The following is a 57,671-nucleotide window of genomic DNA, read 5'->3' as shown; positions in this document are numbered from 1 at the left end:
CGTATTAACTGATCCCTGTAAAGTAGTAGCTATAGCCTTAACTGGTATATTATCATTTACAATTGATATAATTGTATTATGAATATAATAATAACCTAAATCAGCCTTTTTTGCAGCTACTAAAGCTAAAGGATCTGAAACACCTGAAGGAAGATGAATATTTAATTTTATTCCCTCTTCCTTATAGTATCCCTTTTTTAAAGCTACGTATATTGGAACACTTGAAGATGTTGGATACCAATCTAAAACTAAATCTATAGTTTCTAAGTTATCAATCCCTTTATTTTCACTGGATTTATTTCCACAACCTGAAAAAATGACAATTAATAAAATAATTAATAAATGCTTAAATTTCATAATTAATTTCCCCTCCACTTTAAAAATTTCTTTTCCAAATAAGAAATTAAATTAACAAAGGATACAGCTATAATTGAAATTAAAACTATTGGTGCAAAAACCCCTGCTCCATCTAGTTGTGTCATCATTCTTTTACTGAAATATCCAAGTCCTGCTGTTGCTCCTAACCATTCTCCAATTGCTGCTCCTATTAAAACTAAAGGAATTGCCATTTTTAGAGATGAGAAAAAATATGGTATAGTTGATGGAACTTTTAATTTCCAAAATATATCCCATTCCCTTGCATGCATACTTTTGAAAAGTTCTATATAATCTTTTTTTGTTGATTTCAACCCATCATGTAAATTAATTGTAACTGGAAAAAAAGCAATTAATACAGCTACCAATACTTTACTCCAAATACTATATCCAAACCAAAGAATAAATATAGGTGCTATTGCAGGTGTTGGTATAGTTTGAGTTGTAACTATTATTGGATATATAGCCTCTTCAACCTTTTTACTCCTATCCATGATTACTGCTAAAAATATCCCCAAAGCAAAGGATAAAATAATTGATACTCCAGCTATTTTTAAAGTTGCAAACATATGATATTTAAATAAAGGAACTCTTAATTCCCACATTCTTTTTAAAACAGCAGTTGGCCAAGGTAAAACAAATTTTAAATTTAAATATCTTGCAAATACCTCCCAGGCTATAAAAAATATACTTGAAGAGTAAAATGCTAATGAAGGTTTTCTCATTCCTCTTCCCCTCCTATATTTGACAATATTTTTTTCTTAGTTTCTATTATAAATTTTTCATCTTTTACCTTTGGTAATTTATATTCTATAAATGAATCAAGAGGTCTATTTTGACAAACTAGTATTCTATCTGATAAATATAGAGCTTCATTTATATCGTGGGTTATAAAAATAACACTTTTGTTAAATTCACTTAAAGTTTCTAACAACCATTTTTGTAACTTTCCTTTAGTTATTGCATCTAGAGCAGAAAAAGGTTCATCTAATAACAATATATCTGCTTCAGTTAAAAGGGTTCTTATAAATGATACCCTTTGCCTCATTCCTCCAGAAAGATCTTGAGGTAACTTGTTTTCATATTCCTTTAAATGAAGTTTTTCCAAATAAAATTTTCCTTTTTTTCTCCCTTCACTTATAGATGTTTTGTTTAATTCTATAGGTAAAAGTATGTTATCAATTACTGTTCTCCATGGTAAAAGTAAATCTTTTTGTGGCATATATGCAGTTTTTAAACTTTTTATCTTCCCACTTGTTTCTTTTTCTATTCCCCCTATAATTTTTATTATAGTTGACTTTCCACAACCACTGCTTCCTATAATTGATAAGAATTCATTTTTACTTAATGAAAATGATATTTTTTTTATAAGCTCTTCCTCTTCTTCATATGAAAAGGAAACTTCATCTAATTCTAAAACCTTCATTATAATCTCCTCTAATCTTCTATTTTATAAGCCATATCCCAAAATAAATATTCAAATCTACTTGTATTTATAAATATTTCAATTAATTTTTCTTTTCTTTTTATTCCTATTCCTTCTCCGTACTTATTAACTAATTCAAGAAGCCAAAGAGTTAAATTATGATACTCATCTGAAATATATGACTCTATCCATTCTTTGTAAAAATTATCCTGCAAACCATATTTTTCATAAAGATGTCTTCCTATACATTCATAACTCCAAAGACATGCTAAAACAGAAACTGCTATTTCTATTATTCCACCAGAATAAGAAACTGCTAGCATATAGTGAGTGTAAGATAAATTTGCCAATGCTGGTTTTGAATTTTCAATTTCTTCCTTTGTTATTCCTAATTTTTCCATATATTTTCTATGAGTTGACATTTCAGTATGAAGAGTCCCCTCTGCTAAACTAGAAAATTTAGCCATAGTTTCCTCATCATCACTTTTTATAGCTCCAAGTGAAAATACCTTTGCATAATCTAATAAGTACAAATAATCTTGTATCATATAATATTTAAATTTTTCCTTATCTAATTTTCCACTTCCAAGTTCATCCACAAATGGATGCTCGTAATAACTTGCCCATATTTTCTCAACATGTGAATATAATTCCTCTGTAAATAACATATTTCCCCCTAAAATAAAAAAATCATTTTCTTAATTTACTTAAATAGTCAGTAAAAGAAAATGATATAAAGCTTAACCACTTCCCTTCGCTAGTATTATCTAGAACAGGTAATTAAGGGTAATTCTCAGCTCTCGCTCCCCTAGTAGTATTACATAACAAATAAACTATAACACACTTTTCTAATCTTATCAAGATTAACAAGATAAATTGTACTATTACAGTATCACCTGGTTAATTAATTTTGTTTAAGAACTTGTGTTATTTTAAAGTTTTTTATGATAAAATTACTATAGATTTATAATTTACTTTTTGGAGGTAATTAATTTGAATAAAGAATTTTTAGAAAACTATGTTGAACTTGCTTTAAAAATTGGAATTAATTTACAAAAAAATCAATGTTTAGTAATTATGTCCCCTGTGGAAACAGCTGATTTCACTAGAAAATTAGTTGAAAAAGCTTATGAAATTGGAGCTAGTGAAGTTATTGTACATTGGTCAGATGATTTTTGTAAGAAAATGGATTTTATTTATAAGGATAAACTGTTATTTGAAAATATTCCTGATTGGCAACTTGAATCTCTTATGTCCTATGCAAATAAAGGAGCTGCTTTTTTAAGTATTGCTGCAAATGATCCTGAACTTTTAAAGGGAATTGATTCTGAAAAAATTGCTATTTCTCAAAAAACTAGAAACATTAAATTTAAGCCATACTATGATAAAGTTATGGGAAATGAAATACAATGGAATATTTTATCTGTTCCAACTAAATCTTGGGCTAAAAAAATATTTGAAAACTGTAGTGAAGAAAAGGCAGTTCAAAAATTATGGGATGCTATTATTTATTCTGTAAAGGCTGATACTCCTGATCCTATAGAAACTTGGAAAAAACATTTGGATACTTTAAAAGAAAAAATGGATTATTTAAATAATAAACAATTTGAAAAACTTATTATCACAAATTCTTTAGGAACTAATTTAACTGTACAAATGCCTAAAAATCATATTTGGGCTTCTGGTAAGGATGTTACAAAAAACAATATTGAATTTGTGGCCAATATTCCAACTGAAGAAGTTTTTTCTCTTCCTCATAAATACGGAGTAAATGGTATTGTTTATGCTTCAAAACCATTAAATTATGGAGGAACTTTAATTGAAGACTTTTCCATTACGTTTAAAGATGGAAAAATTATAGATTTTAAAGCAGCTCACGGGAAAGAAGCTTTAGAAAGTCTTATTAATACAGATGAAGGTTCTAAATATCTAGGAGAAATTGCACTTGTGCCTTTTGATTCTCCTATTTCAAATTCAAATATTCTATTTTATAATACCTTATTTGACGAAAATGCATCTTGTCATTTGGCAATTGGACAAGCTTATCCTAGTTGTATACAAGATGGGGATAAAATGGATTCTGAAACAATGGAAAAAAATGGTGTTAATGATTCTTTAACACATGTTGATTTCATGTTTGGAACAGATGATTTAAATATTTTGGGAATAGCTAAAAATATGAAAAAAGAAAATATATTTATTAAGGGCAATTGGGCCTTTTAATTAAGTATTTATTGCTTTTTTCGCTATTTTCTTCTATAATAATATATACTATATTATTTATTTTTGGAGGTTCAAGTGTTACAAAAATTTAAAAGAAACTTTTCGATAATCGCTCACATAGATCATGGAAAATCTACTATAGCTGATAGACTTATGGAATTAACCCACACAGTTAGTGGGAGAGATATGAAATCCCAGCTTTTAGATTCTATGGAACTAGAAAGAGAAAAAGGAATTACAATAAAAGCACAAGCAGTTACATTACTATATACAGCTAAAGATGGAAATCAATATGAATTAAACCTTATAGACACACCTGGTCATGTTGACTTTATTTATGAAGTATCTAGATCTTTATCTGCATGTGAAGGAGCACTTCTTGTTGTTGATGCTGCTCAAGGTGTAGAAGCTCAAACCTTAGCAAATGTATATTTAGCTTTGGAAAATGATCTTGAAATCATACCTGTTATTAACAAAATAGACTTACCTGCAGCAGATCCAGAAAAAGTTAAAAATGAAATTGAAGACATTATTGGTCTTCCTGCTGACAACGCCATTTTAGCATCTGCTAAAATAAATCTTGGAATACCTGAACTTTTAGAAGCTATAGTTGAGAGAATTCCAGCTCCTAGTTATGATGAGGAAGCTCCTTTAAGAGCCCTTATCTTTGATTCTAAATTTGACGACTACAGGGGAGTTATAACCTATGTAAAAGTTGAAGATGGAACAATTAAAAAGGGAGATAAAGTTAAAATTTGGTCCACAAAAAAAGAAGTTGAAATCCTTGAATGTGGAATATTCTCCCCTGTAATGAAATCAACTGGAGAATTATCAAGTGGTTCAGTTGGATATATTATAACTGGATTAAAAACTATTAAAGATTCTAGAGTTGGAGATACTGTTACCCATTCTAAGAGGCCATGTGAAGAACCTCTTCAAGGATTTAGACCTGCTCAATCAATGGTTTTCGCTGGAGTATATCCATTATCAACTGATGATTACGGAGATTTAAGAGATTCATTGGAAAAATTGCAATTAAATGATGCCTCTTTAAATTTTGTTCCTGAAACATCCCTTGCCTTAGGTTTTGGATTTAGATGTGGATTCCTAGGACTTTTACATATGGAAATCATAGTTGAAAGACTTAGAAGAGAATATAATATTGACTTAATATCAACTTCACCATCAGTTGAGTATAGAATAACTAAAGAAGGAAAACCAACTTATATAATTGATAATCCTTGTGAATTCCCAGAAGCAGGACAAGGGAAATTCATAGTAGAAGAACCATTTATTAAAGGTAATATAATTGTACCAAAAGATTATGTTGGGCCAGTTATGGAACTTTGTCAAGAAAAACGTGGAGTTTATATTGGAATGAGCTTTATAGATGAAACAAGGGCTATGATTACCTATGAATTACCCCTTGCTGAAATTGTTTTGGATTTCTATGATAAATTAAAATCTAAAACTAAAGGTTATGCTTCCTTTGAATATGAATTAATTGAATACAGAGTTGGAGAACTTGTGAAAGTTGATATTCTAGTTTCTGGAGAAGTTGTAGACGCCTTTTCATTTATAGCACATAAAGATAACGCTGTTTTAAAAGGTAGAGCAATTTGTGATAAATTAAAAGACGTTATTCCTAGACAACAATTTGAAATTCCAATTCAAGCTGCTTTTGGTGCTAAAATTATAGCTAGGGAAACTATTAAAGCTTATAGAAAAAATGTAATTGCTAAATGTTATGGAGGAGATATTTCTAGAAAGAAAAAACTACTTTCAAAACAGAAAGCAGGTAAAAAAAGAATGAAACAAATAGGAAATGTGGAAATACCTCAAGAAGCATTTGTTTCTGTATTAAAATTAAATACTGATTAGTTAAAACTACTTGGAGGGGCTTATGTTTTTCCTTATGGGATTTGGAAACAAAGAAAATATAATTGAAAATGTTAAATTTAAATGTGTTAATTGTACTAATGAAAATGCTAAATTAATCGAGAGAGCTAATTATTTTTCTTTATTTTTTATACCGTTATTTAAATTTTCAAAAAAATATTTTATTGTTTGTAGTCGATGTAATAGTATTTACAAACTCAAAAATGAATCAATTAAAAATATTTTAAAAACTAAAAATGTTTATTATGATGATGTTGAAGGAATAATTAACAATGGCTCTATTTGTTATAACTGTGGAGCTAAGGTTGATCCTAAAGATACATATTGTCATAATTGTGGGAAAAAATTATAACTTTATAAATTTTAAGGATGTGGAATAGTGAACATTACTTTTTTTAAGGGTGTTATAACTGGAATAATTCTATCTCTTCCCTTTGGTCCTGTTGGTTTTTATTGTATGGAAAAAACCTTAATAGGAGGAAAAAAAGAAGGATATACTACTGCCATAGGAATGGTAACTTCTGATGTTATATATGGATTGCTTGCTTTTTTCTTTATAAATCAGGCTGAAGTCTTCATTTTGAGATATGAAATTATCTTTAAAGGGCTAGTTGGAATTTGTCTTGTTGCCTTGGGAATTAAAAAATTGAATACTGATGTTGTTATTAAAAAACCAGATAATTATGATTGTAACTATGGTTACATTCAAAATTTTTTTTACGGGTTATTACTTTCTCTTTTAAATGTTGCAGGTATTGTAACTATTGTTTTCATCTATACTCTTTTAAGTGTAGTTGGAGATTCTGATAATTATTTTTTACTTGCTCTTGGTATTGGAATCAGTGGTTCTGTCTCTTGGTTTTTAACTGTACAAATAATAATTTATTTTAAAAGGTTTATTAATGATGAATTACTTGTTAAATTGTCTAAAATTTCTAGTTTTATTATTCTAACTTTTGGAATAGTATCTCTAGGATATATTTTATTTAAATAGAAGGTAGGTTATGAATATATTAGAAAACTTAAATAAAAATACTACTATTGCTGTGGCAATGAGTGGAGGAGTTGACAGTTCTGTAACTGCATATCTCCTAAAAGAAAAAGGTTTTAACATTTTTGGAGTTACTATGAAAACTACTGAAAATGATGTTGATGAAGATGCTAGAAAAGTTTGTGATGATTTGGGAATTAAGCATTACATATTAGATATTAGTGAAGAATTTTCTGACAAGGTAATTAATTACTTTGTTAATGAATATAATAATGGAAGAACTCCTAACCCTTGTATGGTTTGTAATAAATATATAAAAATGGGTGCATTAATTGATTTTTGCTTAGAAAAAGGTGCTGACTTTATGGCAACTGGACATTATAGTAATATTAATGATGGAACTCTTAAAATTGGTGATGACTTAAGCAAGGATCAAGCTTATTTTCTTTCACAAGTTTCAAAGGAAAAATTAAAATATATTATTTTTCCACTTGGTGGAATAAATAAAGATGAAGTTAGAAAAATAGGAAAAGATTTGGGAGTAAGAGTTTATTCTAAAAAAGATTCCCAAGAAATTTGTTTTGTTGAAGATGGAAAATTAAAGGAATTTTTAATAGAAAGAACTAAGGGAAAAATAATAAAACCTGGAAATTTTGTTGATACAAATGGGAAAGTTTTAGGAAAACATAGAGGACTTGCTTTTTATACAATAGGTCAAAGAAAAGGTCTTGGAATATCTGCTGAATCTCCTTATTATGTTTTAAGATTCAACGGAGCACAAAATGAAGTTGTACTTGGAAGCAATGAAGAATTATTTAAATCATCGCTTATTGCAGATGATATAAATCTTTTGAAAATCCCTTCTTTAAAAGATTTAAATGGAATTAAGTGTATGGCTAAAACTAGATCTAGAGATAAATTTCATCCATGTGAAATAGAAGTTTTAAATGAAAATGAAATAAAAGTTTTATTTACTGAGGACCAAGTTAGAGCAGTAACACCTGGTCAAGGTGTTGTTTTATATGATGACTCATATGAAGTTCTTGCAAGTGGATTTATAAAATAATAGTTTCTTAATATTAAAATAAAAAAGAGCAGATTTTATGTCTGCTCTTTTTTATTTATAATATAATTTATATTTAACTATTTGCTAGTCTATAAATTGCTTCAATATAAATTTTTAATAAAATATCTATAGTTGATAAATCTATACATTCATTTTTTTGATGCATAGTATCTTTAGTCCCCTTTAATAAAGCTCCAAAAGCAACGCAATTCTTAACTGCCTTGGCATAAGTTCCTCCCCCTGTGGAACGAGGCTCTCCATTAGAATCTCCTGTTATTTCTTGATATATATCTGTTAACGTCTTAACTAAAAAACTATCTTTTTTCACATAAAGAGGTTCTTTCTCTTTTAATACAACAAATTCCATATTATACTTTCTTAATAAATCCAATACTTTTTCTTTTAATTTTTTATGATCAAGGGTAACAGGATATCTAATATCAACAGATACTTGAATATATCCATCCTTTACAAAGGCTTTACCATAATTCATTGTAATTTCCCCTGAAGGTTCATCCTCATAAAAAAGTCCTGCTGATTTTCCATTATACTCCATCTTTACATTTTCAGAAAAATATTGTCCCATTTCCTTTAAACCTAAAATTTCAACCTCTAATAAATTAACAAAATTCATTAGAGCAGACAATGAATTATAACCTGATTCAGGATGAGCAGCATGAGCTGATTTACCGTAAGAAACTATTACTAATTTGTTATCTATAATTTCACTTTTAATTTTATATTCTTTGTCTATATTATATATTTCTAGTTTTTCTTCTACTTTTTCCTTGTATTCCATTGGTAAAGTTAATATTGATTTCTCTGGAACAGCATTATAAACTTCTCCCCCTTGTAATGTTATTCCTTGAGAATTTGTTCTTATTTTAATAATCCCTCTCATTATACCTTTTTCTGCAAAGGTCACAGGAAAAGTACTATCAGGAGTAAAGGACATAACTGGCTGTGGCATCTTCAATTTTTCAAAATAATGCTTCATACATCCCCAGTTTGTTTCTTCATTTGCACCAACTATTATCTTGACTTTTCTCTTCATTGGTACTCCTAAATCTTTTAAAGCTTTAAGTGCATAAAGAACAATCATTAAGGGTCCTTTGTCATCTAGAGTTCCTCTTCCATACATTTTATTATCCACAATCTTAGCTGAATAAGGAGGATAATCCCAACCATTTCCCTCAGGAACAACATCCACATGTCCTAATATTCCAATTGTTTCTTCCCCTTGTCCAAATTCAATATGTCCAACATAATTATCAAAGTTCTCTGTTTCAAATCCTAACTTTTCTGCAACATTTAAAAAATGATTCAACGCCTTTGCAGGTCCTTCTCCAAAGGGCATCCCTGGTTGTGCTTTCTCTTCAACACTTTTTATTTTAATTGATTCCTGTAAAGATTTTATTAACTCCTCTTTATACTTTAAAACTTCATTTTGAATATCCATTTATTACACTCTCCTTATAATGCCATTTGCATAGTTGTTGCTACTCCAGGTCCAATAGGTAATCCTGCAAAGTACCAAACCATTAATAATAATAACCAAGCAAATAAGAAACATAAAGAATAAGGTAACATTGTAGAAATTAAAGTTCCTATTCCACTATCTTCATCATATTTTTGAGCATAAGCAACTATGAAGGCAAAATATGACATAAGAGGAGAAATTATATTAGTTGATGAATCTCCTATTCTATACATTGCTTGGGTAAATTCTGGTGTAAAACCTAGTTTCATAAACATTGGAATAAATACAGGTGCCATAATAGCCCATTTAGCTGAGGCAGATCCCATAAATAAATTTAAAAATGCTGATACTACTACAAAACCTACAATTAATGGGAATCCTGTAAAACCTATAGCTTCTAGAGCATCTGCTCCTCTAACTGCAAGTATTGTTCCTAAATTTGTATAAGAAAAATATTTTATAAATTGAGCAGCAGCAAATACCAATGCCATATATCCACCCATTCCACCTAATGCATTTCCTATTAATTTAACAAGATCCTTATCTGTTTTTATTGTTCCTACAGTTTTACCATAAAAATATCCAGGTATCATGAAGAAAAACATAATTCCAGGTAACAACCCATTTCTCATAAAATTAGTAATACTTCCATTTTCTCTAAATATTGCATTTTCTGGAACAGTAACTGCTAAAACTATTATTAAATATATAACTAGAGATATTCCAGCTCTCTTTAATCCCTTCTTTTCCAATCCTCCAATTTCCCCTAATTCTTCCTTGTGTGATCCTTTATATTTTCCTAATCTTGGTTCAACAATTTTTTCTGTAATATAGGTACCTAAAAAAGTAATTAGAAAAGTTGAAGCTACCATAAAATACCAGTTTGCTGTTGGTAAAACTACATAATCTGGAATGAAAATTCTAGCTGCTTCTGTTGATATTCCTCCTAGCAATGGATCAAGAGTTCCTATTAATAAGTTAGCTGAAAATCCTCCTGAAACACCTGCAAATGCTGCTGCTATACCTGCTAATGGATGTCTTCCAACTGACATAAATATTACAGCTCCTAGAGGAACCAATACAACGTATCCTGCATCTGAAGCTATGTTTGACATAATCCCTGCAAAAACTAATACAGCTGTTAGTAATTTAGGAGAAGTTGATAACACTAGTTTTCTCAAACATGCATGAATAAGTCCACTTCCATCTGCTACTCCTACCCCTATAATTGCAACTAATACTGTTCCCAAAGGAGCAAAGCTTGTGAAATTCGTTGTCATACTATTAAATGCATATCTTATACCTTCTGGGCTAAGTAAAGATTTTGCTTTTAAATGAATCTCACCTATTTCAAAAGTTTTTCTGTTTATTCCAGTATAGTCCACTGAAACTCCTAACTTGGAACAAATAGCTGATACCGCAATAACAATTAACGATAACATTACAAAAATTGTCATTGGATGAGGCAATTTATTACCTACCACTTCAACTCCATCAAGAAATTTGTCGAATATTCCCTTTTTTTGTTTCATTTTCAATCCTCCTAGTTATTTTTTGTTCGCATAGTGTGATTATATATCATAAATCCATTTTTTTCAACTAAATTTAATTAAAGTACTATTTTAAAAAATAAATTTCAACAATGTATACTTGAGAATACTTTTTAAATACACATTTAAACTATTAAATAATAATATATAACATTATATTTTAAACATTATAATTTCAACAATAAAAAAAAGAAATAATATAAAATTATTTCTTTTAAATGTTTTTTATCTATTTTATTTTCTTTAAAAATTAACTAAGCTAAATAATCTATTAATCTTTGTTTTTCAATTTCCAAATCATTTATTAAACTTAAAATTATTTCTAAAGCTGTTTCTTTTTTTCTTACCATAGAAGCAACTTGACCAGCCATTACACTTCCCTCTTTAACATCTCCATCCACTGCTGCAAGTTTTAATTTCCCAACACCAAATTTTTCTATTTCTTCAACAGAAGCTCCTGCTTTTTCCAAATTCATCATTTCCTTAGCTAGTTTATTCTTAATTACTCTAACTGGATGACCTGTGAAAGTTCCTGTTGAAACTGTTGATCTATCCTTTGCTTTTATAATTGCTTCCTTGTAATTATCATGCACATTACATTCCTCTGCAACTAAAAATTTAGTTCCAACTTGTATTCCTTCTGCTCCAAGTGCATATGCAGCTAAGAATTGTTTTCCTCCACCTATTCCACCTGCTAATATAACTGGAATTTCAACTGCTTCTACCACTTGTGGAGTAAGAGCCATTGTAGTTATTTCACCAATATGACCTCCTCCTTCAAGACCTTCAGCTATTACAGCGTCTGCCCCTATTCTTTCCATTCTTTTTGCAAGAGCAACAGATGCAACTACAGGTACTACTTTTATATTTGCCCCTTTTAATTTTTTCATATGTACCCCTGGATTTCCAGCTCCAGTTGTTACTACTCTAACACCTTCTTCAATACATATGTCTATTTGTTGTTCTACATTTCCCATCATTAGCATTAAATTTACACCAAATGGCTTATCTCCTGCAATTTCCTTTGCTATTTTTATTTCTCTTCTTAAATTATCTAAAGGCATCCCACCACCAGCAATAATTCCAAGACCTCCTGCTTTTGATACTCCACCTGCTAAACTTCCATCAGCTATCCAGGCCATGGCTCCTTGAATTATAGGATACTCTATTCCTAATATTTCACACACTCTATTATTTTTCATTCTTTATATTTCCCCCTTAAATCTTTTATTTCATAACAAAAATATAATATTGTTATTTCTAAAACTACTATGGCACATAATCTTCTCTCATTATACCATAACTTTTTAATACTTTCTAATCTTTTCTCCTCCAAGTATTGAATATTTCTATTTGACTGTTTTTAGATTATATTTTATAATCAAGGGAAGTATATTATAAGGAGGGACATAATCAATGCTAAAAATATTTAATGTAAAAGTTTATGGTTTGAACGAAAGCGCAAAGGCCAGTGGTTATCCTATGATTAGTGGAGATATTCCATGTTACGATGATATTGATGAACTATCTGAAAAAGAAATAAAAAGAATAAAGAATTTAGGTAATGCTATCCCAGGGAGTGGTCATGATTGTTTTTTAAAAGGAATAACTGTACAATTTGATATTACTTATCCTAACTATTGGAGTCCACAATTTCAAAGATATCATTTTGCTGATATTGTAAGCTCAACTTCTAAAATGCATAGAATTACAAAAATGGATTTACATAAAACTTGTAATAAATATGTTGACGATATTGTTATTGAAAATCTTCAAAAATGGGTAGATATTTACAATTCTTTTTCTGAAGAAGAAACTGAAATAACTGTTAATGATAAAAAATATACTAAATACGAAGTTTTTATGAAAATTATTTCAAATGCTCCCCTTGGTTTAGAACAAACTATGAGAGTTACAACTAATTATCTTCAATTAAAAAGCATCTATAATCAAAGAAGACATCATAAATTAAAAGAAGATTGGGGTTCTTTTTGTGATTGGTGTTTAACTTTACCAATGTTCAAAGACCTTTGCATTAAAAATAAATAAACAAAAAACAGAGAATTAATCTCTGTTTTTTTATTTCAATATTTTTTTGAAAATCATAGGCCAAATATAAACAATCCAAAGCATTAAAATAAAATATTCCACTCCATAAACTATTAAAGATTTAAAGCCTAATAAATTACTTAACAATTTAAAAAATTCATTTAATAATAATAATCCTAACAATCCGAAAATTATTTTAACTAACTGTTCCCATATTCTTATAGTTTTAACTCTAAACTTAACAAAATTACCTTCTAGATAATTTCCTAAAATAAATCCAAAACTACTTCCTATAATCTTAAAACAATCAACTAAATATTCAACATCTATAACATTTCTTATATATAAAAGAAAAGAATATATTAGCAATATACTTCCTAAAATAAAAGTAATTATCATTAATTCTATTCTCTGATATCTATTATAGGCCTTTGTATATTTTATAACTACAAATGCAATTATAAAAGTTATTAAAAATCCTACAATTACATCTTTAGGAGTGTGAACTCCCAAATATAATCTAGAAAAACAGACTAACATAGGTATCAAAATAAAAAATATTTTTAAAATTCTACTTCTAAAATAAAAGGCTAAACCACCAAAAATTGAAGTTGAGCTTTGAGAGTGACCACTTGGAAAGGAATATCCAGTGGCATTTTTTAAAGCTAAACTAACAGCTTTAAAATTAGGATCAATTATCCAAGGTCTTTCTATTCTACATCCTATTTTTAACCCTTGTACCACAAGGGAAGATATAAAAAATATATAGCCTAAAATCTTTCCTAACTTTTTATTAAGACACCAATAAATAATACATATGACTACTATTACAGTTGTTCCTTCTCCTAATTTAGTAATTAAATTCCAAATTTCATTCCAAAAAGGAGTTCTGTAATTACGTAAAAGATTTAAAAAACTCATAATTATTATCTCCATTAATATAATTTTTTACAATTATAAATATATTAATTGTAAAAATACTAATAACTGCTATCCCTAACATTACAAACTCAGCTGGACTATTATTTTCCAAAATTCTTTGAGCTGCAAAACTACTTAAAACAAAAGAACTAGAAATTATTGACAGAACATGAATGTTTTTCTTAGAAGGAACCTTACTTCCAAGTGCTATCATAGCTCCTATAATAAACACATACATAACTTTTGATATTAACATCTCAATAATAGGTTTGTTCTTTACTAAAACTATACATAACCCTAAAGTTGACAAAAATAAAGTGATTCCTGCCAAAATATAAAATATTAAATTTTTAGCAGTCATCTTTAATTTTATTAACATTATTACATACCCCATAAAACCAAGAAAAGATATTCCAGCTCCTACAGAATAAATTAAAGTTTCCATTTTAGAATCTTTAACAAAAAACATCCCTCCAACTGAAACAATAATTACTAAACATAAAACAAAAAAACTAAAAAAATTTCCCTTTGACTTAAAAATCATTAATTTTCCTCCAAGCAATTTTATATATAATTTTACCATAAAAATCATTAAAAATAAAGGACTAAGTACTATTTATCCTTTATTTCGCTTGCAAAGGTTGAACCTAGTATTAATATTCCACCAATAATTTGAAATAATCCTAAATTTTCTTTCAAAAATAAAGTTGAAATTATTACTGCAAATATAGGATCTATATAGCTTAACATTGCTAAAGTTTGACCTTTTAAATTTTTTATTGCAGAAAAATATACTGTATAAGCTAGACCTGTATGAAATATTCCTAAAAATAACAAGCTATATAAAGATATCCCATGTAATGAGCTCAAATGAAATCCTGTTGTCATTAAAATATAAGGAATTAAAACAATGGCAGCTACAAATAATTGAACTACTGTTCTATCACCTGGGGAAATATCAACAATAAATTTATTTGATATAATAACACTTGCATAAAAAACTGCTGCTAGTATTCCACAAAATATACCCAGCATATGGTTATACTCTATTATGTTCCCTCCTGAAGATTTATTTGTTCCTACTATTAATAACATCCCAATTACAGCAAAACATATACAAATAATTTTCTTTAAACTTATTTTTTCTTTAAGTAATATTGGGGAAGCTATCATTACAAAAATAGGAGCAAAATAATAAGAAATTGTAGCTATTGAAATAGTTGTATATTTATAAGCCTCAAATAGAAATATCCAGTTTATTCCAATTGCAGTTCCTGAAAAAACTAATATTTTTAAATTTCTTCTTATTGAATTTATTGATATTTTTTTCTTCAATATACAGCTTGTTAGTATTATAAAAATACCCCCTATAACCCCTCTTGAAAAAGCTATTTCACTTGAAGGTAAGTCTATATTTTTAATAAAAATACCAATAGTTGAAAAAGTCAACATAGCTCCTATTACTTTTAATTTATCCATTTATCCTCCTTTAATTATTATAATCCTAAACTTAATAATAACATACAAATTCCAATTGACCCTAACACAGGAATTACTATACTATTTCTTATGAAAGAAAGCATAAAAGCTATAATTATACCCACCACAGCAACTATTTTATGCCCTGGGATAGCATCTATAAATCCTGGAATTATAAGTGCTCCTAAAGCTGTATAGGGTATATATCTTAAAAATTCTTCTAATTTTCTAGGTAATTTTTTTCCTGAAACTAGAAAAAAAGGCAACAATCTAGGTAAATAAGTTACTATAAACATCCCTAAAATTAAAACGTATATCTTACTCATTAGAACCCTCCTTTTTCAAAGGAATAATAACTCCTAAAAAAGAAACAAATAATATAGTTATTACTATACTCCATCCTTGAGGAATATGAGCTAATTTTGTTAAAAAACTATTTATCAAGCCTGATGAAACAACTAAAATTAAAACTTTTTTTGATTTTTTTAATTCAGGTACTAAAATAGCTACAAACAAAGAATATAAAGCTATTCCCATACTAACCTGTACTATTATTGGTAAAATTCCTCCTAAAACATAACCTAAAAAAGTTCCTATCACAAAGGAAGAATAAGCCATTCCTTCTAGAGTTAACATATAACTATTTGTTAACTCCTTATCCTTTAAAGATGCCACTGAAAAGGTCTCATCAGTTAATCCAAAAGCTATGAAAGGAATATCCCTTCTCATTTGAGAACTAAGTTTCGGTGAAATAGATGCAGAAAATAATACATGCCTCATATTTACAAGCAAAGTTGTCAGTATAATTTCTCCCATACTAGCCCCTGCAATTAAGAGATTTACAGCTATAAACTGACTAGCCCCTGCAAAAACAAATAATGAAAAACTAACACTTGCCATTAAGTTTAAATTTGCTGATTTACATAAAATTCCAAAGGCCATTGCAATTGGTATAAATCCTATAACTATTGGACTTCCATCTACAATAGCATCATGAAAATCACATTTTTCCAAAAATTTCATATTACCCCCTATCTATTGTTCACTGTGATAGTTACTATACCACAATACTCTTAATTTTCCAACAAAAAAACAAGGTACCTAGGTACCTTGTTAAATTAATTTAAATTTTTAATAATTTTTCAATTAAAGAACTATATTTTTTCTATTATAATTTATTAAACATCCTGATTGAATTATTTTTCTTTCATCTGAAGTTAAATAAGTTATATATAATTCAATTTCCTTAATTTCTTTACCTATCACATAGGCTTTTATATGATCTAATTCTCCATTTAATATATTTTTTATATTAGGAACATAGATATAATCATCAACTTGGAAATTAGCTTCTTCTTTCATTTGAAAAGGAATCATTCCCCAGTTAATCAAATTTGAACGATAACGCTTTGTTGCGTATTCTCTTGAAATATTTGCAAGTCCACCTAAAACTTTTTGACAAGAAGCTGCTTGTTCCCTTGCTGAACCATCACCTGGTTTTATTGCATATATCATACTTCCAATTTGTATATTTTCAAATGTTATATTTTTATTAGAATCTATTTCATTAATTTTTTTCAAAACTTTTTCTAATTCTTCATCAATATCTTTTTTTAATCTTTTATTTTCAAGATCTCTTACTTTTTTAGATCTAGCTACATATTCTGGAACTCTTCTTGACAAAGTAAATTCAGCAAGTCCTAATGGATTTGAACGATAAGATGATGTTTCTCCTGATGGAATAAGTTCATCTGTTGTTGTTACTTCATCTAATATTTTTGCACATACTTTTAATAAAATATTCTCAGATAATTCTTCCATTTTTGGCCATTCTTTAATATTTGGTCCAAATTTTAGTTCTAATTTTGCATCCCCTTTTTTATATCCATTATATACTCTATTTTCGTAAGATATTTCATCAAATACATATTCTGGAATTTCCATTCCTTTATACATTTCCTCTGCTGATGTTAATATTCCTCCATTTGCCGCTGTTGCTGCAATTGAACGAGCATCCATTAATGCAACTGCAGATATTTGTCCATTTCCAGGTTTAGATCCTTCTCTATTTGGAAAATTTCTTGTTGTATGTCTAATACTAAGCCCATTATTTACAGGAGTATCCCCAGCCCCAAAGCACGGACCGCAAAATGCTGAACGAACTATTACACCTGAATTTGTTAAATCAGTTATTATTCCTTGCTTCAATAATTCTGTTAGTACTGGTTGAGAAGAAGGATAAACTGACAAACTAAACTCTCCATTTCCGCAACTTTTTCCCTTAAGAATTTTTCCAGCTTCTTCTAAATTTGTATATCCTCCACCTGAACATCCTGCAATAATACCTTGTTGAACATGTAATTTACCATCTATTATTTTGTCTTTAAAAGTTAAATTTCTATTTCCTGTTAACTGTTCAGCTTCGTCTTCAACTGTTTTCAAAATCTTTTCAAGATTTTTATTAAGTTCATCTATTTCATAAACATTACTTGGATGGAAAGGTAAAGCTATCATTGGTTTTATTGTGCTTAGATCAACATATACGCAGCCATCATAATATGCCATTTCTTTAGGATTTAATTTCTTATAATCATCTTCTCTTCCATGTTTTTTTAGAAATTCTCTTGTTTTTTCATCTGTTTTCCATATAGATGATAAACAAGCAGTTTCTGTTGTCATTACATCTATTCCATTTCTAAAATCTGTTGTCATTGTTTCTACCCCTGGCCCAACAAATTCAACTATCTTATTTTTAACATATTCCTTTTTAAAAACTTCTCCAATTATTGCAAGGGATATATCTTGAGGTCCTATCCATGGCTTAGGTTTTCCATCTAAATAAATTGCTATTACCTCTGGATATTCAACATCATAAGTTTTTTCAAGAAGTTGTTTTACTAATTCTCCTCCACCTTCTCCTATTGCTAAAGTTCCTAGAGCTCCATATCTAGTGTGGGAATCTGAACCTAGTATCATTTTACCACAACCTGCAAATTTTTCTCTCATATATTGATGAATTACTGCAATATGAGGAGGTACATAGATCCCTCCATATTTTTTAGCCGCAGAAAGACCGAACATATGATCATCTTCATTTATTGTTCCTCCAACAGCACATAAAGAATTGTGACAATTTGTCAAAACATAAGGAAGAGGAAACTTTTTCATTCCTGATGCCTTTGCTGTTTGAATTATTCCTACATATGTAATATCGTGTGAAGCCATTGCATCAAATTTAATTTTTAAATTATCCATATTATCAGCTATATTATGTTTTTCTAATATTGAATAGGCAATTGTTCCCTTTTTTCCCTCTTCTTTATTATATTCAACATCTTTTTCCTTTAAGATTTCATTTCCATTTTTTAAAAAAATTCCATCTTCGTATAATTTTATCATTTTGTTTCCTCCTAAAAAATTCCAAGTTATATCTTAATTTATAATTTTACCATTCCAATCAAAATTGCAAAGATTAACATTATTGCTCCTACAATCCATAAAGGAACAATACTATATTTAATATGTTCTTTTAAATCCAAATTTGTTAGTCCTATTCCTAAATAAGTTGCAGGAACTAAAGGACTTACTAATAAAGATAAATTTTTCCCTATTATCATTGCTACTCCCATTGTTAAAGGTGTTATATTGTAATTTTCTCCAACTTTTATACATAATGGTAATAATCCATAGAAATATGAATCTGTACCTAATAATGTTCCTAAAGGTAACGCAATAAATCCCATTAATATATGTAACTTTTGAGCTATAATAGGAGGTATTATAGATAATAAAGGTACTGTCATTGCTTCAAGCATTCCACTTTTACCTAATATTCCAACTAATACACCTGCAGCTAACATTACTGCTGCAACATCTAAAGCTGCTGGAGCATGAGCTTTTATTCTAGCTTTTTGATCCTTTACATCAGGATAATTAACAAATAATGCCACACTGCATCCAAACATAAATACAAAGTATGTTGGGAAAATATCCATTAATAAAATTACCAAAACAGCTCCTGTTAAAATAAAATTAAAAGCTATTAATTTTGGTCTTTTTAATTTTTCAATTTCATCTTTTGTTTCCTTCTCTTCTTCATCCATTGAAACATGTTCAGAAGATATTTGTCCTGCTCCATGATATTTAATTTCTCTAAGCATCATTACTACTGCCAATGATATTGTAGCTATAATTCCTAATATTTGTATAGGTATTAATATGTGCCACAATTCATTTGGATCCATGCCAAGAACTGCTGCTTCCCTTGCTACTGGTCCTCCCCATGGTAATAAATTCATTACACCCATTCCACAACCTATTATAAGTAATAATAAATGCGGTCTAATGTTTAGCTTTTTATATAAAGGCAATAAAGCTGGAACTGTTACTAGTACAGTTGTTACTGTTGCACCATCTAAATGAGAAAATATAGCTACTATTGCTGTTACTATAGCTATAACAATTAAGTTTTTTCCTGCCTTTTTCACTAATTTACTTACTAAATAATCAAACATTCCTGCATCTGATAATATTCCAAAAAAAGTAACTGAAAATATAAATAAAATTGACATTTTACTAACTTTCCCTACCCCTTTTTCAATAAATCCAACTACTTCAGGAATGGAAAACCCTGCTACAAAAGCAGCTACTACTGGAACTATAATAAATAAAACCAATGGTATTGTTTTGCTTTTGAAAAGCATTATCATTATTATAGCTAACATTAAAAATCCAACAATTGCTAAATACATATAAACCTCCCATAATTATTTTAATAATTGTATACAATTATCTTGTTATCATAAGATACTACTCTTTTTTATTTTTGTCAAGTGTTTTTTTTGCTTGTTTATGTAGTTATCTAAGTTTTTCGTTTAATTTCAGTGCACATTACATAATAAAAGGCTGTACATTAGATAGGATAGTTAATGTACAGCCTTTTATTTATATTTAATTTTGTTTTTCCCTAAAATATTTAAGAATTGATTCCTTTGATGCTAATAAATGATTTGTATTTAACTCTGAAAGTTTTCCTAAATTATTTTCTTCTAAATATTTTACTAATAATTTATGTTCTCCAAAAGCTTTTCGAACTCTTTTTTCATTTTTCAAAGAATTATTCCTTAATTTTGAAAGAATAAATGTATAATTTTTTAATATTTTTGTTGTAAATTTTAACCCTGAAAATTTATATAAAATCTCATTAAAGTTTTCAAAAAGTTTTCTTGCTTCGTCCAAATTACAAGATTCTATATAAAATTCTGTCAATTTTAAATTTTGATTTAATTTCTTTGTAATTTCATCTATTTTCCCATCTTTAATTATTTTTTTAAATATAAGATTTTCCAATGAAATTCTTATTTCTATTATTTCTTCTATACTTTCCTCATCAATATCCATTATCCCCATTCTTCCATTTGGATATCTTTCAACAATCCCTTCTATTTCTAATTTTTTTATAGCTTCTCTAAGAGGGGTCTTACTTATATTATATTTTTTACAATAATCTGATTCTACTATACTATCACCAAAATCTAATTTTCCTGAAAGAAAATTTTCCTTTATAACTTCATATATAGAATCACTCACATTTTTTCTATCTTTTACCATTTTTTTCTCCTAACATTTAAATATTTCTTCTAATTACCACTATTCTATCACACTTCAATTCTTTTGTTTATTTTATTTTTTAAAAATTAAAATAGTTAGATTCTCAATAATACAAAAATAAATCTCCACCCTTGAAAACAAAAGTGGAGATTTATTTATTTTAAAACTTCTAGTTTTAACATTATATCTCTAAATATTTTAAAACCTAATTCTAAAGCTCTTGGATCCATATCAAATGTTGCAGTATGAAGTGGGGAATTAAATTCCTCTGTTTTTATTCCTAACAAAAATAATAATCCTTCATTGCCATCTTGAAGATAAAAAGAAAAATCTTCAGAACCAGTTAGCCTTATATTATCAATAAATTTTTCCTTTGGAACAACTTCCTTTAAAACATTAAATAATTTTTCAGAATTAATTACTGGAGGATAAAAAGCTTTGAACATCATTTTGATTTTAATTCCGTAGGCTCTTTCAAATCCAGCATTAATTGCTTCAACTCTTTTTGTTAGAAACTCTATTAAATCTGTATTTGCAAATCTAATTGTTCCTAAAATTTCAACTTTTTCAGGAATAATATTTCTAACTTCACCTGCTTTAAAACTTCCAATTGTAAGTACAATAGGTTCTATTGGATCTATTTCCCTTGCAACTATTAATTGATAAGCTTCTATTAATTTTGCTCCTATATATATAGAATCTATTCCCTTATGAGGTTGAGCTCCATGGGCTCCTTTCCCTATAATTGTTATATCAAAATTTATATTTTGAAAGGAAATTGGTCCACAAATACATCCAATTTTTCCTTGTTCCACATCAGGAGCAACATGCAATGCAAATAATCCTTGAAATTTTTTCTCTTTAAAAAAATCAGAATTAGCTACTACTTGAGCTCCTCCCTTTCCTTCCTCTGCTGCTTGAAATATTAACATAACAGATTTTTCAAGAGTCTTACCACTTTTTATTTGTTCTTGTAACCATTTAGCTGTATAAAGTAAATTTGTAGTATGTCCATCATGACCACAAGCATGCATCATCCCTTCATTTATAGACTTGTATCCTTTGTCATTTAATTCTTTTATTGGAAGCCCATCTATATCTCCCCTAAATCCTACCCATATATCTTTTTTACCTTGAAATATAGCTAGTGTACTTGTTCCTATCTCAATATATTTAATATTTAGCTTTTTTAAAAAGTCCCTTATATATGCAGATGTTTTATGCTCATTAAATGCAATCTCTGGAATTTTATGTAAATCACTTCTAACTTTAATATAAAATTCATCCATACAAATTCTCCTTTAATCTTCTAAATTTTCAAATCTATCTAATATTATTTTGGTAAAAACCTTAATTCCATATTTTAAAGTAGCTTCATCTGCCATAAAATTTGGATTATGTAGTATACAATTTCCTCTATTCATATCTGATTCAGTTCCTATCCACATAAATACAGAGGGAACTTTTTTAGTTATAAAGGAGAAATCTTCTCCTCCAGGGGATGGATTCTTTTGTATTTCAATATTATCTTTACCTAATATTGGAGTAAGAGATTTTATAACTCCCTTTGAAAGCTCCAGATCATTATATATAAAATCATAACCATTTTTATATACTAATTCTCCTTTACATCCGTATGCAGAACAAATATCCTCTATGATTTTTTCAAGTCTCTCCTTTACAATTTTTGCTGAATTATCACTAAAAACTCTAACTGTTCCCTTAAATAAAGCATAATCAGCTATTACATTATATCTACTTCCACCTTCCATTTTCCCAATTGTAACAACAGCTGGTTCACCTGATTCTAAATTTCTACTTACAATTGTTTGGATAGCCATAATAACATTGGCTCCTGCAACTATTGCATCTCTACCTTGTGAAGGCATTGATCCATGACTGCTTTTCCCCTTAATATGAATTTCTATTGCATCTGACCTTGCATTTGCCACTCCTGGTCTAAATAAAATACTTCCAACAGGTTTATTATATACATGTAATGCATAAGCTTCATCAACAGTCGGATTTGTTAAGAGTCCATCAGCTATCATTTGTCTACTCCCACCAGTTGGAGAACATTCCTCTGCTGGTTGAAACATAAATTTAACATTCCCATTTAATTTTTCTTTAAATTTTGAAAGAACCATTGCTGTTCCAAGTACCATTGATGTATGCATATCATGGCCGCATGCATGCATAACTCCTTTATTTTTTGAAATAAATGATAATTTATTTTCTTCTTGAATTGGAAGGGCATCCATATCTCCTCTAATAAGAATAGTTTTCTTATTTTTTATTTCTTCATTTCCAAATAAATTAGCTACTATACCATTTTCTCCAATATTTTCTTTTATCTCTAAAGGTAATTTTTTTAATTCTTTTATAACCTGCCTTGGAGTTCTATCTTCAGAACCTCCAAGTTCAGGATGTTCATGCAAATCCCTTCTAAAATTAATTATTTCATCAATATAACTATCTATTACTTCTTCTATTTCAGAAAATTTCATAATTCCCTCCTAAATAAACATTGTTACTCCTGGTCCCAATGGAATATTTAAACCAAACCATACAATAGCTAGTATAATCCACATAATTAACATTCCTATTGAGTAAGGTAACATTAGTGAAATAATGGTTCCCATACCAGCATCCTCATCATATTCTTGAGCTAGGGCTAATACTATTGGCATATATGGAAATAGTGGAGATATAATGTTTGTTGTAGAATCTCCAACTCTATAAAGTACTTGTGTTAATGCTGGGTTGTATCCTAAGAAATAAAACATTGGAATAAAAATAGGTGCTAGTAAAGCCCATTTTGCTGATCCACTTCCTATAAATAGGTTTATAAAAGCTGTTAACAAAATAAAAGCAATAAATAAAGGTATTCCTGTAATATTCATACTTTTCAAGAAATCTGCCCCTGCAACAGCAATAACATATCCCATATTACTCCATTTAAAGAATGCTATAAATTGACCTATCATAAATACTAAAACTATATATGATGACATATCTTTTATTGCTAAACCCATATATTTTGGAACATCTGCTGAAGATTTTATCTTTCCAACAATAATCCCATAAGAAATACCAGATATTAAGAACAACACTAAAAGTAATGGTATAATTGATTTTAAAAATGGTGATCTTAGTAAAGAATGAGTTACTGAATTTCTAAAAAAACTATTTTTAGGATAAACTGCAGCTGTAATTAAAGCTATATATGCAAGAGTCCACATTCCAGCCACTCTTAATCCTTTTTTCTCTAGAGGACTAACCCCTTCTTGTTCCATTTTTTTACTTCCTTTGTATTCTCCAAGTCTTGGTTCTATAATTTTTTCAGAAATAAAAGTTCCTATAATTGCTAATAAAAATGTAGAAGCAATCATAAAATACCAGTTAGAAACTACAGATACAGACATATTTGGATTAACTATATGTACTGCCTCTGTGGAAATTCCTGATAATAATGCATCTGTTCCTGCAATTATTAAGTTTGCACTAAATCCAGCAGTTGTTGCTGCGTAACCTATGGCAATCCCTGCTAATGGATTTTTATTTAAAGATAAGAATATAAATGCGGATATAACTGGGATTACAACAATTGCTGCATCTGAAGCTATATTTCCACATATTCCAATCATCATTATCATGAAAGTTATAATTTTAGGAGAACTATTTAAAATAGTGTTTCTCATAAGAGCTGAAACAAAACCAACTTTTTCAGCAAGTCCAATACCTAAAGTCATTACTAAAACTAATCCTAATGGTGCAAAACCAGTGAAATTTTTAACTAAATTCTTTAGAATAAAAACAATTCCTTCACTTGACAGTAAATTTTTAATTCCTATCATTTTACCGCTAACTGGATCTAAAATTTCAACGCCAATCATATTACAAATAGTTGAAATAATTATAATTCCAAGAGTTAAAATACTAAATAGTATAAATGGATGAGGTATTTTATTTCCTGTTCTTTCTACCCAATCTAAAAATCCATGCTTCTTTTTCAGTGCTGTTCCCATAATTCTAACCTCCCTATTATTTTCAATCTTTTAAGACATTTTTTAAGACATGCTAAATATGTTTCTACGATTATATAGTACCGGCCCTTGTTTGTCAACACTTTTATTTTTTATTTCTCAATTTTTTAAATTTATACTAGTAATTTAAGCTAACATAGTGGACTATTTTCATTTTTTAGTATATAATTTAATAAAACTATATTTTTTAAAAAATACCTAGGAGGTATAGAATGCTAAAGTTACTCATATTAACTCCTGAAAACTCAAAAAATTATGTAAAAGAGGCTTTAATTGGGGTTGAAGAAAAAATAGAATATCTAATTTATGATGACTTGCTACAATTAAAGGATATTTATATAGAGGTTGCTCACAAATATGATGCTGTTATAACAAGTGGCCCCATAGGATATGAAATTATAACTACCAATGCTAAAGTAATAACTCCTGTATATTATATAGAAATAGACAAATATGAACTGTACAAATGTTTGTTTGATGTTTTAAGAAACAATTCTACAATTGATTTTTCAAAAGTATATATTGACTTTATATCTTCTTCTGAAAAAGAATATTGGTTAGAAGATACTTTCAAAGATAAAGATGAACCTATCTTTTGTCCATTGGACTATAGTAGCGTGGAGCTGTATAATACTCTTAAACAAAATTACATTAAATTTAAAAATGGAAAAAAAGTAAATTTAGTTATAACTAGAATAAGTAATATGCTTAAATTTTTAGAAAAAATAGATATGCCTTATATATTTTTATTTCCTTCTAAAAATACCATTAGAAAAGTTGTAGATTCAGCTATAATTGATTTAAAGGCAAAAAATTCAGTAAAGAAAGAAATAATATTAATTAAGCTCTTAGTTAAAAAAAATATTACAGAGGTTAGAAAAATACTAGCTAATAATTTCAATGGAATTATTAGTGAACCTAAGAAAAAAGAATTTGAAATACTCACTTTAAAAAAAGATTTTTATAGTTACCACATAGAAAAACTTTTAAAGAAGTTAGCTTCTTTTAATGTTAACATTGGTTTTGGTGGAGGAGCTAGCATAAATTTAGCAAGAATTTATGCTGAAAAATCCTATCAAAAAAATGTAGAATCTGATGGAACTGTTCTTTGTTTAATGGAAGAAAATAAGATTACAACTTTAAAAACTCTTATTGCAGATGAAGAGGATAACCTGTTAATTTTTGACAAGTTAAAAGAAATTAATATTACAGGTAAAAGGGCTCTTGGTTTAATTGAAGTTTTTAAAGCAAATAAAGCCATGTCAATAAAAGAATTAGCCAATTATTTAAGCACAACTGAAAGAACAGCTGCAAGAATACTTTTAAAATTAGAAAGTAATAATCTTGCTCAACATATTATTAAAAAAATTCCAAGAGGAAGACCACAAAAAAAATATATATTAACATTTTAAAAAACAGAATACACCTTGAGTATCAGAATTTTATCTAATACTCAAGGTGTATTTCCTTTTAATATATATTTCATTTGTTAATATTTAATTATTTTTTTTACTAATGAATAAAGATCTTTATCTTCTAAATCAGCCTTTGGATAGTAAGGATTAAATATTTCTTTTTTTCTCTTAATATAAGCTGTTTTCAAACCAATTTCTTTCGCTCCAAATAAATCCCAATCATGACATGCAATCATAAATACTTCTGATAGTAGTAATTGTTCTTTATTAATAACATCTTTATATATCAAATTAAATGGTTTATATTTTTTAACCATATCAACAGAGTAATAATTATCAATTAATGAAATTATCCCTGAATTTTTCAATTGTAAATTCATCATCTCTTTAGATGAATTTGAAATAATTATAATCTTAATTTTATTTTCCTTTAAAACATTCAAAGAAGCAATTACGTCTTCATAAACTCTAAGATCAGTGAATGTTCCTAAAATATCATTTTTTATATTTTCATTTATTTCTTTACTATTTTCATAAAATAGATTTTCAAGCTCTACTCTAGCTAATTCTGAAAAACTTGTGTATTTATTTAAACTTCCCACAACTACAGAAGAATGTAATAATTTTCTAAACCAATATTTCATAGCATATTCATTATCAAAATATTTATTAAATTTTTTACCTAATAAATCCATATTAAGTAATGTTTCATTTAAGTCAAAAAATACAGCTTTTATCATAATTTTATCCTTTCAAATTTTTTGATTTTTTAGTATATTCTTTTATTTTTTTTATAGCTTCATCTGTTCTAGAAATAGAAATTCTATTATTGCAAAATTCTTTTGGTCTAATTTCATCTGTTATTTTATCCACAACTCCGTGCTCTCTCACAACTTTTCCTACCTTGCAATTATGACCTTCTTTACATGTATAACATTGAGAAACTGCGTCTAATGTAAATTCATCAATTATATTACACTTATTACTTTCAACAAAAACTTTAGCTGCACTTAAAACATTACTATTTACAGTATTATTATATTCAACACTAAACAGTACAAAACCTTTATCTTGTAATATAAATTTTTCTCTATGTCTAAAGCAATAACATCTTTCTAATACTGCATGGGACAATCCATTCATAATATTATAATAATTTGGCATACCCATAACTATTATATCTGCTCTTTCCATAGCTTCTGCTATTTCTATAAAATCATCATTTACAATACATTTATTATTTTCAACACATCCTAAACAACTTATGCACCCATTGATTTTTTTCCCAGAAAGAGATATATATTCACTTTCCATACCACTTTCTTCTAAAATCTTTTTCACTGCATTAGCAGTTACCCCATCTTTTCTTGGACTACCTGATATTCCTAAAATCATTTTCCCCTCCATTTAAATGGTTAGCTATTAGATTAATAGCTCTTTAGTTAGTACTTCATAGAATTCTTCAACTGGTAAAATATTCTTTGCAACTTTTGCTCTAAGTAAAGCTCCTTGCCAGCTAATTAGTATAAAATCACCTAATATTTTAGCAGATACATTCTTTTTTAACATATTTTCTTTCTCAGCTATTATTAAATTTTTTACAATGACACTTTCTATTTTTTTGTGAAATTCATCTGCACGTTTTGATATATTCTCATTATTATTTCCAACTTCCTCAGATAAATTTCCAACAAAGCAACCGTATTCAACTCCTCTTTCTTCTAATATTTTTATTTTTTCTTTGTAAAAATTTTTTATCCTGTCCAAAGGTTTCAAATTATTATTTTCTAAATTTTCAACTAAATAATTAATATTTTCTTCATAAAAATCAATAGCATCTATGGCATATTGTTCTTTTCCTACAAAATAATTATAAAAAGATCCCTTTGGAATTCCAGCTGCATCTGTAATGTCTTTTACACTTGTTCCGTTATATCCATTGAGGTACATTAACCCAATAGATTTTTCAATTATCATATTTTTTTTCATATTTTTTTTATCCATGACTAATTATATGACCAGTCGGCTTATTTGTCAAGAAATTTATTTTATCACTAGTTATAAATAAGAAATTCACTATATAATCCCTTTATAAAATGTTGTATAATACCATTATATAAATTCAAATAAATACTACTAAATTAGGAGAATGCTATGGAGAAAATAGAAGTTGTTGCAGCAATATTAAAATATAAAGATAAATACTTTTGTGCTCAAAGAAAAAATTCAGGTCCTTTGGGAAAGAAATGGGAATTTCCAGGTGGAAAAATAGAAAGTGGAGAAGGACAAAAAGAAGCCTTAGCTAGAGAACTTTTTGAAGAATTAAACTTAAATATAAAAATTGGAGAATTTTTTAAAACTGTAGAACATGAATATGAAACCTTTACAATTATTATGCATTCATATTTATGTGAAATTGATTTTCAAAAAATAGAATTACTTGAACATTTAGATTCAAAGTGGCTAAATTTAGAAGAACTTCCTTTCTTAGACTGGGCTGAAGCTGATATTCCAATTGTTGAAGAATTAATTAATAGAAATGCTGTGAACAAATCACTTTTTAATAAATCAATAGAATCATTTACCTATAATCCATGTTTAGTAATTAATTCAAATACTAAAAATATAAAAGACAAAGTTATAGAACTTCTTAAATCTTCAAAAAGAGTTGATATAGCAGTAAGCTATGTAGTATGGTCAGGACTTTCACTTATTTATAAAGATTTAGAAAAATTAGATAGTAAAAGTAGAATATTAGTTACAACAGAAGGAATGGTCAGTGATCCTAGATCCTTAAAAAAGCTCTTGGAATTACCTCTTCAAGCTAAAATTTATTCTCCAACTTTAAATAATAAGGGTTTTCATTTAAAGGCTTATTTTGGTGAAAAACCCAATGAAAGTAAAATTATTATAGGAAGTTCTAATATTTCTGCTAGAGCTTTTGGATTAGCTCATGAAATGGTAGTGGAAATAAACACTAGTAATAATGGAGCACTTGTTGAGGAATATCACAAAATTTTTAATGATCTTTGGAATGATAGATGTTCACAGTTTATTACTAAAACTTTCATAGAGAAATATTCTAAAATGTTTTATGAAAAAAAAAGTCTAGATAAAAAAATATCTGAAGTTTTTTCCTTACATAAAATTACTCCTAATTATATGCAAGAAAAAGCTCTTTCAAAACTAGAAAGCTATCGAGAATATTCAAATAAAGGCCTTATTATCGCTGCCACTGGTACTGGTAAAACTTATCTTTCTGCATTTGATGTAAAACAAACAAAGGCAAAAAAAGTATTATTTTTAGTTCATAATCGTCTAATCCTTTCAAGTGCCTATGAAACCTATAAAAAAGTTTTTCCAAATAAGAATTTGCTTGAATTAAATTCTTTGAACATAGAAAAAATTAAAGATAGTCATATTATTTTTACCACTGATAAAACAGCTTATAATCATCTTTATAAAAAATATTCCAAAGAATACTTTGATTATATTATTTATGATGAAGCTCATAAAATTGGAGAAGATACTCACTATCATTCACTTATAAAATATTTTAATCCTAAATTTACCCTTGGAATTACAGCAACTCCAGAAAGAACAAAAGATCCTAAATTTTTATTTGAAATTTTTGAATATACAGTTCCATATGAAATTAGATTGCTCGATGCTATGAATCACCAATTGGTTTGCCCTTTTACTTATTATGGACTAAACCTTGAAAACAAGCTATTGGAAACTAATGAAAAATTTAATTATTCTGAATTAGGAAAATTTATGAAAAAGCAATTAATTGAAAAAGGATATTTTGGTAAGAAATTAAAGGGAATTGTTTTTTGTTCTAATATTTCAGAAGCTAAAGAAATAGCTAATACTTTCAATAATTTAGAAATAAAATCTAAAGCTATTACCAGCGAACATTCTTCAAGAGAAGAAACAGAAATTTATATAAAAAATTTAAAAGATGATACTAATCCTTTAAAACTTTTATGTGTGGTTAATCAATTTAATGAAGGGATTGATCTTCCTGAAATAAATGTTATTTTTATGATTAGAAACACCACTTCATCTATTATATATTTACAACAATTAGGAAGAGGGCTTAGAAAAACAGAAGATCCACATAAATATGTTACTGTCTTTGATATTATTGGAAATTCCAATAATAATTATTCCATTGCTGAAGTTTTAACTGGAAATTCAACAGCTGACAAAAGAGTATTGTTTAAAGAAGCTAATGAAGGTTTTCAATCAGTTTCTCAATTTATAAATGTTATTATAGAAGAAAAAGCTATTGAAAATATTATTAAGTCAATATCCAATAACTTTAAAGTGGAAACAAAATTAAAAGAAAAATTTAAAAATGAACTATACAGATTTAAAATTATTCCTTCACTTTCTGATCTATATAAGGATCCTAATTTTAAAGAGCTTAATCTTTTACAATTGCTGTGTAAAAATTTTTATGACCCTTTTATGGAATATTATATTAAAAAATATAATATCTCAAAAGATGATAAATTTTTAGATAAATTTTTTGGACTAATTACTCAATTTACCTTTAGAGGATACGATCAAGAAACGTTAAAAGAATACATCTCTCTATTAAAAGGAAATATTACTTTTAATAGAACCCTTATAGAAACTTTAATTCCTAAAAAAATAAACGGGAAAAAAACTGCTATTAACAGTGATTACTTTAAAAAGGGAAATAATTTTATAGATATTTTTAAATATGAAAAAGGATTATCTTTAATAAATGAAATAATAATTGAATTAAAAAGAAAAAATGCCTATAGCCTTTTTCTAGAACATATTGATTTATTCTGTGAGCTATCAAAAAGGAAGTCTTATAAAATGAAACCCTTTGAGTTAGTTAATAAAGGAGAATTCCTTTTCAATAAAAATGCAAATGATTGTTATATGAATGCTGTTGGAGAAAGAATAGATCACATTCAAAAAAGATTTTATTGTATTATTAACATCAGTAAAAAAGATACCTTTCATAATAACTATATTGATAACAAAAAAAGAATTGTATATATGACTCAAGAATCCTCTAGTAAGGAAAAAGCTGAAGAAAAAATAACTTTAATAAAAAATGGATATAAATTATTTATTTGTGCTAAATTTCCGCATCTAGGTTATGGTAATACCTCTTATTTTAATTTAGGAGATCTTCACGTTGATGAAATATCCACTGTAATACTCCATTCAACTAAAGATGGACATAGATCGAAGTTTAATCATAAAATTTTTTTGAGACTGGAAAATAAAATTCCTGAGGAATTAACTCAATACAAAAATAATGTTTAATTGTTTGAAAAAATTTAAAAATATATTCTTAAGTTTTTTTGACTAAAATATTATTACAATGTTATAATGAACTTAATTAGTTTAATATTTTATAACAAAGGAGGATAACATAATTAATTTATGTTTAAATAACCATGGATATAATAGAAAAGATTATGGAAATTAAAGATGTTGTACCAAAAAAACAAAAATTATTATGTGACTATATCGTTCTAAATCACAAAGAAATTGGAATGATGACTGCTGCTGAGGTTGCCGTGGCTGCTGGAGTTGCTACCACTACAGTAATGAGATTTATGAAATTACTTAAATTTGAATCTTATAATGATTTTAAAAATGCTTTTTTAGAATATTCACTAAAAAATACTATGTCTTCTTACGGAAGTATAAAAGAAAATTTTAAACATATTATTAAAGGAGAAGGGTCAGACCCTCTAACTACTACTTGCTATGAAACTATTCATACAATAGAAAATTTTATAACTCCTAAGAATATTGAAGAAATAAATAATGCCATAGAACTGATGATTAAATCTAAATGGATAAATCTACTAGGACTTAGATCTTCTAGACCTATAAGTTTATACATGGAGGCTGCTGTTAATAGATTTTATCCTAAAGTAAAGCAACTTAGCACTGATGACAGCTATCTTTACGACCGAGCCTTAAGAATTGATAAAAATGAAGTATTGGTCGTATTTTCAATTTGGCCTTGTACTAGAAAAACAGTTAAGTTGTCTGAAATTTGCCATAAGCGAAAAATACCAATTATATTAGTTACAAATACAACCTTAAATCCAATTGCAAAATTTGCTGATATAGTAATCGATACTAATTCTGTTCAAAGTCCACTTGGAAATTTGCCTGCTTTTGTAATTGTTGAAACTTTAGTTGCTGAATTAGCTAAACAAACAATTTCTGAATCAACTAAGAATATTGAAAAATTAGAAAATGATTTAGATGATTTAGACTTGTTTATCTGGGAATCTAAAGTTTAAAAATTATTTAATAAAATGCCTCTCTTATCTTAATTATCTAAGATAAAAGGGGCACTTTTTTAATATATTTAATTTAATGACAATAAATTAAAATTTACTATATTACATAGCTTTTTTTATTTTGACAATCTATTTACAATTAATTTGGGCACTTCGTGAGACATTATTCTAATTTCTTCTTCTGTAAATCCTTCTTCAAGTAAAACTTCCATGAATTTCATCATTCCATAAACTGGAGTTTCAAAACCTTTTTGTCCCCTATCTGTTGAAAGATAAACATTCTCAATTCCTGCATTTCTAATATTACTTGCCATTTCTTTTGCTGTAACTGAATGTTCTGCAATGTTGAGCCAATTTTTTTCTATTAAAACTCCTAAAGTGGCTAAATATTTTTGAGTCTTTCCATCAATCATTGTTCTTTGCCATTCAGGATGAGTAAGAATCATATTAACACCTAACCTTCTACCCTCTTCACATAATAATATAGACTCTTCAATGCTTAAATGTCCTGTCGCTAAATAGCTGTTATATTTTTTCATTATTTTAAATATCTCATAAATTTCTTTTTTCAACTTTCCTTTTTTTTCTAATATTGAAATTCCAGATCTTTTAAAAAAATCTCCAGGCATATCTCCATATTTTAAACAATTTTCAGAATCTCTTGTTGGCATCCATACAATTATAGCTCCAGTTTTCAAAGCATTTTCAACAGCAAATGGGTTGAGACCACCGTTTGGCCAATTTAATACTATTCCTCCATAGACTCTAGTTTTTAAATTACTCTTTAAATTTACTAAAGCTGCTCTTGATTGAGTAGGCTCATAATGACTTTTTATTAAAACCCCTTCCATTTTAAATTCGTTTGCTTCTGTAACTAAATCAAAATCATCTAAAGCTCGATTGAAAGCTGAAGGTTCAGTATGAGTATGAAGATCATAAGCTCCTTCTAGCAGTCTTTCTACAATACACTTATTTTTTTCTTTCATAATTAAGCTCCTTTTTATATTTTTATCATCAAAAGAAACCAAATATAAAAAGGAATTTTTGCAAAGAAAAAATCTTTACCTAAAATTATCATAACATAATCTACAATATAAATAAATATTTTAAAATTTATTTAAACTATTTTCGCAAGATAACTTCCCGAAAAAAGAAAAGAAAGAACCATTAAAAAGTTTTTAAAAACTTTTTTAAAATAAAAAGGTTTGACAAATTCTTTTAACTGTGATTTAATAGATGTATCAAAAGAAACTAAATATGAAAATGAAGATAATTCAAACAAGGAGTGATGTAAATGAAACAAAAAGATGTAATTTTTTACAGTGAAGGTGACAAAGTTTTAGGATCTATTTATTACCCAGATGACTATAAAGAAGGGGAAAAAAGACCAGTAATTATCGCTAACTCAGGATGGACAGGAATCAAAGTAGTTTACCCTGAATTATTCTCAAGAAACTTAGTAAAAAAAGGTTATATTTGTATAGGATTTGATTATAGAGGATTTAAACCAACTGAAGGAATAGCTAAATACACTACACTAGAAAGGGAAGTTGAAGATATTTGTGCTGCTATTAATTTTGCTAAAGCTCAACCTGAGATTGATAAAGATAAAATAGGATTAATTGGTTGGGGAGTTGGAGGTGCAGTTTGTATAGAATGTGCTAGACGTGAACCAACAGTTAAAGTAATTGCCACACTTAATTCCTTTGTAGACGGTGATCGTTGGATGAGAATGGGTATGGGGAATGACAAATATCATAGAGCCCTTGAGATGTTAGAAGAGGATAAAATGACTAGAGCTACTACTGGGGACTTAGTTATGAGACATCCTTATGTTGCTTACCCTAACATCACTGAATCTGGAGACTTCTATGTGGATAACACTCTTAAAAAAATAAATGGTGGAGTAGATAAAATTGCTAACGGTGATGCTGGAGAAGCTTTTCCTACTGCAATGTCCACAGCAATAGCAGATTCTTTCTTTAGATTTAATGTGGAAGATGCTTTAAAAAGACTTAAATGTGGTGTATTTGTAGGACATGGAAAATATAATGAACTTCACGACAGAATAGAAGCTGATGAAGCATATAGAATTGCCAATGAACCTAAAGAATTGTATTTTGTTGAAGGAAAACATAATGAATGGATGTTTGATGAAGATCCTAAATTTTTAAACCTAATGGATGCATTAGATAATTTCTTTGCTAAATTTATTAAATAGATAAAACAATCTTGATAAAGCTAGAAATTTTAGCTTTATCAAGATATTGGATATTAATATTATTTTATCTATAACATTAAGATCTAATATTTTTTTATGTTTATACTACACAAAACAAGGGGGTTAAAATGAATTTTACACCGTATTCAATGTTATTAGATTTCAGTATTATGTCAGGCCTTTTATTTGTTGCACAAATTATGAGAAGTAAAATAAAATTTTTACAAAATTATTATATTCCTTCTTCACTTGTAGCAGGTTTTCTAGGATTATTTGGAGGCCCACAATTTTTAAATATTTTACCATTTAGTGGTAAAACAGGATCTTATCCTTATTTATTAGTTTGTGTTTTATTTGCTGGTATTTTTTTAGGTAAACAAGAAAAATTTAATTTTAAAGAAACAGTTAACAAAGTAGGAGATACATTTTTAATAAATATGTCTAGTGAAATATTATGTTTCGGATTAGCCTGTTTAGTAGGTGGTGGATTAGTAATACTATTGTTCCCAAATGTATTTTCTGAAATAGCTGTTTTACTTCCTGCAGGATTCATGGGTGGACATGGTTATGCTGCAGCTATTGGTGGAACTATTAATACATTATTAGATAGAACTGATGGGGTTATAATAGGTCAAACCTTTGCAACTTTAGGGCTTCTAAGTGGAATTTTTGGAGGAATAATTTGTATTAACTATGCTACTAGAAAAGGAGCTACAAGGTTAGTTAAAAGTATAGGTTCATTACCTGAAGAATGTAAAACTGGAATGATCCCGCTAGAAAAAAGACAAACAATGGGAGATGAAACTATTCATCCTATGGCTATGGATCCATTAGCTTGGCATATTGGACTTATTCTTATGACTACAGGTATTGGATATGCTATTTACTATGCATATAAGCCATATTTTCCTAGAGTAGAAGTTCCCTTAATGTGTGTTACTATGATTGTTGGAGTTATTATTCAATCTATTTTAAATAGAACAGGATATGGAACATATGTTGATAAAAGAATAATTGATAGAACAGGAAGTGGAGTTACTGACTATTTAGTCGCTTTTGGAATTGCAACTATAAAATTATCAGTTGTACTTGAATTTATAGGACCTATATTAGTTCTTGTTACTGTTGGTATAGCTTGGCCATGTGTTTTAGTATTCTTTGTAGGTAGAAGATTATTTAGAAATTTCTGGTTTGAAAGATCCATCTTTATTTTTGGATATATAACTGGAGTTGTTGCAGTTGGCGTAACTCTTCTTAGAATTGTTGACCCTGAAATGAAAAGTGGAACATTAAGTGATTTTGGAACTGCCTATACTCTTCAATCTGTTGTAGAACTATTTATAGTTACTTTAGTTCCTGTTTTTGCAGTATCCATGGGAGTAATTCCAATTGGAGCTATTCTCGTTGCTATTGGTATAGCTATGCTTTTATTTTGTAAGTTTAAATATGGTTCTTATAAAATGCCAATGGATGAATTAAGAGAAGGAGAAGCAGAAATAATAGCTACTATTCTTGATTAATTAATAAAATAATATACCCTTAATAAAGATGGATTATAAATCCATCTTTATTATTAATTAAAAAATATAAAAGGAGAATTTACATGACCTATTCTAAAATAAAAAAAAATAGAATTTTTTATTTACTTATATTATGTACTCTTTTATCTCTTTTTTCTGCATGTTTTAAAAAAGAAGCTGATAAAAATATCTTACCATTTAAAGTAGCAAGCATTCAATTTAATCCTCAGTTAAATAAACTTGATCAAAATGTAAATGACTTATTAAAAGTAGCTGAAACTGCTTTTAAAAATGGAGCTAAACTGGTAGTTGCTCCTGAAATGTCTACAACAGGTTACTACTATAAAAATAGAAATTCTATCAAGCCATTTGTAGATTCTCTTCCTGGAAAAACTACAGATAAATTTTCAGAACTAACTAAAAAATACCAGACCTATATTATTTTTGGAATGCCAGAAGTAGATAGAACAACAGATTTATATTATAACTCTGCTGCATTAGTTGGACCAGATGGATATATTGGAAAATATAGAAAAACTCATCAATGGGAAAGTGAAGAACATTGGGCTGCTTGGGGAGATTTAGGAGTTCCTGTTTATAACACTAATTTAGGAAAAATTGCTATAAATATTTGTATGGATTCAGCATATTTTGAAAGTGCTCGTCTTGCTGGAATTCAAGGAGCTAACATACTTGCCTTCCCTACCAATTCATCAGCTCAAGCAATTTCTGCATTACCTGCAAGAGCTCAACAAAATGGAGTTTATGTAATAAGTGCTAATAGATCAAATACAGAAAATGGATTTCATATGATAGGTGGTAGCGCAATTTTGACACCTAAAGGTAAAAAATTAAATGAAGCACCTGCATTAATGACAAAAGAAGAAGATGTAAATGAACCTACTATAATTTATGCAACTATTGATCCTAAAAAATATAATAATGAAAATAGAATTGCTTTAGAAAAAAGACGTCCTGAATTATATAAAGATTTGATGTTATATATTTCACCATGGGATTATACAAAAAACAATGACTCAAAAAAAATTATTGCTTCTTCTTTCCAGTATGAACCTACAGTAGGAAATAAAGAAACTAATAAAAATAAAATTTTTACATTAATAAAGAATGCAAAAAATAAAAATAATGATTTAAATCTTGTTATTTTGCCAGAACTTTCTTTAATCGGTCCAACTGATAATTTAACTTTAGGAGAAATTAAAAAACTTTCAGAAAAAATAGATGGCAATTCTTACTTATATTTTTCTAAATTGGCTAAGGATAACAATATATCTATCGTCTTTGGAATGATTGAAAATAAAGATGAAAAACTATATAATAGTGCTGTTTTAATTAATGAAAATGGTGAAACTATTGGTGTTTATCAAAAAACTCATTTAAATATATTTGATGAAAAATGGGCTACACCAGGAAATAACTTATCAGTTTTTAATTCAGAGAAATTAGGGAAAATTGGAATTTTAATTGGAGAAGATGTAATGTTCCCAGAAGCATCTGGAGTTTTAGCTATTAATAGAGCTGATATAATTGCTATTCCTTCAGCCTGGTATGGGCAGTATGGTAGTGATATGGAAATAAACGAAAATATTTCTGTTAATAAATATCCTAAAGGATCTATGACTTTATGGGATTCAACTGCCATAAGTTCTCAAGCTTATACTATCGTAGCTAACTTTGTAGGAACAGATAAGAATTATCAAGGAAGAAGTAGCCTTTATACTTTAGATCCTTTGTATGGACTTGACCAGCCTATTGTTGCTTCTAATGAAAAAGAAGAAGCTTTGATTTTTAGTTTTAAAACCTTACAAAATAAATGGTGGTTTAACCAAGAAAAATTAATTTCTTCAAGGAGAACACCTTATTATATGAAATTAATTGAAAAATAGTTAAAAAATCTCGAATTATATCGAGATTTTTTTATAAATTAATAGTGAATTTAATCATTTTATATGGTATCCTATAAATATTCAAAAATCAAGTAACATAAATAGTTCATTAAATAGTTCTATTTTATTATACAAGGAGATATTATGAATAAACTAAAACTTATTTTTGCTCTTGTGTTGTTTTCAACCCTTGGAGTTTTTGTAAAAAAAATAGATTTAACTTCTGGAAAAATAGCTTTTATTAGAGGAACTGTGGGATTTCTTTTTTTAATTTTTCTAACTATAATTGGCAACAAAAAAATAATTATAAAGCAAATCTTAGATAATAAAGAAAAAATTATTTCTTCTGGTTTTCTATTAGGATTAAATTGGATATTTTTGTTTCAATCATACAAATATACAACCCTTTCAATAGCAACTATTTCTTGCTATTGTGCTCCTATATTTATGATTATTTTTTCTATAATTTTCTTAAAAGAAAAACCTGACATAAAAAAAATTATTTGTGTTTTTGTTTCTATAATTGGAATGCTACTAATCTTCTATAATAGTAATAATCCAAATGACAATATTTCATATAATCATACTTTAGGGATATTTTTTGGTATATTAACTGCTATTTGTTACTCCAGTGTTATTATTATAAATAAATCTCTAAAGGATATTTCTTCCTTAGAGCAAACCTTAGGACAATTTTTTTCTGCTATTATTTTATTATTAGGATACATATCAATATTTGAAGACTTTAATTTTAAAGATTTAAATATAATATCATCAATAAATTTAATAATTATAGGAGTTGTTCATACAGGATTTGCTTTTTTTATATATTTTTCTGCTATTAAAAATATAAAGGGACAAAGTATTGCAATTTTAAGTTATATCACACCTATTTTTGCAGTTTTAATATCTGTTTTTTACTTAAAAGAGCCTATGAATATTTTCCAAATAGCTGGAGGTATTTTAATTTTAATCTCAACATTTGTAGCTGAACAAGTTGAGATTAAATAAAATAAAATATAATCAAATGATAGCTTTAGGTTTAAAAATAAAAGCTATCATTTGAAGAAAAATAAAAACCGCAAACACTAGTTAAAGGATACATTGAAAAATTCTCAGTTAAAATAGCATCTGTTTTCTCACTATCTAAAATATCAAAGACTACTCTTTTTAATGAATGATCTGGTATAGAATTATAACCTATAGCAGGTCTTATATTAATTTCCCACATTCTTTCACTTATATAATCTTGAAGATATTTAGAAGAACTTTCTGCTGCCTCCATTAATATTAAATTTTCTATTATTTTTTCGTATATTTTTTCTTGGAAAATATTACTCTTTACACTAATTAAAAACGCCCCTATATAATCTTTTTCGTTTAAAAAATCACTTAATGAAACCTTTGTGTTTTTATAACTAGATTTTACAAAATTAATTTTTGTTTCTTGTCCTTGGGCTAATATTTTAACTTGATCATTTTCTAGATTTTTTTCACAATTAAAAATTCCAAAGGTGGCTTTAGCAACAACTTTTTTTTCTTTCATAACATTGAAAATTTTCCTTATTTCTTCCAAGGTTTCCCTCTCAACCTTTGTTTTTCTAACTTTTAAATTTTCAAGAACAAAATTCCAATTTATATGCTTTTCTAATTTTTCTATAGGAATTTCCAAATAAAATTTTCCAAGGTTTTTAGGAACCTTTAACTTATTTTCGTATTTTTCTCTAACTTCACAAACTGGTTTTTTCATCTTTTTATTTTCATAATATGCTTCACTTAATTTTTTTAGTTCCTCATTTTTTTCAAATAAATATTTTTCTTTTTCTAGAGTATTTCCACAAATTTTAGAGACTAAAGAAAGTGTATCTAGAGCATCTGTAACATGAACTACTTTTTTTTCATAAAGAGGCTCTAGTTTTAATGCTGTATGAAGTTTTGATGTTGTGGCTCCTGCTACAAGTATTGGTATATTCATATTATTTTCATTAAAAAGCTTCAGAACTTTTTCCATTTCTTTTAAAGAAGGACTTATTAAACCACTTAATGTTACCACATCTGCATTAATTTCAACTGCTTTTTTATAAATTTCATCCTTAGAAACCATCACCCCTAAATCAAAAATTTCAAACCCATTACATTTTAAAACAGTGCCCACTATGTTCTTACCTATATCATGAACGTCTCCTGCCACTGTTGCCATTACAACCTTACCTTTAGATGTTACTTTTTCATTACGAGCAAGTAGGGGTGTTAATATATCAATAGCATTATTCATAACAGTTGCTGAACGTATTAGTTGTGGCAGATACAATTCACCTACTTCAAACATTTTTCCAACTTCTTCCATTCCACTCATTAATATTTCTTGAATTATAGTTAAAGGGGAATATTTTTTTAAAGCCTCTGCAATATCCTCTTGAAAAGTTGTACTTCCACCATAGATAAGTGCTTGTTTAATTTTACTTTCACAATCTTCTAATACAACTTTAGATTTCTTTACTTCGTTCTTTTTTAATGATAGAGTAAGTACATCATCTAATGAGTTTTCCTCTCCTAATATTAGAGACTCTATTATCCTTATCTCTTCCTCTGATAAAGCTGGAGCTTTTTCCCCTGGATTCATTATTGCAAAATTCATTCCAATTTTTTTAGCCCTATCTATGAACAATTTATGAATTGAAGCTCTCAATGAATTGTTCCCTCTAAAAGCAAAGGATAAATTACTAAGTCCTCCTACAATTCCAACAGGACCTAGATTATCTCTAATCCACTTAATTGTATTTAAATAATGCACCCCATTAAACCTATCACTTTCACTTCCTGTACCTATTGTTAAAATATTAGGATCAAATATTATTTCTGAATCTTCAAATCCTAATCTTTTTAATATTTTATACTCCCTTTCTATTATTTCAATTTTTCTTTCAAAATTAACCCCTTGACCTTTTTCATCAAAAGCCATAGCTACAACAGAGGCTCCATATTTTTTTATAATCAAAGCTTTTTCTATAAATTTTTCTTCCCCTTCTTTTAAACTAATGGAATTGATAATGGATTTTCCAGCAGTACTCTTAAGGGCTATCTCAATGGTTTTAAACTCTGAAGAATCAATCATTAATGGATATTTGGAAACTAAGGGATCATTTTGTAAAACCTTTAAATACTTTTCCATTTCAAGGGAAGAGTCAAGTAATCCATCATCTAAATTAATATCCAAAATATTTGCTCCATTTTTTATTTGATTTCTAGCTATCTCCAATGCTTTTATATAATTTTCTTCCTCTATTAATCTTTTGAAAAGTTTAGAACCTGCAACATTGTTTCTTTCTCCAACTGGAGAAAACTTACCTTTAAAATCATAAATTTCATTTCCAGATAAAATATAATTATGTTTTTTTTCTAGATTAAACTTTCTTGGCTCTTTATTCTTTGTGGCAGAAACTATTTCTTTAATGTGTTCAAAGCTAGTTCCACAACATCCACCTACAATATTTAAATGCTTCCCATCAATAAGTTCTCTTAGATAAGATACTGTTATTTGAGGAGTTTCATTGTATTTTCCCTCTTCATTTGGAAGACCTGCATTTGGATATAATGAAATAGGTTTATCTACAAATTTTCCTAATTTCTTTATAAGAGGAATTAAATCCTTTGCACCAAAAGAACAATTTAAACCAAAGGATATAATTGATTTTCTATCAAGGGCCACTGCTAAAGACTCCATGCTTTGTCCTGATAATAATTTTCCTTGTTTATTAACAGTCATTGAAATCATAATTGGTAAATTTATATTTTTGTATGCAAATACTTCCTCTGCAGCTAAAAGAGCTGCCTTTGCATTAAGTCCATCGAAAATAGTTTCTATTAAAACTATATCTATCCCCCCATTAACAAGTCCTAAAATTTGCTCATAATAGATTTCTTTTAAATAATCAAAAGTTAAGCTTCTTTCGTATGGAATATTTCCAACAGGTATTGAAAGACTTTTACTTGTTGGGCCTATTGACCCTGCTATAAATATTTTTTTCTTGTATTTTTCAAAAAATTTTGTTGTTGCTTCCTTTGCTAAAGCAGCGCTTTTCTTTGCTATTTCATATGCTTTTTCTTGAAGATTATATTCCCCTAATGAAATTCTATTTGCATTAAAAGAATTTGTCTCTATTATGTCTGCCCCAGCTTCCATGTATTTAAAATGAATATCTTTAATAATACTAGGGTTTGTTATATTTAAAATTTCATTGCAACCTTTTAAAAATGTTTTGTGATTTTTAAATGCTTCTCCTTTGAAATCTTCCTCTGTTAAATTATAGTTTTGTATTTCTGTCCCTGTTGCCCCATCAAGAACTAGTATTTTATTTTTTAATTTATCAAACATAATTACCTCCTAAAATGTTTCTCTTATTCTAGCAATATTTTCCATTATTTTCTTGGCAATTTCAGGCTTATTCATTGTGTATATATGAACTCCCTTAACATCTGAAGCAATTAGTTCAATTATTTGTTCTGTTGCATACCCAATTCCAGCTTCCTTTAAAGCCTCTGGATTGTCCTCATACTTATCTAATATTCTTTGAAGTTTTGGAGGAATTTTCGCTCCACAAAGAGATGTTATTTTTTTTATTTGCTTACTATTTGTAATTGGTATTATACCTGCTATAACTGGAATATTAATTTCCAACTTCTTTAATTTTTCTAAAAATTCAAAGAAATTATTATTGTCAAAAAACATTTGTGAAATTAAAAAATCTGTTCCTGATTCAACTTTCTTCTTTAAATTAAATAAGTCCAACAAATCATTATTTTCTTGATGAGTTTCTGAATAAACTGCTCCTCCAATACAATATTTATCCTTTAACTTTAAAAAATCAACTAAATCACTTGCATATTTAAAATCTCCCTTATCTAAATTTAAATATTCCTTTGGAGGATCTCCTCTTAAAGCTAAAATATTTTCAATATTATATTTTTCAAAGTCTTTTAATACATGTTCAATTTCTTTTTTGCTTGCTCCTATACAAGTTAAATGTGCCAATGAACAAATATTTTTACTTTGAATTTTTTCTGCAATTTCTGCTGTTTTTCTCATTCCTGATCCATTAGCTCCATAAGTTACACTTATAAAATCTGGACCAAGTTCTGATAATTTATCTATAACAGAGTAAACTTCTTCCAAAGAATAATATTTATTTGGTGGAAAAACTTCAAAGGATATAGTTGTCTTTTTTTTCTCAAATATTTCTTTTATTTTCATCTTTTCTCTCCCTTATAATAAAAAATCCTCACATCTTTTGATAGATGTGAGGAGTCTCATATGATATATTCGCCATCTATCAGGAATTAGCACCACACTTCTTTCAAAGTAGGTTGCTGAAGTCTCTTCGGGCCTGTCCCTCAACTTCTCTATATGGTATTTAATTTAAAACATTCTATCACAATGAATTATCAAAGTCAATTCTTTACAATTAATTTTGTAATATGACTTTCTTGATGTATAATACATATATAGATATTATTTTGATTTAAGGAGGATTTTTATGAAAAATTTTAAGCTATCTAAATTTATTTTATGCCTATTAATACCCACTCTTTTTGGAGGTATTTCAGGATTCTTTAATCAAAATTCAGTGGAGTTATATGAAAAACTTGTGCTTCCTGACTTTGCTCCCCCTTCATTTGTATTTCCACTAGTGTGGACTTTCCTTTATACTTTTATGGGAATAGGCCTTTATTTAATTCTTGAAAAAAGAAATCATAAATTAGCTGTAACTAGTTTTTATATTCAATTAACTTCTAATTTTATATGGCCATTTGTGTTTTTTAAATTTCATTTAATTGTTCCTGGTTTTTATTTACACATGTTCCTTTTATTAGCTGTTATATGGATGACTTTTAATTTCTTTAGATTAAATAAATTTGCAGGTATTTTACAAATACCTTATATTATTTGGTTAAGTTTTGCAGGATATTTAAATTATTATATTGTTTTACTCAATGCATAATTTTAGATATAAATAAAAAAAGATGAATCCTATATTTATAGAATTCATCTTTTTTATTGTTTACAGTATAATTATTTTTTACTTTGATTTCTTTTTTGTTTTTGATTTTGCAACTTTTTCTTCTAGAGATTTTCCTACTCTAAATTTAACAACTTTTTTTGCTTTTACTTGCATTTTTTCACCTGTTTGAGGGTTTCTAACTTCTCTTGCTGATCTTTCTGTTACTTCCCATTTACCCCAACCAACAAAACCTACTGAATTTCCTTTTTCTAAATTATCAGTTACAGTATCCAAAAATAAATTTACAAACTTTTCTGCATCTTTTTTTGCTATTTCGCCCTTTTCAGCAATATCCACTACAAACTCTTTTTTTGTCATAACCATCCTCCTAATAAATTATCTTAAGTATTACTATGGTTATAGCCCGTAAATGCTCTTTTGTAAAGCTTTTTTTCATTTTCTGTTAATTTATTTTAATAACTTTATATCCAGCTTCTTCAATAGTAGCTTTTAAAGTTTCATCTTTCACATTATCTAAAGCATTAAATGTTGCCATTTTACTTTCTAAATTAACAGACACATCTGTTACTCCTGAGATTCCATTTAATGCATCTGTAACATGTTTAACACAATGCATACAGCTCATTCCTTCTATTAATATTTCTTTTTTCATAATATCTCCTCCTATTTTAAATCTTTTTAATCTAAGTGCATTAGTTACAACAGATACAGAACTAAAACTCATAGCAGTACCTGCTATCATTGGATTTAATAATGGTCCTCCAAATAAATGTAATACTCCCATTGCAATTGGAATTCCTAAAACGTTATAACCAAATGCCCAAAATAAATTTTGTTTAATATTTTTAATAGTACTTCTACTAAGTAAAATAGCTGTAGGAACATCCATTAAATCACTTTTCATAAGAACGATATCTGCTGACTCAATGGCTACATCTGTACCACTTCCAATTGCTATTCCAATATCTGCCTGTGCCAAAGCTGGGGCATCATTAATTCCATCTCCAACCATTGCCACTTTTTTATTATTTTCTTGAAATTTTTTAACAGCCTTTGACTTATCCTCTGGAAGAACTTCTGCAAGAATTGTATCTATATTCACTTGCTTTCCAATAGCCTCTGCTGTTTTTTTATTATCTCCTGTTATCATTGCCACTTTAATTCCCATTTCATGAAGCTTTTCTATTGCTCTCTTACTATTTTTTTTAACTGTATCTGCCACTGCAATTATACCTGCAGCTTTAAAATCAATAGCTATATACATTGGAGTTTTACCCTCTGTAGCTAGTCTATCAGCAATGTCATCTAGTTGTTCCAAATCAATCTTTTTATCTAGCATAAGTTTTCTATTTCCAGCTAGAATATTCTTTCCATCTATCATAACTTGAATTCCATGACCTGGAATAGCTTCAAAGGAAGTTACTTCTTTAAATTCAACTCCATTTTCCACTGCGTCATTAACTATCGCTTCTCCAAGGGGATGTTCTGATCCCTTTTCTGCTGATGCAATTAATTGTAATAATTTTTCCTTCTTTGTATTTCCAATGGTTATAATATCTGTTAATTTAGGTTTTCCTTCTGTTATAGTTCCTGTTTTATCAAATATAACTATTTCTATTTCATGGGCTCTTTCTAAAGCTACACCACTTTTTATTAAAACTCCATTTTCAGCACCTTTTCCAGTTCCCACCATTATCGCTGTTGGAGTTGCTAACCCAAGAGCACAAGGACAGGCTATAACTAAAACTGCAATAAATATAGTTAATGAAAATTCAACTGACTCTCCCCCTATAAAATACCAAGCTAATCCAGATAGAAGAGCTAAACCAATAACTGTTGGAACAAAATATCCTGCTATAATATCTGCTAAATTAGCAATTGGAGCCTTTGAACCTTGGGCATTTTCAACTAATTTTATTATTTGAGCAAGAGTAGTATCTTCTCCTATTTTTGTTGCCTTATATTTTATAAATCCATTTTTATTAATACTTGCTCCTACTAAATTATCCCCTACATTTTTTTCTATAGGAATACTTTCTCCAGTAAGCATTGATTCGTCAACTGAAGTATGACCATCTATAATTTCCCCGTCAACTGGGAACTTTTCTCCTGGTTTTACAATTATTATATCTCCAACTTTAACCTCTTCAATTGGAGTAATTATTTCTCTATTATTTTTTATAACTACAGCTGTTTTAGGTGCTAAATCTATTAATTTTTTTATTGCTTCTGAAGTTTTCCCCTTGGAAACAGCTTCTAAATATTTCCCTAAAGAAATTAAAGTAATAATAACTGCTGCTGATTCAAAATATAAATTTTTTGCATAAAAAATGTTTCCATTTATAACCTGATAAACTGCATATACTCCATAAAGAAATGCTGCACCAGTACCTATAGCTATCAATGAATCCATATTAGGATTTCCTTTAACTAGAGTTTTAATCCCAACTGTATAAAATTTATATCCCAATATTACAACTGGTATTGTTAATATTAATTGAGATAAAGCAAAATTAATTGGACTAATATTAGGATTTAAAAAACCAGGTAATGGTAGACCAAACATATGTCCCATGGATATATACAAAAGAGGTATTGTAAATATAGCTAATATTATAAATCTTTTCCAGAAAATTTTCACTTCTTTTTCTTTTTCACTCTTATTCTCCTCAAAGGAAGGAGCCTCTTTTTCATTTAAAGCTGTATACCCTGCATCTTCTATAGCTTTTTTTAATTTCTCTTCTGAAAATACATTTTCATCAAAGGTAATATTTAAATTTTCTGTTGCTAAATTAACATTTGCCTCATTAACTCCTTCTAATTTTTTACTAACTTTTTCAACTGTTTTTGCACAAGCAGCACATGTCATTCCTTGAATTTTTAGTGTTTTATTTGTCATAATTATCCCTTTCCTTATTTTCCAATCATCTTAGTTAAAAGTTTTATTACTTCATCTATTTTTTCATCCTCATTATTATTTTCAAATGATTCTTTTACACAATGTTTCATATGCTGCTTAATTATTAATATATCAGCTTTTTTTAGAAGAGATTGAGAAGCTAAAATTTGATTTGAAATATCTATACAATATCTGTCTTCCTCTATCATTTTAATTGAAGCTTCCACTTGTCCTTTTGCTATCTTTAAAGTTTGTAACGCTTTCTTTCTTTCTTCATTCATTCTTCTTCCTCCTCTTGGCCCCCGTATAGGGGGGTACTAAAATAATACTATCACTATTTTTTATATTAGTCAACTAAAATAAAAAAGAGGGAAATTAAATTCCCTCTTTTTATAAAAAATCTTAATTAATTGTCATTATTTTTATTTAAATATTCATAGGCATTTAACAAATTCATAACCTGAACTTTTACTCCAATAGCAAGAGATTTTTCATCTATAGAAAATGATCCGTTATGAAGTGGTTTATTTTCTTTTGTTCTCATTCCAACTCCAAGATTAAAAAAAGCTCCTGGAACCTTATCTAAATAATAGGCAAAATCTTCAACTACCATTTCAGGAATTTTCTTTTCCTTAACATTTTTACTCTCTAGTACATTTTCTCCACTTTTCTTTACAATATCAACAAATTTGTCATTATTTATAAGAGCCATATAACTATCAATATATTCAACTTCCCCTACTGCTCCCATACCTTCGCATATTAATGTAACCATATTTTTTATTTTAGGTTTTACTGAGTCCCTTAATTTATTAGAAAGAGTTCTTATTACACCTTCTAATAAAACATCTCCAGTTATTACATTTTCTGTTTCTCCACCTATAATTTTTCCAAAACTTAAAACTAAAGATTCTCTTGAATCTATGCTTCTACTAACTATTGTTTGAAGAGCAGTTATTACTTGGGCTGCTACAACTATTGAGTCAACCCCTGTACTAGGATAAGCTCCATGACAACTTTTTCCTTTTATTCTTATTTTTATTCTTGTTGAAGCTGCATTCATAGGCCCATATTTAATTCCTATTTTCCCTGCACTTATTGAAGGATCCACATGTAATCCAAATATTCCATCTACATTTTCAAGAACACCTTCTTTAATCATAGGCAGTGCACCACCTGTTGTCTCCTCTGCAGGTTGAAATATTAATTTTACATTACAAGGTAATTCTTTAATATTTTCAGAAATAACCTTTGCTACACCAAGCAAAACACTCATGTGAGCATCATGTCCACAAGCATGCATTTTCCCCCTATGCTCTGACTTAAAGTCACATTCAGTCTCTTCCAAAATAGGGAGTGCATCCATGTCAGCTCTAAAGGCTAATGTTATATCTTTATTTTTACCCTCTATCTCTGCAACAATGCCACTTTTACCTATATTTTTTTTATAGTTTATCTTTAATTGGTCCAATGTATCACAAATTATTTCAGTTGTTTTTGGAAGAGAAAAATCTAATTCTGGATATTTATGTAATTTTCTTCTAATATTTACAACAAAATCCTCCACCCTATCTGCTGATTCTAAAAACGCATTTTTTTTCATGAACTCTCCTCCTATTTTTTCTTTCACCTAATTAAAACAAGTTTAATACAAAATAGCAACTAAATAAAATATATTCTATTTCATTATAACATTTATAGAATATATTGTTAATTTAATGAATATCCGTGTATAATATGCATTAATTAAATATAAACCAGATTGAGGAGCAGTTGACATTATTAACTATATGGAGTTTACCTAAAACTTTGAAATATAGTGAAAGGGAAAGTTGCCGAAGTATAAACTTTAGGTAAAGTTTATATTGGGAGTGTAATTAACAGTTGCACTACTGTCATTGAGTATTCAATGTTGTGCTTTCTGTTGTGTCTTACTAAAATTTTAGTATGAGCTTTAGTAGAAATTACTAGACCAACAGTTTGTTGACTGTTGGTTTTTTTATTTAATTAAATTTTATTACAAAGGAGATTTATAAATGAGAGTAGTGTTAAAGTACGGTGGTTCTAGTGTTGCAACAATTGATAAAATAAAAGCTATTGCCAAGTATATTATAAAATTAAAAGAAACTAAATATAGTGAGATAGTTGTAGTTGCTTCTGCAATGGGTAAAACTACCAATAAATTAATATCTCTTGCCAAAGATATTTCTGAAAATCCTGATCAAAGGGAATTGGATTCTCTTCTTTCAACTGGAGAACAACAAACTGTTTCTCTTATTTCAATGGCAATTAATTCAATGGGTTCAAGTGCTATTTCTCTAACAGGATCTCAAGCAAATATTCTAACTACTGGAGTTCATACAAAAAGTAAAATTAATAGTATTGATGCTGAAAAAATTAAATGTTATCTTAAAAAAGGTAAAATTGTTGTTGTAGCTGGTTTTCAAGGAATTAATGAAGATGGAGATATCACAACTCTTGGAAGAGGTGGATCTGACACTAGTGCAGTTGCACTAGCAGCAACATTACAGTGTGAATGTAGAATCTATACTGATGTTGACGGAATATATAGCGTTGATCCTAGAATTCATCCTGGTGCTAAATTTATAGAAAAATTATCCTATGAAGAAATGATGGAAATGTCTAATTTAGGAGCTGGAGTTATGGAAACTAGAGCTGTGGAAATAGGTAAAAAATACAATGTGCCTATCTTCGTTGGTAAATCTTTAAACGAATCAGGAGGAACTTATATTATGAATACAATTAATGATTTAGAGGAGAAATTAGTTACAGGAATAAGTGTTACAAAGGAAATTATTATTACTAGAATCTTAAATATTGGATATTCTAGTGAAAAAATAGCTGAAATATTCTCACTTGTAGATGCTGGGGGATTAAATATAAATATGATTACACAAAATATGACAAAGGATTGCCATGTTGACCTTTCTTTCAGTTGTAACTCTGATGAAAAATATTTATTAGAACAAGTTATTAGCAAAGTAAAAGCTAATATTCCAGAAGCTGAAGTTGACTATAATGATAATTTAGGTATGATTTCAATAGTTGGAGTTGGAATGATTAATAATTCAGGTATTGCTGGACGATTCTTTTCATCTTTAAGTAGAGCTAACATTAATTTTTATCAAGTAACTACTTCTGAAATAAGTGTCTCATCTAGTATTGATAGAGATTTAGTTGAGACTGCTGTAAAAGCTGTTGCTAAAGAATTTAATTTATAAAAAATTAGTTATAAATAACAGAATTGTATTTATTTACGTCAAATACTAAGTACCATTAATAATTTTCTACAATTTAATAAAAAAGAGCAACTATGAATACTGCTCAAATTATAAAATCACTTAATATATAAATAATCTAAACAGGAGGAATAAATATGACCTTATTTACAGGATCAGGAGTTGCAATTATTACACCATTTACAAATTCAATGGAGGTAAACTATCCTAAACTTAAAGAACTTCTAGAATTCCATGTTGAAAATAATACAGATGCTATTGTTATTAATGGAACAACTGGAGAATCTGCAACTATGACAGATGAAGAAAGCTTAGACGTAATTAGATTTACTGTTGACGTTATTAATAATAGAATTCCTGTTATTGCAGGAACTGGTTCAAATGATACTAGACATGCTTTGGAATTTAGTATTGCTGCTACAAAACTTGGAGTAGATGGATTATTAATTGTTACACCTTATTACAACAAAGGAAATGAGAATGGTATTTACAACCATTACAAATCCATTGCTGAAGCTGTTGATTGTCCAATCATTCTTTATAATGTACCTTCTAGAACAGGTGTTAATTTATCAATACCTCTTTTGAAAAAATTAGCTGAGATTGATAATATTATTGCAATTAAAGAAGCTAGTGGAAATATTTCATATGCTGCTGAAATTGCTAGAGTAGTACCTTCCCTTACAATTTATTCTGGTAATGATGACATGGTTATTCCTTTGTTATCCCTTGGAGCAAGAGGTGTTATTTCTGTTTCAGCTAATATAATACCTAAAATAACTCACGAAATGGTTATTTCATTTTTAAATAGTGACATAAATAAAGGAATGAGATTACAATTAGATTATAATGGTTTAGTAAATGCTTTATTTATTGAAACAAACCCTATCCCAATAAAAGATGCTATGAATTTTTTAGGATATGAAGTTGGTCCTTGCAGATTACCTCTTGGGGAAATGTTTGAAGAAAATAAACTAACTTTACATAAAATATTAAATGAATATGGAGTTGAAAAATGGATATAATTATACACGGAACAGGAGCTATGGGAAAAGAAGTTTCTAATTTAATCGCAGATGATAAAAATCTAAATTTAAGTGGTTTTGCAGATGAATTAACAAATGAAAAGGGAAATGTAATTATTGATTTTTCTCATTTTTCTAGGTTAAATTCACTTCTTGACTATGCTAAAAATAACAAACTTCCACTAGTTATTGCAACTACTGGATATGATAATGAAACTTTAGAAAAATTAAAGGAATTCTCAAAAGAAATACCTATTCTTTTATCTTCTAATATGTCTCTTGGAGTTAATTTAATGCAAGATATCCTTAAGAAAATTGTACCTGTATTATATGGAAAATATGACATTGAAGTTATTGAAAAACATCACAATAAAAAGGTAGATTCACCTAGTGGAACTGCTAAAAGTATTTTGGAAGTTATTGAAAATGGTTGCCAAGATAAAATGATAGAACAATATGGTAGAGAAGGTATTAAGAAAAGAGAAAAAAATGAAATTGGAGTGCATGTTGTTAGAGGAGGAACTATAGTTGGAGAACATTCTGTTTTATTCTGTGGTAATGATGAAATAATTGAAATAAAACATACAGCAATGTCTAAAAAAATATTTGCTGAAGGTGCTTTAACTGCTGCTAAATTCTTAGCTAATAAACCTGCTGGACTTTATTCTATGAAAGATATATTTTAATTGGAGGAAATCAATGAACAAATTAAACACTGCTGAAGAAATAATCGCATTTATAAAAAACTCAACAAAAAGTACACCTGTAAAAGCATATATCAATGGAGACCTAGACAATTTAAAAACAACTGCAAAAGTTTTTAAAGGAGAAGGTTCTTATATCTTAATTGGAGAATCTGAAGAAATATCTAGAGTATTGGAAGAATACAAAGATATGATCACAGAATTTCATATTGAAAATGACAGAAGAAATTCTGGAGTTCCTACTCTTGACCTTAGAAATATAAAAGCAAGAATAGAACCTGGAGCTGTTATAAGAGATAAAGTTACCATTGGAGATAATGCAGTTATCATGATGGGAGCTGTTATAAATATTGGGTCTATAATTGGAGAAAATACAATGATAGACATGGGGGCTATCCTAGGGGGTAGAGCTACTGTTGGAAAAAATTGTCATATTGGAGCTGGCGCAGTTTTAGCTGGAGTTATTGAGCCTTCTTCTGCAACGCCTGTAATAGTTGAAGACAATGTTTTAATTGGTGCTAATTCTGTAGTTATTGAAGGAATTAGAATTGGAAAAGGAGCCGTTGTTGGAGCTGGATCTATAGTATTACAAGATGTTCCTGCAGGAGCTGTTGTTGGAGGAAATCCCGCTAAAATAATAAAAACAGTTGATGATAAAACTTTAGGAAAAACTCAACTTGTTGAAGACTTAAGAAAATAATCTTAAGCAAAGGAGACATAAATGGAAATAAATAAAGTAGTTAGTGGTTTACAATATTCTTTAATTAGAGCATTAAAAGAAGAAGCTCTAAATTATTCAAATGTTATAGATTTAACTGTAGGTGAACCTGATTTAGAAACACCTGAGGAAATTGTAATAGGAGCATTTGAAAAAGCTAAAAAAATAAAACTTGGATATCCACCAACAGGTGGAGGAGAAAGCATTCGTTCTCTCATTGCCAACCATTATAATAAAAAATATAATACATCATATAAAACTGATAATGTCATTGTAAATGTAGGGGCTTCAGAGGCTATCTCTTCTTGCTTTAGAACTATACTTAACCCAGGGGATGAAGTAATTGTACTTGCTCCATATTATGCAGGTTATCCTCCTATGATTGAACTTTGTTATGCAAAGCCTGTACCAATTGATATATCAAAACATGATTTTGTTTTAACCCCTGAAGTTTTAGAAAAGTATATAACTAATAAAACAAAGGCCGTACTATTTTGCAACCCTTGTAATCCCACAGGAAATGTTATGGGATATGAAGAAATGAAAAATCTTGCTGACTTTTTAGCAGGAAAAGATTTATTCGTAATTTCTGACGAAATTTACAGTGAACTTGCCTTTGAAGAATTTTATTCTTTTGGTTTATTTAAAAATCTAAAAGATCAACTTATTATTATAAATGGATTTTCAAAATCTCATTCTATGACTGGTTGGAGAATAGGTTATACTATTTTCCCACTTGAATATAGAAAAAACTTTTTAAACACAACTCTTTATACATTAAGTTCCCCAATGGCTGTTTCAATACTTGCAGGAGAAGTTGCCATGGAAAAATTTGATGACAGAAGTGAATTTAAAAATGTTTATAAAAAAAGAGCTCTTTATTTATATGAAGAGTTTAAAAAATTAGGACTTGATCCAGTTAAACCTAAAGGAGCTTTCTATATTTTTGTTAATTATTCTAAAATTTCAAAGTTAAAATCTTATGATTTTGCTATTGATTTACTTAAAAAATCAAAGATTGCCCTAGTGCCAGGTGTAGCCTTTGGTGTAGAAAATTATTTTAGAATATCTTCTATCTACGATCTCCCTATCTTAGAAGAAGTAGTTAACAGATTAAAAAAATATATAGAAGAAAACTAAAAAATGCGGTTAATCCGCATTTTTTTCTTTATCTTTTTATTGACTTTTCCTCTTATTTATATTATAATCATTTCAACTAAATTGAAGGAGGATTATTATGAAGCTAAGGAGCCTAAGGAGTATATTAAAATTTAATGTTAATATTAATTTGTATTCCTATGGAAAAATTTCTTAATTTATAATTTTAATTTTGTTTCAATTTTTATTTATTAATTTTGTAATTATAGACATTTATTCTTTTAACTAGGATAATTGTCTTTTTTTTTTATTTATTTTAAGGAGGAACCACTATGAAAAAATTTATAATCTTTATACTGTCTATTATCACTTTTACCTTTTCCTTTGGAAGTTCAAAACTATATATTGGAACAAATGCTGAGTATCCACCATTTGAATATATGGAAAATAATAAAATTTCAGGATTAGACGCTGATATTATAACTGAACTAACAAAGAGAATGGGAGTTGAATACAAATGGTCTAATATGTCCTTTGACGGTTTAATTCCAGCTCTTCAAACTAACAAACTTGACCTTGTTATTGCAGGAATGAGCATCACTCCACAAAGAGCTAAAGCTGTTAACTTTTCAGTGCCTTATCTTTCTTCTGAAGTTGCCTTTATAGGAAGTAAAAGTAATCCTATAAATTCAATTGCTGAATTGGAAGGGAAAACTTTTGGAGCAGAACTTGGTACAACTAAAGAGGCAAGTGCTAAAAAAATTAAAAATTCAAAAGTAATTCCTTTTAATGGTAATACACCTGCCCTTGTAGCTTTAAAAGCTGGGAAAATAGATGCTATGGTAGTTGATAAAAGTGTTGGAGATAACTATGTTTCTCACAATAAAGATCTAATGTTAATTGGAACTTTAGCTGGAGAACCTAAAGCAATAGCTGTTAACAAAAAATATCCAGAACTTCTTGAAAAAGTAAATACTGCTTTAAGCGAAATGTTAAAAGATGGAACTATTTCCAACTTAAGAAAAAAATATGGAGTGTAAAAATGGAAGAAAACTTTAATTTTACAAATTATTTTGTTAATAACCAAATTTGGGAAACATTAAAAAAAGAAATAAAAGATTTTAATAATATTCTAATTGTAACTGGTGAAAAATCATTTAATGCTATTAAAGAAAAATTTTTACCAATACTAGAAAATAAAAATTATACATTAAAAAAATACCTTGGAGAATGTTCTTATGAGCATTCTCAAGACATTATTGATTCAATTTCCACAGAAAATTTTGATCTTGTTATTGCTGCAGGAGGAGGAAAAGCTGTTGATACAGGAAAAATTATAGCTTCTAAAATAAATGTAGAACTCTTTGCCATCCCTACAATAGCCTCAACTTGTGCTAGTACTTCTGCTGTTTCTGTGGTATATAATAACGATCATTCATTTAAAGATTTATATTTTCTTAAAACTCCTCCAAACAAAGTTTTTATAGACTTAGAGACTATAAATAACGCACCTAATCAATATTTATGGGCTGGAATAGGGGACACTTTAGGAAAATACTATGAAGTTAATTTAAAAAAAGAAAATTTAAGTAAAGAAAACTCAAAAATTAATTTTCCAAGTCTAATGGGGATAGAACTTGCTAATAATTGTAAAAACATTATTCTAGATAATTCAAAAATAGCATATTTTGAATCTGAAATAACAGAGGAATTTAAACAAGTTGTTCTTACTATTATAGTTAACACTGGTATGGTTTCTAATTTAGTTGACGAATTTTTCAATGGAGGAATAGCTCATTCAGTTTTTTATGGACTTACAACTTTACCAAGTGTTGAAAAAGATCATCTTCATGGGGAAGTTGTTGCTTTTGGTATTTTAGTTCAACTTTTAATTGAAGAAAAACATGAAGAATATAATCTCCTTTTAGATTTTTATAAAAATTTAAAATTACCTATATCCTTAGAAGAGATTGTACCTTTAGAGGACTTTTTAAAGGAAGAAAATGAAATATTAAAGAATATACTAAATTCTCCAGATATTATTGATTTTGACTTTAATATTAATGAAACAAATTTAAAAAATGCTCTACTTTATAAATAATTTACTAGGAGGTCCGTATGAATAATTTTATTGCAAAGAGATTTAAAAACATGACCCATTCAATGGGTAGTAATACTTTTAATAAAAACTGTAAATATTCACCTATTAATTTGGGAATTGGAGACTTAGATATTACAACTGATAAAATAGTAATAGAAAAAGCTATGAAAGATGCTCTCAATGGACATACACACTACACTGATCCCTATGGTTATCCTGAATTGAGAGAGGAGATTTGTAACTATCATAGAACTAATTTTAACAACTATAATTTTTCAATGGAAAATGTTTTAGTTGTTACTGGAGCTTGCCACGCTATCTATCTTTTAATAAATTCAATTACTAATCCTGGAGATGAAATTGTTGTTCTAGCACCATTTTTCCCAGTATACGCAGATGCTATTTCCCTTGCAAATGGAATTACTAAAGTGGTTGAAACAAAATTTTCAAATAATTTCCAAATTATCAAAGAGGATTTAGAAAAAAGTATTTCATCTAAAACAAAAGCAATTATAGTAAACTCTCCTTCTAACCCAACTGGAGTTTGTTATAATATTGAAAGTCTTAATATTATAAGAGAAATTGCAATAAAATATAATCTTCTTATTATAGCTGATGATGTTTATGATTTTTATACATATAATAATTCTTTTACCCCAATTTATACATTACCAGATATGAAAGAAAGAACTGTGAGCATCTGTAGCTTCTCTAAGGACTTTGCAATGACTGGATGGCGTATAGGTTATGCAATTGGTAGCAAGGATATAATTGACTGTATGAGCTTTATTAATGAAGCTATAATCTATAGTGCTCCAGCTATTTCCCAACGAGGTGCTCTTCATGCTATTAAAGATTTCAAAAGAATAAAAAAAGATATTGTTCCTATTTTTAAAGAAAGAGTTGATTATTCATATAATAGAATAAAAAATATTTCTTATCTAGATTGCTTTAAACCTCAAGGAGGAATATATTTGTTCATAAATATTGAAAAAACTAAAATGACTTCTGATGAATTTTCAAAATTTTTAGTTGAAAATTATGGAATTATGGTTATAAGTGGCAAGACTTTTGGTGGAGAAGGATTCATTAGAATAGCTTGTACTTTGGAAATACCTTTATTAAAAGAAGCTTTTGATCGAATGGAAAACATAAAATTTTAAAAAGAATCTGCCAACTTAAAATTTCTTATAAGTTGGCAGATTTTTATTTGATCACTATTCTATTTTTTTAATTACTATTTAATCTTACTTCCATATAATCCATTTAATATCATTGTTAATGCTCCATCTCCTGTTACGTTACAAGCAGTACCAAAACTATCTTGAAGAGCAAATATTGTTAACATTAATGC

At 28.1% G+C, this 57,671-nt stretch carries 51 protein-coding genes and 3 riboswitches (1 of these 54 running past the window's edge); of the genes, 22 read left to right on the top strand and 29 right to left on the bottom strand.

Annotation, left to right across the window (positions count from 1 at the left end; all coding sequences use genetic code 11):
* The 4 genes in view from GIL12_RS05065 to tenA are tightly spaced (at most 11 nt apart) and all read right to left on the bottom strand, a layout consistent with a single transcriptional unit that may run on beyond the window.
* On the bottom strand, positions 1-357 hold the beginning of the coding sequence (locus tag GIL12_RS05065; RefSeq protein ID WP_163469319.1) for an ABC transporter substrate-binding protein. It extends 639 nt beyond the left edge of the window; 357 of the gene's 996 nt are visible here — the first part of the coding sequence; the start codon lies at positions 355-357; the stop codon falls past the left edge of the window.
* A gap of 2 nt (positions 358-359) precedes the next feature.
* Positions 360-1,100 carry an ABC transporter permease gene (locus tag GIL12_RS05060; protein WP_163469318.1) on the bottom strand — a complete coding sequence of 247 codons (741 nt, stop codon included), beginning with the start codon at positions 1,098-1,100 and terminating at the stop codon, positions 360-362.
* Complete coding sequence (locus GIL12_RS05055) at positions 1,097-1,801, bottom strand: ATP-binding cassette domain-containing protein (RefSeq protein ID WP_163469316.1); 705 nt, start codon at positions 1,799-1,801, stop codon at positions 1,097-1,099. The genes GIL12_RS05060 and GIL12_RS05055 overlap by 4 nt, the downstream gene beginning before the upstream one ends.
* Positions 1,802-1,812: 11 nt before the next feature.
* Positions 1,813-2,469: a thiaminase II gene (tenA, locus tag GIL12_RS05050; protein WP_163469314.1), complete on the bottom strand. Its 657-nt coding sequence runs from the start codon at positions 2,467-2,469 to the stop codon at positions 1,813-1,815.
* A 64-nt stretch (positions 2,470-2,533) separates the two neighbouring features.
* Positions 2,534-2,621: riboswitch (TPP riboswitch) on the bottom strand.
* 173 nt (positions 2,622-2,794) lie between these two features.
* Between tenA and GIL12_RS05045 the strand changes: the two genes are divergently transcribed.
* From GIL12_RS05045 to mnmA, 5 genes are all read left to right on the top strand, one after another.
* Positions 2,795-4,024, top strand: a complete 1,230-nt coding sequence (locus GIL12_RS05045; RefSeq protein WP_163469312.1) for an aminopeptidase — start codon at positions 2,795-2,797, stop codon at positions 4,022-4,024.
* 63 nt (positions 4,025-4,087) lie between these two features.
* Entirely contained in the window at positions 4,088-5,905 is a 1,818-nt protein-coding gene (gene lepA / locus GIL12_RS05040; protein WP_203522521.1) for a translation elongation factor 4, read from the top strand.
* A 22-nt stretch (positions 5,906-5,927) separates the two neighbouring features.
* Complete coding sequence (locus GIL12_RS05035; RefSeq protein WP_163469309.1) at positions 5,928-6,275, top strand: zinc ribbon domain-containing protein; 348 nt, start codon at positions 5,928-5,930, stop codon at positions 6,273-6,275.
* Positions 6,276-6,302: 27 nt separating this feature from the next.
* Entirely contained in the window at positions 6,303-6,917 is a 615-nt protein-coding gene (locus tag GIL12_RS05030) for a LysE family transporter (RefSeq protein ID WP_163469307.1), read from the top strand.
* A gap of 10 nt (positions 6,918-6,927) precedes the next feature.
* On the top strand, positions 6,928-7,980 hold the full coding sequence (gene mnmA / locus GIL12_RS05025) for a tRNA 2-thiouridine(34) synthase MnmA (protein ID WP_163469306.1): 1,053 nt from the start codon (positions 6,928-6,930) through the stop codon (positions 7,978-7,980).
* A 73-nt stretch (positions 7,981-8,053) separates the two neighbouring features.
* Here the strand turns inward: mnmA and pepV are convergent, their stop codons facing one another.
* From pepV to GIL12_RS05010, 3 genes are all read right to left on the bottom strand, one after another.
* The gene (pepV, locus tag GIL12_RS05020; protein ID WP_163469305.1) at positions 8,054-9,439 is read right to left on the bottom strand and encodes a dipeptidase PepV; all 1,386 of its coding nucleotides are present in this window, start codon (positions 9,437-9,439) and stop codon (positions 8,054-8,056) included.
* Between the two features lie 14 nt (positions 9,440-9,453).
* Positions 9,454-10,998, bottom strand: coding sequence for an AbgT family transporter (locus tag GIL12_RS05015; RefSeq protein ID WP_163469303.1), 1,545 nt, complete (start codon positions 10,996-10,998; stop codon positions 9,454-9,456).
* A gap of 266 nt (positions 10,999-11,264) precedes the next feature.
* The gene (locus GIL12_RS05010) at positions 11,265-12,212 is read right to left on the bottom strand and encodes a nitronate monooxygenase (RefSeq protein WP_163469301.1); all 948 of its coding nucleotides are present in this window, start codon (positions 12,210-12,212) and stop codon (positions 11,265-11,267) included.
* Positions 12,213-12,426: 214 nt separating this feature from the next.
* On the opposite strand from GIL12_RS05010, the gene GIL12_RS05005 reads away from it, so the two are divergent.
* On the top strand, positions 12,427-13,059 hold the full coding sequence (locus GIL12_RS05005) for a hypothetical protein (protein WP_163469300.1): 633 nt from the start codon (positions 12,427-12,429) through the stop codon (positions 13,057-13,059).
* A gap of 30 nt (positions 13,060-13,089) precedes the next feature.
* Here GIL12_RS05005 and GIL12_RS05000 read toward each other — a convergent pair whose 3' ends face one another.
* The 11 genes from GIL12_RS05000 to GIL12_RS04950 all read right to left on the bottom strand — a co-directional run bounded on the left by GIL12_RS05000 (position 13,090) and on the right by GIL12_RS04950 (position 25,097).
* Positions 13,090-13,980, bottom strand: coding sequence for a phosphatase PAP2 family protein (locus tag GIL12_RS05000; RefSeq protein ID WP_163469298.1), 891 nt, complete (start codon positions 13,978-13,980; stop codon positions 13,090-13,092).
* Complete coding sequence (locus tag GIL12_RS04995; RefSeq protein ID WP_163469296.1) at positions 13,955-14,524, bottom strand: hypothetical protein; 570 nt, start codon at positions 14,522-14,524, stop codon at positions 13,955-13,957. Before GIL12_RS04995 ends, GIL12_RS05000 begins: the two co-directional genes overlap by 26 nt.
* A 68-nt stretch (positions 14,525-14,592) precedes the next feature.
* Positions 14,593-15,459: a DMT family transporter gene (locus GIL12_RS04990; protein WP_163469294.1), complete on the bottom strand. Its 867-nt coding sequence runs from the start codon at positions 15,457-15,459 to the stop codon at positions 14,593-14,595.
* A gap of 17 nt (positions 15,460-15,476) precedes the next feature.
* Positions 15,477-15,785: an AzlD domain-containing protein gene (locus tag GIL12_RS04985; RefSeq protein ID WP_163469292.1), complete on the bottom strand. Its 309-nt coding sequence runs from the start codon at positions 15,783-15,785 to the stop codon at positions 15,477-15,479.
* Complete coding sequence (locus tag GIL12_RS04980; protein ID WP_163469291.1) at positions 15,778-16,482, bottom strand: AzlC family ABC transporter permease; 705 nt, start codon at positions 16,480-16,482, stop codon at positions 15,778-15,780. Before GIL12_RS04980 ends, GIL12_RS04985 begins: the two co-directional genes overlap by 8 nt.
* A gap of 123 nt (positions 16,483-16,605) precedes the next feature.
* A complete protein-coding gene (locus GIL12_RS04975) occupies positions 16,606-18,858 on the bottom strand; it encodes a hydratase (RefSeq protein ID WP_163469289.1) in 2,253 nt (750 codons plus the stop codon).
* 38 nt (positions 18,859-18,896) lie between these two features.
* Positions 18,897-20,210, bottom strand: coding sequence for a CitMHS family transporter (locus GIL12_RS04970; protein ID WP_163469287.1), 1,314 nt, complete (start codon positions 20,208-20,210; stop codon positions 18,897-18,899).
* 199 nt (positions 20,211-20,409) lie between these two features.
* On the bottom strand, positions 20,410-21,069 hold the full coding sequence (locus GIL12_RS04965) for a GntR family transcriptional regulator (RefSeq protein ID WP_163469285.1): 660 nt from the start codon (positions 21,067-21,069) through the stop codon (positions 20,410-20,412).
* Positions 21,070-21,224: 155 nt separating this feature from the next.
* The gene (locus GIL12_RS04960) at positions 21,225-22,358 is read right to left on the bottom strand and encodes a M20 family metallopeptidase (protein ID WP_163469283.1); all 1,134 of its coding nucleotides are present in this window, start codon (positions 22,356-22,358) and stop codon (positions 21,225-21,227) included.
* Positions 22,359-22,370: 12 nt separating this feature from the next.
* Positions 22,371-23,576 carry an amidohydrolase gene (locus tag GIL12_RS04955; protein ID WP_163469281.1) on the bottom strand — a complete coding sequence of 402 codons (1,206 nt, stop codon included), beginning with the start codon at positions 23,574-23,576 and terminating at the stop codon, positions 22,371-22,373.
* A 9-nt stretch (positions 23,577-23,585) separates the two neighbouring features.
* The gene (locus GIL12_RS04950) at positions 23,586-25,097 is read right to left on the bottom strand and encodes an AbgT family transporter (RefSeq protein ID WP_163469280.1); all 1,512 of its coding nucleotides are present in this window, start codon (positions 25,095-25,097) and stop codon (positions 23,586-23,588) included.
* Positions 25,098-25,327: 230 nt separating this feature from the next.
* Here GIL12_RS04950 and GIL12_RS04945 point away from each other — a divergent pair, with 230 nt between their 5' ends.
* On the top strand, positions 25,328-26,527 hold the full coding sequence (locus tag GIL12_RS04945; RefSeq protein ID WP_163469279.1) for a hypothetical protein: 1,200 nt from the start codon (positions 25,328-25,330) through the stop codon (positions 26,525-26,527).
* A 77-nt stretch (positions 26,528-26,604) separates the two neighbouring features.
* Here the strand turns inward: GIL12_RS04945 and GIL12_RS04940 are convergent, their stop codons facing one another.
* The 3 genes from GIL12_RS04940 to GIL12_RS04930 are packed head-to-tail and all read right to left on the bottom strand — an operon-like array spanning position 26,605 to position 28,519.
* Entirely contained in the window at positions 26,605-27,270 is a 666-nt protein-coding gene (locus GIL12_RS04940) for a haloacid dehalogenase type II (protein WP_163469278.1), read from the bottom strand.
* A 4-nt stretch (positions 27,271-27,274) separates the two neighbouring features.
* A complete protein-coding gene (locus GIL12_RS04935) occupies positions 27,275-27,925 on the bottom strand; it encodes a flavodoxin family protein (protein ID WP_163469277.1) in 651 nt (216 codons plus the stop codon).
* 27 nt (positions 27,926-27,952) lie between these two features.
* Positions 27,953-28,519, bottom strand: coding sequence for a TetR/AcrR family transcriptional regulator (locus GIL12_RS04930; protein WP_239056065.1), 567 nt, complete (start codon positions 28,517-28,519; stop codon positions 27,953-27,955).
* Between the two features lie 165 nt (positions 28,520-28,684).
* Between GIL12_RS04930 and GIL12_RS04925 the strand changes: the two genes are divergently transcribed.
* The gene (locus GIL12_RS04925) at positions 28,685-31,846 is read left to right on the top strand and encodes a DEAD/DEAH box helicase family protein (protein WP_163469275.1); all 3,162 of its coding nucleotides are present in this window, start codon (positions 28,685-28,687) and stop codon (positions 31,844-31,846) included.
* A 134-nt stretch (positions 31,847-31,980) separates the two neighbouring features.
* Positions 31,981-32,844 (top strand): MurR/RpiR family transcriptional regulator, encoded by an 864-nt coding sequence (locus GIL12_RS04920; protein WP_255461024.1) that lies wholly within the window; start codon positions 31,981-31,983, stop codon positions 32,842-32,844.
* 116 nt (positions 32,845-32,960) lie between these two features.
* Here the strand turns inward: GIL12_RS04920 and GIL12_RS04915 are convergent, their stop codons facing one another.
* The gene (locus GIL12_RS04915; RefSeq protein WP_163469274.1) at positions 32,961-33,830 is read right to left on the bottom strand and encodes a DUF6282 family protein; all 870 of its coding nucleotides are present in this window, start codon (positions 33,828-33,830) and stop codon (positions 32,961-32,963) included.
* A gap of 308 nt (positions 33,831-34,138) precedes the next feature.
* On the opposite strand from GIL12_RS04915, the gene GIL12_RS04910 reads away from it, so the two are divergent.
* The 4 genes from GIL12_RS04910 to GIL12_RS04895 all read left to right on the top strand — a co-directional run bounded on the left by GIL12_RS04910 (position 34,139) and on the right by GIL12_RS04895 (position 39,503).
* The gene (locus tag GIL12_RS04910) at positions 34,139-35,065 is read left to right on the top strand and encodes an alpha/beta hydrolase (protein WP_163469272.1); all 927 of its coding nucleotides are present in this window, start codon (positions 34,139-34,141) and stop codon (positions 35,063-35,065) included.
* Positions 35,066-35,193: 128 nt separating this feature from the next.
* Positions 35,194-36,585, top strand: coding sequence for a sodium/glutamate symporter (locus GIL12_RS04905; RefSeq protein WP_163469271.1), 1,392 nt, complete (start codon positions 35,194-35,196; stop codon positions 36,583-36,585).
* A gap of 83 nt (positions 36,586-36,668) precedes the next feature.
* Positions 36,669-38,492 (top strand): nitrilase-related carbon-nitrogen hydrolase, encoded by a 1,824-nt coding sequence (locus GIL12_RS04900; RefSeq protein WP_163469269.1) that lies wholly within the window; start codon positions 36,669-36,671, stop codon positions 38,490-38,492.
* Positions 38,493-38,636: 144 nt separating this feature from the next.
* On the top strand, positions 38,637-39,503 hold the full coding sequence (locus tag GIL12_RS04895; protein ID WP_163469268.1) for a DMT family transporter: 867 nt from the start codon (positions 38,637-38,639) through the stop codon (positions 39,501-39,503).
* 31 nt (positions 39,504-39,534) lie between these two features.
* On the opposite strand, the gene GIL12_RS04890 is transcribed toward GIL12_RS04895, so the two are convergent.
* A complete protein-coding gene (locus tag GIL12_RS04890; protein WP_163469266.1) occupies positions 39,535-42,867 on the bottom strand; it encodes a homocysteine S-methyltransferase family protein in 3,333 nt (1,110 codons plus the stop codon).
* Positions 42,868-42,876: 9 nt separating this feature from the next.
* Positions 42,877-43,743, bottom strand: a complete 867-nt coding sequence (metF, locus tag GIL12_RS04885) for a methylenetetrahydrofolate reductase [NAD(P)H] (protein WP_163469264.1) — start codon at positions 43,741-43,743, stop codon at positions 42,877-42,879.
* Positions 43,744-43,796: 53 nt separating this feature from the next.
* A riboswitch (SAM riboswitch) is annotated at positions 43,797-43,903 on the bottom strand.
* 123 nt (positions 43,904-44,026) lie between these two features.
* Between metF and GIL12_RS04880 the strand changes: the two genes are divergently transcribed.
* Complete coding sequence (locus tag GIL12_RS04880) at positions 44,027-44,491, top strand: TspO/MBR family protein (RefSeq protein WP_163469262.1); 465 nt, start codon at positions 44,027-44,029, stop codon at positions 44,489-44,491.
* A gap of 78 nt (positions 44,492-44,569) precedes the next feature.
* On the opposite strand, the gene GIL12_RS04875 is transcribed toward GIL12_RS04880, so the two are convergent.
* From GIL12_RS04875 to GIL12_RS04860, 4 genes are all read right to left on the bottom strand, one after another.
* Positions 44,570-44,869 (bottom strand): HU family DNA-binding protein, encoded by a 300-nt coding sequence (locus tag GIL12_RS04875; protein ID WP_163469261.1) that lies wholly within the window; start codon positions 44,867-44,869, stop codon positions 44,570-44,572.
* Positions 44,870-44,954: 85 nt separating this feature from the next.
* Entirely contained in the window at positions 44,955-47,411 is a 2,457-nt protein-coding gene (locus GIL12_RS04870; protein WP_163469259.1) for a heavy metal translocating P-type ATPase, read from the bottom strand.
* A gap of 14 nt (positions 47,412-47,425) precedes the next feature.
* Positions 47,426-47,692: a metal-sensing transcriptional repressor gene (locus GIL12_RS04865; RefSeq protein WP_163469257.1), complete on the bottom strand. Its 267-nt coding sequence runs from the start codon at positions 47,690-47,692 to the stop codon at positions 47,426-47,428.
* Between the two features lie 125 nt (positions 47,693-47,817).
* On the bottom strand, positions 47,818-49,014 hold the full coding sequence (locus GIL12_RS04860) for a M20 family metallopeptidase (protein WP_163469256.1): 1,197 nt from the start codon (positions 49,012-49,014) through the stop codon (positions 47,818-47,820).
* Between the two features lie 151 nt (positions 49,015-49,165).
* A riboswitch (Lysine riboswitch) is annotated at positions 49,166-49,339 on the top strand.
* 108 nt (positions 49,340-49,447) lie between these two features.
* On the opposite strand from GIL12_RS04860, the gene GIL12_RS04855 reads away from it, so the two are divergent.
* The 8 genes from GIL12_RS04855 (at position 49,448) to GIL12_RS04820 (ending at position 57,480) form a co-directional block, all read left to right on the top strand.
* A complete protein-coding gene (locus GIL12_RS04855) occupies positions 49,448-50,653 on the top strand; it encodes an aspartate kinase (RefSeq protein ID WP_163469254.1) in 1,206 nt (401 codons plus the stop codon).
* A gap of 155 nt (positions 50,654-50,808) precedes the next feature.
* Complete coding sequence (dapA, locus tag GIL12_RS04850) at positions 50,809-51,696, top strand: 4-hydroxy-tetrahydrodipicolinate synthase (RefSeq protein ID WP_163469252.1); 888 nt, start codon at positions 50,809-50,811, stop codon at positions 51,694-51,696.
* Positions 51,687-52,382: a 4-hydroxy-tetrahydrodipicolinate reductase gene (gene dapB / locus GIL12_RS04845; RefSeq protein ID WP_163469251.1), complete on the top strand. Its 696-nt coding sequence runs from the start codon at positions 51,687-51,689 to the stop codon at positions 52,380-52,382. Before dapA ends, dapB begins: the two co-directional genes overlap by 10 nt.
* A 13-nt stretch (positions 52,383-52,395) precedes the next feature.
* Entirely contained in the window at positions 52,396-53,100 is a 705-nt protein-coding gene (gene dapD, locus GIL12_RS04840; RefSeq protein ID WP_163469249.1) for a 2,3,4,5-tetrahydropyridine-2,6-dicarboxylate N-acetyltransferase, read from the top strand.
* A gap of 21 nt (positions 53,101-53,121) precedes the next feature.
* Positions 53,122-54,258: a pyridoxal phosphate-dependent aminotransferase gene (locus GIL12_RS04835; RefSeq protein WP_163469248.1), complete on the top strand. Its 1,137-nt coding sequence runs from the start codon at positions 53,122-53,124 to the stop codon at positions 54,256-54,258.
* Between the two features lie 290 nt (positions 54,259-54,548).
* On the top strand, positions 54,549-55,256 hold the full coding sequence (locus GIL12_RS04830; RefSeq protein WP_163469247.1) for a transporter substrate-binding domain-containing protein: 708 nt from the start codon (positions 54,549-54,551) through the stop codon (positions 55,254-55,256).
* A 2-nt stretch (positions 55,257-55,258) separates the two neighbouring features.
* The gene (locus GIL12_RS04825; RefSeq protein WP_163469245.1) at positions 55,259-56,317 is read left to right on the top strand and encodes an iron-containing alcohol dehydrogenase; all 1,059 of its coding nucleotides are present in this window, start codon (positions 55,259-55,261) and stop codon (positions 56,315-56,317) included.
* A gap of 17 nt (positions 56,318-56,334) precedes the next feature.
* The gene (locus tag GIL12_RS04820) at positions 56,335-57,480 is read left to right on the top strand and encodes an aminotransferase class I/II-fold pyridoxal phosphate-dependent enzyme (RefSeq protein ID WP_163469243.1); all 1,146 of its coding nucleotides are present in this window, start codon (positions 56,335-56,337) and stop codon (positions 57,478-57,480) included.
* A gap of 74 nt (positions 57,481-57,554) precedes the next feature.
* Here GIL12_RS04820 and GIL12_RS04815 read toward each other — a convergent pair.
* A partial coding sequence (locus GIL12_RS04815; RefSeq protein WP_163469242.1) for a cation:dicarboxylate symporter family transporter occupies positions 57,555-57,671 on the bottom strand: 117 nt, incomplete at its 5' end.

This window comes from Fusobacterium sp. IOR10, assembly GCF_010367435.1.
In the GTDB taxonomy this organism is placed as follows: Bacteria; Fusobacteriota; Fusobacteriia; order Fusobacteriales; family Fusobacteriaceae; genus Fusobacterium_B.
This window is presented reverse-complemented; position numbering and strand designations above follow the sequence as displayed.

Bases quoted from the DNA above. Each gene is read 5' to 3' on its own strand.
- GIL12_RS04890 (WP_163469266.1), bottom strand. From the start codon at position 42,867: ATGTTTGATAAATTAAAAAATAAAATACTAGTTCTTGATGGGGCAACA.
- GIL12_RS04925 (WP_163469275.1), top strand. From the start codon at position 28,685: ATGGAGAAAATAGAAGTTGTTGCAGCAATATTAAAATATAAAGATAAA.
- dapD (WP_163469249.1), top strand. From the start codon at position 52,396: ATGAACAAATTAAACACTGCTGAAGAAATAATCGCATTTATAAAAAAC.
- GIL12_RS04870 (WP_163469259.1), bottom strand. From the start codon at position 47,411: ATGACAAATAAAACACTAAAAATTCAAGGAATGACATGTGCTGCTTGT.
- GIL12_RS04830 (WP_163469247.1), top strand. From the start codon at position 54,549: ATGAAAAAATTTATAATCTTTATACTGTCTATTATCACTTTTACCTTT.
- GIL12_RS05060 (WP_163469318.1), bottom strand. From the start codon at position 1,100: ATGAGAAAACCTTCATTAGCATTTTACTCTTCAAGTATATTTTTTATA.
- GIL12_RS04835 (WP_163469248.1), top strand. From the start codon at position 53,122: ATGGAAATAAATAAAGTAGTTAGTGGTTTACAATATTCTTTAATTAGA.
- GIL12_RS04880 (WP_163469262.1), top strand. From the start codon at position 44,027: ATGAAAAATTTTAAGCTATCTAAATTTATTTTATGCCTATTAATACCC.
- dapA (WP_163469252.1), top strand. From the start codon at position 50,809: ATGACCTTATTTACAGGATCAGGAGTTGCAATTATTACACCATTTACA.
- GIL12_RS04975 (WP_163469289.1), bottom strand. From the start codon at position 18,858: ATGATAAAATTATACGAAGATGGAATTTTTTTAAAAAATGGAAATGAA.
- GIL12_RS04930 (WP_239056065.1), bottom strand. From the start codon at position 28,519: ATGAAAAAAAATATGATAATTGAAAAATCTATTGGGTTAATGTACCTC.
- GIL12_RS04945 (WP_163469279.1), top strand. From the start codon at position 25,328: ATGCTAAAGTTACTCATATTAACTCCTGAAAACTCAAAAAATTATGTA.
- GIL12_RS04950 (WP_163469280.1), bottom strand. From the start codon at position 25,097: ATGGGAACAGCACTGAAAAAGAAGCATGGATTTTTAGATTGGGTAGAA.
- GIL12_RS04955 (WP_163469281.1), bottom strand. From the start codon at position 23,576: ATGAAATTTTCTGAAATAGAAGAAGTAATAGATAGTTATATTGATGAA.
- GIL12_RS04990 (WP_163469294.1), bottom strand. From the start codon at position 15,459: ATGGATAAATTAAAAGTAATAGGAGCTATGTTGACTTTTTCAACTATT.
- GIL12_RS04905 (WP_163469271.1), top strand. From the start codon at position 35,194: ATGAATTTTACACCGTATTCAATGTTATTAGATTTCAGTATTATGTCA.
- metF (WP_163469264.1), bottom strand. From the start codon at position 43,743: ATGAAAATAAAAGAAATATTTGAGAAAAAAAAGACAACTATATCCTTT.
- GIL12_RS04825 (WP_163469245.1), top strand. From the start codon at position 55,259: ATGGAAGAAAACTTTAATTTTACAAATTATTTTGTTAATAACCAAATT.
- GIL12_RS04915 (WP_163469274.1), bottom strand. From the start codon at position 33,830: ATGAAAGAAAAAAATAAGTGTATTGTAGAAAGACTGCTAGAAGGAGCT.
- pepV (WP_163469305.1), bottom strand. From the start codon at position 9,439: ATGGATATTCAAAATGAAGTTTTAAAGTATAAAGAGGAGTTAATAAAA.
- GIL12_RS04995 (WP_163469296.1), bottom strand. From the start codon at position 14,524: ATGATTTTTAAGTCAAAGGGAAATTTTTTTAGTTTTTTTGTTTTATGT.
- GIL12_RS04965 (WP_163469285.1), bottom strand. From the start codon at position 21,069: ATGGTAAAAGATAGAAAAAATGTGAGTGATTCTATATATGAAGTTATA.
- GIL12_RS04940 (WP_163469278.1), bottom strand. From the start codon at position 27,270: ATGATAAAAGCTGTATTTTTTGACTTAAATGAAACATTACTTAATATG.
- GIL12_RS04820 (WP_163469243.1), top strand. From the start codon at position 56,335: ATGAATAATTTTATTGCAAAGAGATTTAAAAACATGACCCATTCAATG.
- GIL12_RS05035 (WP_163469309.1), top strand. From the start codon at position 5,928: ATGTTTTTCCTTATGGGATTTGGAAACAAAGAAAATATAATTGAAAAT.
- GIL12_RS05055 (WP_163469316.1), bottom strand. From the start codon at position 1,801: ATGAAGGTTTTAGAATTAGATGAAGTTTCCTTTTCATATGAAGAAGAG.
- GIL12_RS04970 (WP_163469287.1), bottom strand. From the start codon at position 20,210: ATGTATTTAGCAATTGTTGGATTTTTAATGTTAGCTATAATAATGATA.
- GIL12_RS05005 (WP_163469300.1), top strand. From the start codon at position 12,427: ATGCTAAAAATATTTAATGTAAAAGTTTATGGTTTGAACGAAAGCGCA.
- GIL12_RS04900 (WP_163469269.1), top strand. From the start codon at position 36,669: ATGACCTATTCTAAAATAAAAAAAAATAGAATTTTTTATTTACTTATA.
- GIL12_RS04855 (WP_163469254.1), top strand. From the start codon at position 49,448: ATGAGAGTAGTGTTAAAGTACGGTGGTTCTAGTGTTGCAACAATTGAT.
- GIL12_RS04860 (WP_163469256.1), bottom strand. From the start codon at position 49,014: ATGAAAAAAAATGCGTTTTTAGAATCAGCAGATAGGGTGGAGGATTTT.
- GIL12_RS05010 (WP_163469301.1), bottom strand. From the start codon at position 12,212: ATGAAAAATAATAGAGTGTGTGAAATATTAGGAATAGAGTATCCTATA.
- GIL12_RS04935 (WP_163469277.1), bottom strand. From the start codon at position 27,925: ATGATTTTAGGAATATCAGGTAGTCCAAGAAAAGATGGGGTAACTGCT.
- GIL12_RS04960 (WP_163469283.1), bottom strand. From the start codon at position 22,358: ATGGATGAATTTTATATTAAAGTTAGAAGTGATTTACATAAAATTCCA.
- GIL12_RS04985 (WP_163469292.1), bottom strand. From the start codon at position 15,785: ATGAGTAAGATATACGTTTTAATTTTAGGGATGTTTATAGTAACTTAT.
- GIL12_RS04910 (WP_163469272.1), top strand. From the start codon at position 34,139: ATGAAACAAAAAGATGTAATTTTTTACAGTGAAGGTGACAAAGTTTTA.
- tenA (WP_163469314.1), bottom strand. From the start codon at position 2,469: ATGTTATTTACAGAGGAATTATATTCACATGTTGAGAAAATATGGGCA.
- GIL12_RS04980 (WP_163469291.1), bottom strand. From the start codon at position 16,482: ATGAAATTTTTGGAAAAATGTGATTTTCATGATGCTATTGTAGATGGA.
- dapB (WP_163469251.1), top strand. From the start codon at position 51,687: ATGGATATAATTATACACGGAACAGGAGCTATGGGAAAAGAAGTTTCT.
- GIL12_RS05000 (WP_163469298.1), bottom strand. From the start codon at position 13,980: ATGAGTTTTTTAAATCTTTTACGTAATTACAGAACTCCTTTTTGGAAT.
- GIL12_RS04920 (WP_255461024.1), top strand. From the start codon at position 31,981: ATGGATATAATAGAAAAGATTATGGAAATTAAAGATGTTGTACCAAAA.
- GIL12_RS04865 (WP_163469257.1), bottom strand. From the start codon at position 47,692: ATGAATGAAGAAAGAAAGAAAGCGTTACAAACTTTAAAGATAGCAAAA.
- GIL12_RS04895 (WP_163469268.1), top strand. From the start codon at position 38,637: ATGAATAAACTAAAACTTATTTTTGCTCTTGTGTTGTTTTCAACCCTT.
- mnmA (WP_163469306.1), top strand. From the start codon at position 6,928: ATGAATATATTAGAAAACTTAAATAAAAATACTACTATTGCTGTGGCA.
- GIL12_RS04875 (WP_163469261.1), bottom strand. From the start codon at position 44,869: ATGACAAAAAAAGAGTTTGTAGTGGATATTGCTGAAAAGGGCGAAATA.